Consider the following 57,671-nt stretch of genomic DNA (forward strand, 5'->3'; position numbering starts at 1 on the left):
CTAAGCTTTAAGATATTAAGTTTTAGAATACTAAGTTATAAGACATGCGTTCAATCTGTCTTTTTATACCGTATCACTCAGTGGCTGCTGATTGTTACCAACATTTAACTTGCATTGGCAATCAAGCGTGAGCCAACTGGTGATATCTAATATAGGCGCTCATAATAGCCTTGTCTGTATAGGCAGTGTTTAGAGTGTTGCACCATTATAGAAATCTACGTGCCTGTGTTAGAAGTGGCATCTTTGTGTAATAAAAGGCAGGTTTTTTAACAAAGTACCGTAAAAACGATATCGCAAAAACGGAAGTGGATAAAAACTTATCAGCAAGATTAGGGACTAAATATTAGCCATTAAACATATTAGCCACTAAATATAGTCAATCCGAAATAAAGCTGGTATGCAAGATACTATATGCTACGTGCTACGGGTATTTATTTTGCGAAAGTGCTCGGCAGCTTTTATGCAGTAGTCACACCGACAAAGTCAAAATCGACGGATGGAGTTTTGCCCTGTATTAACAGACTAATAGCTTTTGCCGAACCACAAGCGTGGGTCCAGCCAAGTGTACCATGCCCCGTGTTGAGCCATAAATTATCAAAACTCGCCGCTGTATTGTGACTACCGTGACGGACATGGCCTTTGTGCGCGCGGCCTATCAGCGGTACGTTTGATGGGGTCATTGGCCGCAGCCCTGTCCAATATTGTACAGAGCTTGCAATGATGCCTTTTGGAAATAACTGCTGTACACGGCGAGTGATGGCCGCGCAGCGAGTGGGATTTAGATCCAGATTGTAGCCGTTGAATTCGGCGGTGCCCGCGACCCGTAGCTTGTCACCGAGGCGCGATGCCACCAGTTTAAACTCATCATCGATTAGGCTGACAAATGGCGCTAGATGCGGAGCGCGAGGATTGACTTGATAAGTGGCTGAGTAGCCTTTGGCAGGGAAGATAGGCAGCTGTACATCAAGCGGTTTCATCAGGGCGACGCTATGGCTACCAAGCGCCAGCACATAGCTATCGGCGCTAAAGGTCTGGGCATTTTCGTCTTTGGGCCGAAGGGTGAGGCTATGCACGTGCGGCTGCGACGTTTGGGTATCGAGGTTGATGGCGAGGATATCAGTATCATATAAAAACTGTACGCCTGCTTTGAGGCAGCGCGCAGCCAAGCGCTGAGTAAATAGATGGGCGTTCCCCGACTCATCACGGCTAGTATAGGTTGCGCCTGTGAGCTTATGAGCGATGGGGTAGAGCGCAGGCTCTAAGCTGACCGCAGTACGAATATCGATGATATGGCGCTCACAGCCTAGCGCTTGCATACGCTCGGTCGGAGCAATGGCTGCCTCAAACTCTGCTTGGTCGGTATAAAAATGCATGATGCCGCGCGTTTGCTGCTCATACTCGATACCGATATCCGCGCGTAGCTGCTGCAAAGCCTCTCGTGAAAACAGCCCCAATCGGACCATCTGTACCAGATTGGCATCCGCTCTGTCCGCGCGGCACTCTTGCAAAAACTGTAGCGCCCATCTGAGCTGCGCCTTGTCCGCTCGCAGGCGATACAGCAGCGGTGCGTCTTCTTTACCTAGCCACTTTAGTGCTTTTTTTGGGGTTGCAGGATTGGCCCAAGGGGTGGCGTGTGAGACTGATATCTGCCCGCCATTGGCAAACGAGGTCTGCATTCCTGCTGCTGATTCACGCTCGATGACGGTCACGTCATAGCCTGCTTGGCGAAGATACCATGCGGTGGTCACACCCACCACGCCTGCCCCGAGTACCGCGATATGTGTCATAGATTGCTCTGCTGCGTTTTTAAAAAAAGTGCTGTTATGGCTGTGAGATGTTTTGTGCTATGGTTGGCGGGCTACATCTGCTTGCAGTGCTGGTGGCAATGCCAACACTGTCAGCTCGCTGTCGGCTAAATGTTCTGGACGGGCAACGACTAATGCCTCAAAGCCGTTATTGCTAGCAATGGCGTTGACCACCTGAATCTTACCGAGTTTGTCGCCGGCTGCTGGCATCTCGCCTGTGCCACTGACATAGTGCAAAAACGCCTTTGGCGCTGATTTAAAATAAATACGGGCGATGACCTCTTGACCCAAGTAGCAGCCTTTATCATAGTCCATGCCGCCGCGCTGATGCAGGCGTAGCTCTTGCGGCTGAAACTGCCCTTGTGTCGCCGCGACGATCCAGTAGTTGCCAGTGGCGATACTTTGCAGCGCCCATGCATTGGCCTCTTCTATCGTATGATGCTCGTTTTTGTGACTAAAAGTCGGCTCATCAGCGAGCACACAAGGATAGATGGCGGCTGGAGCGCTGGTCTCAAACTTCGAAAATGCGCCGTACTTTTTAAGATGGGCTTGTAAGCTGTCGGTACAATCAGCGCTGATGACGATATCAAAGTGATTTTCGGCTTGTTTTTTGATCCAAATGCCAAACTCGATGCGGCCCTTTAGGTTGCTAATGGCAGCAGCTTGATAGCTGAGTCCGAGTTTGGTGACATCAATGGTCAGCTGATTTTGCAAGAATTTTTCGGCATCCTCGCCTTGGAGCGTCACTTGAGAAAACTGCGGCAGAGTCGATATATCGGTAGATTGAGTCATTGTTATTATCCTTTTTTGAGCGCTGATTAGCAGGGTTTGCGCATAATAAGTAAGGGCTGGTATCAGACTCCTTTGACCAAATACGCGCCTATAAAAACCAGATGAGATTAAGAAGAGTACCACAAAAAGTACCGCCGTAAAAAACAACAGTGCCTCGCCAATGGTTACGGTATAAGTTGGGTATAGCGACCATTTTTCAACCGTACAAATTGGTTAAAGATGGCGAGTTACGGTACAATGTTAGCTCTACAATACACTTAAATATTGCTGGCTGCCGAGGAAACGATGAGCTTACCAAATTGTCCAAAATGTGATGCTGAATACACGTACGAAGATGGTGCGTTGCTGGTATGTCCCATGTGTGCCCATGAATGGACAGCCGCGGAAACTGAGGCCGCAGCAGCCGAAGCTCAAGGCGCTGTCATCCGCGATGCCGTCGGCAACGAGCTACAAGATGGCGACGCGGTGACCGTCATCAAAGATTTAAAAGTTAAAGGCTCCTCACTCATCATCAAGGTAGGCACCAAGGCCAAAAGCATTCGCTTGCTACCAGACGCGAGCGATGGTCATGATATCGACTGTAAGCTCGATGGCTATGGGCCGATGAAGCTAAAGTCCTCGGTGGTAAAAAAGGCATAAAACGCCTGCAAGCCAACAGACTAAAGATGGCTTATGTCACCATTACCTTTACTACAATAATAGAGAATATTTATGAGTACTAAAAACGAACAACTATTTGCGCAAGCGCGCAAACATATCCCAGGCGGTGTCAATTCACCTGTCCGTGCCTTTGCTGGAGTGGGTGGTACGCCGATTTTTATACACCGTGCCAGCGGCAGCAAAATCTATGATACCGAAGACAATGGCTATATCGATTATGTTGGCTCGTGGGGGCCGATGATTCTGGGTCATGCTCATCCAAAGGTGATCGATGCGGTCAAAAAAGCAGCGGATGATGGTCTGAGCTTTGGTACACCAACCCCATTTGAAACCACCGTTGCCGATAAGATCTGCGAGATCGTGCCAAGCGTTGAGATGATTCGCATGACCAACTCAGGCACGGAGGCGACCATGAGCGCCATCCGTTTGGCGCGTGGCTATACGGGACGTGACAAAATCGTTAAGTTCGAAGGCTGCTACCATGGCCATTCAGACAGCTTATTGGTCAAAGCAGGCTCAGGAATGCTCGATATCGGCGAGCCAACCTCAAAAGGCGTGCCAGCGGATTTTGCCAAGCATACCATCACCATTCCTTATAACGATCCGCAAGCGATTAAGGATTGTTTTGAGAAGTGGGGTGATGAGATTGCTTGTGTCATCTTGGAGCCGATCGCTGGCAACATGAATATGGTCGTGCCCACGCAAGCGTTTCACGATACCTTGCGTGCGGAGTGTACTGCCAACGACGCCGTGCTGATTTTTGATGAAGTGATGACGGGTTTTCGTGTCGGTCTTGGCGGCGCGCAGGCACATTTCGGTATCGACCCTGATTTGACCTGCTTTGGCAAAATCATCGGCGCTGGCCTGCCAGTAGGCGCATTTGGCGGAAAAGAGAAAATCATGTCTTGTATCGCCCCCCTAGGCGGCGTTTATCAAGCGGGTACGCTATCGGGTAACCCACTTGCCATGCGTGCAGGTATTGCGATGTTTGAGGACTTAACAGTCGCAGGTTTTTATGACGAGCTATCTGCCAAAGTAGATAAGCTAATCGGCGGCTTTCAGGCAGCTGCGGACAAACATGGTATCAATCTACGTACCAATAACGTCGGCGGCATGTTTGGTTTGTTTTTTGTCAAAGACCGTGACACTACTGTACCGCAAAACTTCAATGACGTGACGCAGTGTGACATGGAAGCCTTTAACACCTTTTTCCATGGTATGTTAGATCGCGGTATTTACTTGGCGCCGTCAGCATATGAAGCAGGCTTTATGTCTATCAAGCACAGCGATGCAGACATCGATGCCTCAATCAAAGCCGCTGACGAGATATTTGCTGAGATGGCAACAGCGTAATTGTGGTTTTTAGCATGGGTTTGAACGCTCTAAAAATGGGCGCTCTGAAAAGGTCAGTATCATAAATGATGCTGACCTTTTTTTGGATATAAATGCGGTGTACTGCCTTTATTTGATTTTATCAAACTTAGCATCTTTTAGGCTCAGCCGGCCGCGCAGTACGTCACTGTACATACGAAAGTCGCTGACAAAGCTTTTTAGTGGAAACTTAAACGACGCTGGTTTGTTTTTTTCAAAGAAAAAATGACCGACCCAGGCACAGGCATAACCTGCGGCGATACCTTTGAGTAGCGGGGCGGGCGAGCGCGACTTGACTGACTTTGCGAGGCCCAGTAAGCCAAAGCTACTACCTGCGAAGTGCAACCGGCGGCAAGCCATGTTTTGATGCTCATCTAAATAAAAATCATAAAAGCTTTGTTTGGTTGGGCTGACGGTTTTGATGGCGTCGTTTTTTGCCTGAGTATGAGAGCGATGATCGGCGGCTTTGATCACATCGAGGGTGGCTGTTTGATTCATGACGTTAGCTTCCTTGCTAATGAATGATAAAATGATGGCTGGCGGCCAGTAAGCTAAGTCGGCATGGGCCAGCAGATAGTGAGGCCTTTGATGCATTTTAATGTAACAAAGCCCCATGAGTAACACAAGTTTTAGATAATCTGCCGGCCACTGCTGCTGATTTGTGCGAATTGGTAGCCATGTATCTGATTTATCTGGATTCGACTATACTTGCCAGTGTTTGGCATAAATGCTTTAATGGCGAAAATTGTGTCACTGCTGTCTGTTGGCCTCTTACATTGATGTTGATGGCTCGTTTTTGTCATGTGGTTTTTATAGTTTGGTTATTATAAGATGTTTGACAGCTTGGCTTTGCTTGAGCCAGCCGTTTGACCCAGCGCCGCCCATGTCTGCACCTTTTATCTCACTAATATGGTAACGATTTCGCTTATGCCCATTGATTATTTTACAAACCCGCCAATCGCCGACGATGAAATGATGGCCGCCATTGATATCGGCTCCAATAGTTTTCACTTAGCCATCGCTCGTTTAGATCATGGGGAGGTGCGTAAAGTCGTCTCTATGTCAGAAAAAGTGCAGCTAGCCGCGGGGCTGGATGAGCACAACATCCTAAGCGCGGCGGCTGAAAAGCGCGGCCTTGAATGTCTGAGCCGCTTTGTGGCGCGTTTGGATTCGGTGCGGCCTGAGCGTATTCGGGTGGTCGCCACCAACGCCTTGCGCCAAGCCAAAAACGCCAATGACTTTATCAGCCATGCCAATAAGATTTTGCCCAAGCCTATCGAGATTATCGCAGGACGAGAAGAGGCGCGTTTGATTTATTTGGGCGTTTCACATACCAATGCCAGTAGTGATAAGCGTTTGGTCATCGATATTGGTGGTGGCTCGACGGAGTTTATCATCGGCCAAGAGTTTGACCCGCTACTGACGGAGAGCTTGCAGATGGGCTGCGTGGCCTTTACCCAAAAGTACTTTGCTGATGGGCAGATTACCAAAGACGCGTTTACCAATGCCATCGCAGGCGCACGTAAAGAAGTACTGGCGATCAATGGCCGTTACCAAAAAGTCGGCTGGAGTAGTGTGGTCGGCTCAAGCGGTACCATCAAAGCGGTGCGAAATGTGTTGGTGTCAAAGGGCTGGGCCGATGAGCAAGAGCGCATCACCTATAAAGGGGTGAAAAAACTCGAAAAACTGCTGCTAAAGATCGGCAACGTCGGCGATATCGATTTAGAAGGTGTCAAAGAGCACCGAAAGGCGGTGTTTCCAGCGGGGGTAGCGGTCCTGCGCGCGGTGATGAAAGTGCTGGGTATCGAAACCATCGCCTATTCTGACGGCGCGCTGCGCGAAGGTGTCATGTATGATATGTTAGGGCGTTTTGCGAGTGAGGACGTGCGTGACCGCAGTGTGCTGGCGTTGATCAAACGCTATTCAGGCGACAAAAAACAAGCCAAACAAGTGGTCAAAACCAGTCGGCATTTATTTGAACAAGTCAAAGACACGCTGGGTCTGAGTAGTGATGATGGCGATTTGCTCAGACGGGCGGCGTTTTTGCACGAGATAGGGCTGGCGATCAGCCACAGTAGCTACCATAAGCATAGTGCTTATTTGCTTGAGCACTCAGATATTCCAGGGTTTTCACAGGTCGATCAAAAGCGCATGGCGCAGCTGATGCTCAATCACCGCCGTAAGCTAAAAGCCGATATGTTGGAGCAGACCTGTACCATCGGCGGCAACCAGTTGGTCTATCTGTGCTTGCTCCTGCGTTTGGCAGTATTGGCGCATCACAGCCGCAGCGACCATGAGCTACCAGCATTACAGCTCGCTGTCGTCGATGATCACTGCTGGCAGATCACGGTTGCCGATAGTAGCGAGCACTATGCGTTTTTGTTGCCAGATTTGCATACCGAGATTGAGCAGTTTGCCAAATGGGGTATCGAGCTTAGCGTGATAGAGGCCTGATGGTTTTGATAGCTAGCATCATTATTATGCCAGATGACGGACACCATCGATGTGTGAATGCGCCTTACCGGTGGCATGTGCCCTATCGTTAGTAAGATGGTTTACAGATCTAGGTAACAAAAGCCGCTTTGACAATAATGTCATGCCATTTAAGATGTGCTACTATAGCTTCTATTGAGTTTACAACTGTACTTTTATTATCAAAAACCGATAACATTATTGAGTATAATTATTAAAGGGAAGCATTTATGAGCACTGTCTGGGATAGTGTGCAGCTTGCACGCCACGCCAAGCGTCCATTGTTTATGGACTATGTCAATCAGCTGTTTACCGAGTTTGATGAATTACATGGCGACCGCGCGTTTGCCGATGACAAGGCCATCGTAGGTGGTCTGGCGCGTTTTGAGGGTCAGCCTGTGATGGTCATCGGTCAGCACCGTGGCCGTAGTACGCGTGAGCGTATCGCCCATAACTTTGGTATGGCCAACCCCGAAGGCTACCGTAAGGTCATTCGTTTGGTAAAAATGGCCGAGCGGTTTAATATTCCGGTGATGACCTTTGTCGATACCCAAGGCGCGTATCCAGGAGTGGGCGCAGAAGAGCGCGGCCAAGCACAGGCCATCGCGGAGAGTATCGCGGTCTTCTCTAGCCTACAAGTTCCTATCATAGTGACCATCATCGGTGAAGGCGGCTCAGGCGGTGCGCTGGCCATCGGCGTGGGTGACAGGGTCAATATGCTACAAAACAGTATCTACTCGGTCATCTCACCTGAAGGCTGCGCTTCTATCTTATGGAAGACTGCCGAAAAAGCTCAAGACGCCAGTGAAGCGTTAAAGCTAAATGCGGTAAACCTGCATCAAATGGGTCTGATTGATGCGGTCATTGAGGAAGGTGAGGGCGCGCACGTACAGCCGCAGCCTGTCATGGATGCGCTAAAGTCCTTGCTCACTGAGCAATTAAAAGCGCTCAATGAGATGGATGTTGAAACCCGCTGCGCGCTGCGTTATGAAAAGCTCAAATCCTTTGACTCTGAAGTGATGCTGCCTTGCTGATTTGTTGATGAGTCATATCGCAAAATAAAAGTGTTAAAATAAAAACGTGTCATTGTATGGCGCGTTTTTTTATGCATAGGTGATTTATAAGAGGTGGTCTATAAGATTTTGAGCCAATAAATTATCCAATCATCTAAGCGCTCAGACATTCTCCGCTACTTTTTAACTACTACGATTTAAACACTTTAAAAAAAATAACTTTGCATTGAGCGACTTGATCGCCATGTATCTGACGTATTTGGATTTACTATAATTAACAGCACAATTTCTATACGACGTACATATGTCAAGGCTCATGATATTTTGCTTGCTGTAAACAAGGCTGATTATGACCAATAGCGCAATTATTCCCTCTCCTATTAAGCCAATAGCGACGCGACCGATTGATGAAGGTTTGGCGCAGGCATTGCTGAGTAGTCTGACAGAATACAGCGCGCAGCTGCATGGCCGGCGCGTCTGGCTGGCCTGTAGTGGTGGGCGAGACTCTTTAGCGCTGGCGGCGCTGTGTGTCCAGCTATATCATCACGGCCGCTTGCCGTTTTTGCCGCAGTTACTGCACGTCGATCATGGTCTGCAAGCAGATAGCGGCGTCTGGGCGCAGCACGTCGCACGTTGGGCCACCGCGCAAAATCTGCCTTGTCAAATCTTGCGCGCACAGGTCAAAGGTCAAGACGAGCAGGCAGCACGGCATGCCCGCTATAAGGTGATGCGCGCCGTACTCAACACCGACGATGTACTGCTGCTTGCGCATCACGCTAATGACCAAGCCGAAACGATACTGATGCGGCTGATACAAGGCGCTGGGGTCAATGGGCTATCAGGTATGCAGCCGTGGCGCACGCAGACACAAGGTGGACGGCGCAACGCACTGTGGCGGCCATGGTTGACCGCCAAACGTAGTACGATCAGCCGTTATGCGCAGCGTCTACAACTCCCCTATATTGATGACCCAACCAATGAGGCAGGGGATAACGTCCGTAGTGGTCTGCGCCGCGATGTCATGCCAGTTTTGGCCACGTACAACCCAAACGTCATTGATAATATCGCCCGTAGCGCCCAGCTATTAAGTGACGCGCAATCCATCCTCAATGATCAGGCAGTAGCGGATCTGCAGCGGGTAGCAGTCAGTGATTTGCAGCTCGCGTCCGCCCAGCGGGTACTAGATACAGCAGCGCTAAACACACTGCCGCCATACCGTCAGCGCCAATTGCTGCATCATTGGCTTACTCAAGATGAGCCGTTGCCACCCACAAAGCAGCTGGTAGATGCGGTATTTGGCCTTAGCCGGCGTCAGGACTCTAACCACCAAACCGCGCTTTTTTGGCAAGCGGGTCTACAGTCTTACGTCATTCGCCGTTATCGTCAGCGGCTGTATCGTATAAGTAGCGACTGGCTGGATTGGCTGACGTTACCGCTGGGTAAGGTGGAGCATGTCATCTCTGATCTGACAGCTGAGGTAGCTGGTACACCTGCTATCAGACCGCAGCCTATCTTGATGACATTACGCAGTGACACACATTTCGTTTGGCAAGCCAAGATTTGGCCTCATGCTTTGGCTGCTTTATTGGGTGGTGACAGAAGCGGCAGTGCTATGTTCAGTAAGGACATGTTAAGCAAAGACACGCTAAGAGATAATCTTGCCAATCATCAGGGTGCAATGCGTCTCTCGTTTGCGCCGTTAGCGCGGCAGCAGCGCGTGCGCACGGTGTCCATGCCGCGAGCACAAGCGGGCAAAAAACTATATCAAACGCTGGGCATACCAGTATGGCTGCGGGAAAGCTTGGTGATAGTAAGCGTCGACTTTAGCCATTCAAAAGACGGGCAAGACGATCTGATCGAAAACGCAGCTGCCGTGCCTATCTTATTGTTGTCGCCTTTTGATTGTTGGATATTGCACACAGATATCATGCGCGTAGAGAGTAATCATCCAGCGGCGCTTGATGAGATAGCTGAGGGTATCGTCAGTCAGATTATGATACAAAAAGCGCGCTAGACAACAAAGCCAGCAACACCAAAGCTGCGCCAAAATCCGTTCAGATAGAGGCGATCACTCTATCAGTCAATGAGGCGTCAAGCGGGAAAGCAAGCCGCTGAATTTATCAAACGATGCCAGTAGCAGTATGGTAAACTGAGTGTCATTTTCCCTAGCAGTATGTTAGTTTGAATACTTTTGGATTTTTGCGTAGGAGACAAGTATGTCAGTGTTAGATAATAAAAAAATCAGCTTTATCGGTGGCGGCAACATGGCGCAGGCTCTGATTAGTGGGCTTGTCAGCTGTGGTGTGGAGCCAAGCTTGATTACAGTTGCTGACCCTAGTAGCGAGGCGCGCGAGCAGCTATCTGCTAAAGGATTAAACACTGTCGACCCAACCGCCGATGCTACCGCTGCTGTTATCGGTGCTGACATCGTGGTATTGGCCGTCAAGCCGCAAGTGATGAAAGCGGTGGTGAGCGGCTTTGCCGATGCGCTAGATCAGCAGCTGGTGATTTCGGTCGCCGCAGGTCTGTCGACGGCTTTATTGACAGACATGCTCGGCGGCTATAGCAATATCGTGCGCGCGATGCCAAACACACCGGCGATGATTCAGATGGGCGCGACTGGCTTATATGGTACAGACACTATCTCTGCAGAACAAAAGCAATTGGCAACGGCGGTGATGGAAGCCTCAGGGCTAGTCATGTGGGTTGATGATGAAGCACACATGCATGCGGTCACGGCCGTTTCAGGCTCAGCGCCTGCTTATATGTTTTACTTTATCGAGTCGATGGTTGATGGTGCAGTCGCGCTGGGGTTGGATAAAGAGCAAGCGTCAGCACTGGCCATGCAGACCATGCTAGGCGCGGCAAAAATGGCGATGAATAGTGATGACGCACCAGCCGAGCTGCGCCGTAAGGTGACCTCGCCAAATGGTACGACGCAAGCGGCTGTCGAGTCTATGCAAGCCAACGAGATTGGTCGTCAAATCATTGAAGCCATGCAAGCCTGCTACGATCGCAGCCAAGCGCTGAGCGAAGAGATGAGTAAATAATCGCTGACTACTGTTTCTCTATCTTGGGATATGTCAGGCATGATGGCATATCTCATTTATAATCAAAAAACGCCTGATAAAGACATTCGTCTTCTTAAAATCCGTTAATAACGTCACATTGAGTAGCGCTTCATGAACAACATGTTATTTCAAATCTTTGATTTGGTCACCACTTTCGCCATGATGTTGGTGTTTATTCGTTTTATGCTGCAGTTTGCTGGTATGGATGCTCGTAACCCTATGATTGCCCCTGCCTATAAAGCGACCCATATCGTCGATGTGTTTGGGCGTATTTTTCCGACCGTCGCGCAAGGCCGTATCAGCATCGCTGCCATTGTACTGATGTTTTTGATTCGTCTGATCGATATCTCTGGCAAAGCTGCCTTAATGCATAAAGGCATTGCGCCGGTGCCGTTGTTTTTTACGGGTACCACCAGCTTATTATTAGACTTTTTACGTATGTGTCGCTACTTGGTCATCGGCTCTATTATCGTCAGCTGGATTGTGGTGTTTACCCAGTCTCAGCATCCGATTATCGGTATTATCATCAGTCTGGCCGAACCTATTTTGGCACCGTTTCGCCGCATCACGCCAAACTTAGGCATGCTTGATTTGTCACCGATGGTGGCTTTTTTGGCGTTTTATTTACTCGAGATATTCATCGGTGGTTTGGCCGCCAGCTTTATGCCAATGCTGGGCTAACACTAGGACGCTGCGCTGTTAATTAGCCTTAGTAAAGGGCGCTCTATCGATATAGAGCGCCCTTTTTATATGTGTTTATTGGATATGTGAATAACTGACAAAACGATTGGGTATCAATTGGGCTGCGTCATCGTCAGGGTGCGGGACATCAGCGGCGCGTAACGTCTGAGTGATCCAATTATCTGCCGCTTTGACGGCGTCAATCAGCGCATCGCCCACGGCTAAGCGTCCAGCGATAAAGCTGGCAAGCGAGCAGCCAGAGCCATGAAACTCGCCTTTTAGGCGTGGCAAGATACTCTGATGTACCATCTCACCATTGATATACAGGTACTGCTCGATATCGCCGCTGTCGAAGTCATGGGAGGTTTTTACCAAGACGGCATGGGTGCCTTGCGCACACAGTTTTTTTGCAGCGACATGTAGGTCTTGCTCGCCGCTTAGCGCACGCAGCTCATGTGTATTGGGTGTGATTAAGGTGGCGTAGGGGAGTAGCTTGCGAAAGGCGGTGACCAAGGTCTGCTCATCGCCCAAGCTGCCGCCGCTATTGGCGACCAGCACAGGGTCTAAGACAAACGGCGTGTCAGCGTCGATGGTTTGCTTGGCAAACAGCTCTGTGAGCATAGCGATATTGTCAGTGGTGCCAAGCATGCCAGATTTGATGGCACGGACCGGCAGATCTTCGAGCACGGCGACGGCTTGATCATTGACCAAACTGGCCGCGCATGCCTCAAACCCAAACACCTGCTGCGAGCTTTGGATGGTGATGGCGGTACAGGCGATGGCGGCATGGGCGCCGGCCTGGCCGATGGCCTCGATATCCGCTTGTAGTCCAGCGCCGCCTGAGGGGTCCAATCCTGAAAAACACAGTACCACGGGTCGCATAATATATCCTTTTATTTATAAGAGTGATCAGAAAACTGATAAATACTATAGCCAGCCAATAAGCAAAAAGCCAGTATCAGCATAGCGTTAACCTGTTTTAAATAAGTAGCGCTCTACAGACATAAAAAGTGCCAGTTTTGTGTTGTATAGATTGTAATTATGGCAGGTGGTTCCTTCAAACAAACCAGCCTATTGCAGCCTAAGGGATAGGGGGTATCTGATGTATAGATTTGGGCAGTATTGTTGGTCACAATGAGCGATAAAAGCATTTAAATCAATAATTATCATAAAAGCGAGATTAAATATGCCGACAAGGCTTGCAATTCGTTTTGGCTTTGTTATAATACTCGCCCACGACATAAGACGTATCGTTAGCATCGATACTGTATTTGTAAGACTGTTATTGCACAGTATTATAAGTGTCTTACTTCGTTCGGTGAAGTGGGTGAGTGGCTGAAACCAGTTCCCTGCTAAGGAACCATACGTGTAAGCGTATCGAGGGTTCGAATCCCTCCTTCACCGCCATTTATTTTGTTGTTATAATAGTGCTAACGCAGTATATCGACGATAAATGATTTTTTAGCGATGACTTCAAAAAATAATTTGAAATTATCTTAATAAATCAGTTGACACAAGCGATATTATCTATATAATGACCAACCTAATTTACTGCAATTGTTATTAAACACTGTAGTGAATGATATGCAAAATACGCGCCTGTAGCTCAGTTGGATAGAGCACTTGGCTACGAACTAAGGGGTCGGGAGTTCGAATCTCTCCAGGCGCACCATTTGCATACTAGCTTACCTTTTTAAAGTTTAAGCAAAACCTAAAATAATCGCCTGTCCTATGACATTTTGGCGATTTTTTTGTGTCTGTCATTTTTATACCTATCATTTACGCACAATACATACCAAGTAGCACGTGGCGGATACGTCTTTAATCATCAAAGGTACGATAAGCGTTTGAATTACGGTACAATAGCGCTACTATTCACTGCTTGCTATGAGCTTGTATCATGTCAAAGAGTTTATCCAAACGCCCGCCAAAAACTGCGCCTAAATCCTCTGCACCCAAATCATCTTCGTCCGGTGCGCCTGTGCAGCAAGACCCAAATGAAGCCCCTAGCATTGCCAAACCCTTAACTCGGGTGGTGGCGATTTTGTATGATGGCATGCTGATTTTGGCGCTGTTGTTTTTGGTCGGTACGGTATTGACGGTGATTGGGACTTTGCTGACCATGGAGACTGGCACCGAATCGTCGCAAGCGCAGTCGCTACCGACTTGGTATCAAAACCTTGTCATGACGCCGGCCTTTGTTTTGACCTTGGTGGCGTTTTATGGGATATTTTGGCGACGCGGCGGCCAGACCCTTGGTATGCAGACATGGCGGCTAAAGACCGTCAACAATGCTGGGCATTTATTGACTTGGGGGCAGTCATTTAAACGTATATTGGCGGCTTGTTTGATGCCGTTGCTGTTTGGTGTCATCGGTAGCCTGATCGGTGGTTCGCGCACGATTATGCTAACCAGTGCGTTCTTGGGTTTAATTTTTAATTACGTGTTTTGTTTGTTTAATCGCCGCGGTCTTGCCGTACAAGATATGCTCTCAAACTCCATTACTCTTAAGATGCCAAAAGTGGCGCATGAGGGACTATGGCGCGGTTTTAAAAACCGTAAGAAAAATCAATAACTGTGAGCTTGTATAGTCGATTTTAAATAAAACAGATACATTATATGTCAACGTGGAACGGGTATACATTTTCCTTGCGTGCTGTGCCTGCGCCGCTCGATGCTGCGTAAAATTTATCCCAGTCTCACTGTATCGTTTTTATACTGAACTCACTATATGATAAGCGTCATTTGTACCGCTTATCATACAGGGGGGATAAAGCGCTGGCAGTTAGCACACCTACCTCAATATCATCTTCTCTCTACATGTTGACGGTTTGCATCAGCCACAGTGTGTAGCCGACAAAAAACAGCATCAACGCCGCACCTGAGCCTCGGCCAAAGGGGTGATGTCTGATAAAAGCGGCGCCGCACAGTACGACAAGTAGCAGCGTAATCGCACTCATCGCCAGCACATCACGCGACAAAATAATCGGACTGGCGCTAATCGGAGCGATGACTGCTGCCAGACCCACCACACCTAAAGTGTTGAAAATATTAGAGCCGATGATATTGCCCAGTGCCATATCATGCTCGCCTTTGCGCGCCGCTGATAGACTGGCCACCAGCTCAGGCAAAGACGTGCCGACGGCGACGATGGTCAGACCGATAATCAGCTCGCTCAATCCCCATAGTGTCGCCAACTCTACTGCGCCCCAGACAATGGCGCGCGAGCTGGCCACCAGCATGGTCAGTCCAAGGAACAACGCCGACAAACCACGCAGCAAGCTTGGCTCACTATCTGCTGCGCTCAGCGCGTCATCCACTGCGCGGTGCTCTACAATCTTATTATCATCAACCTTATGTGAGCTGCCTTCTCGCACACTCAGCACGATTTGGATGCCCAAGACCACGACCAATAGTGCTAAGAGTACCAGTCCGTCAACGATACTCAGCTGCCCGTCACGCAGCTGCCACGCGGCCAAAGCAGTAATGATGAATAATATTGGCAGATCGCGTTTTATGATGCCTTTATGGATGATTATGGGGCTTATTAGGGCAGTTGCGCCCAGTACCAAGGCGATATTGATGATGTTTGAGCCATAGGCATTACCCAGCGCCAGCTCCGGACTGCCTTCTAAGGCGGCCAGTACCGACACCACCATTTCGGGTGCAGAAGTGCCAAGACCCAAAATAATAACCCCAATCAAAAAACTGGGTACATTGAGTTTTTTTGCCAGCGCCGTGGCACCATCAATAAAAACGTCTGCACTCCATACCAAAATAGCCAAGCCGATCAATACAGCAATAACTGCCAACCACATCAGTGTCTTTCCTTATCAATGAATCATAACATCAAACTCAAAAAACACGCTAAGCTCTGTCAAGGCGTCACAACTTGTCAAACCATTAAAACTAGGTTTATCTACAAAGTAGCTGGCAGGTATTGTCGAGCGCCGCTTGTTTCTAAGTTTGGATAAAAATATAAATGTGCCAGATAAAAATGGCACAAAAAAAGCTGAATCCTCTGTAGAGTCAGCTTTTACGTACGATAATCATATATATGCCCTGACGGCTGACAGCGGTAATGCCTGATATGGGTCAGCAGCGCTTAGAGCGTCAGGCGCTTAGGCCACTTGCACAGGGATGATATTGGCGGTGTCTTTTACCGTGTTGTCTTCGTTGCAGTAGACCAGTTTTGGCTGGTGGGTCGCAGCTTCTGCTTCATCAAAGTGCGCATAAGCACAGATAATGACGATATCGCCTAAGTCTGCCATATGAGCAGCCGCACCATTTAATGAGATGATACCAGAGCCTGCTTCGGCACGAATCGCATAAGTGCGAAAACGCTTGCCATTGGTGACATTATAGATGTCGATTGATTCGTTTTCGTGCAGACCGGCGAGGTCCAATAAATCACCATCGATACCGCATGAGCCTTCATAGTGCAGCTCGGCATGAGTGACGCGGGCACGGTGAAGTTTGCATTTGAGCATATTAAGTAGCATAAGGTGCTTCCTTAGTGAAACGAATATTAAAAACAGATTAAATGAGCGAAATCAAAAGGTTAATGGGGATGATTTTGCAAAAATAAAAGGCTGGCGCAATTTTATAGCATTATTCTGGTAATTTAAAGCTATTGATTTGTGAACGGGCTTTTTCGATATCGCCGCCCAACAGCAATGGCAACGCATCAAACGCGGCGCTCAGAGCACTGTCGATGGCAATTTGCTCATCAGGTGAGGCCTTTGAGAGGACATGTCCACTGACCTTAGATTTGTGACCTGGATGCCCGATACCGATACGCAGTCGATGAAAGTCGTTGCCGATATGCGGAGTGATATCGCGCAGACCGTTATGGCCGCCATGGCCGCCATTGGTTTTGAGCTTGATACTACCCGCTGGAATATCCAGCTCGTCGTGCGCGATCAACAGCTCATCGTTGTCGATGCCATAAAAGTTGACCATCGGAACCACTGATTGACCTGACTTGTTCATAAAGGTCGATGGCATCAGCAAGCGTACATCGGCGCCATAAATCTGTCCGCGTCCCGTTATCCCATGAAACTTTTTGTCAGGAGAAAGGGCGATATTGAACTGCTGCGCCAAATGATAGACAAACCAAAATCCTGCATTATGACGCGTAAACATATACTGCTGACCGGGATTACCAAGACCGACAATAAGCTTTATGGCCATAAAAACATCCTGCTTAAATATGATAAATGAGCGTAAGGTTGGTCGTGCTGTCGTTTATGTCTGACAGCACTGTGATGCTTAAACCCTACTTACAAAAACAGCAGGAGATATACATCACCTGCTGTTTTTTTTGACGAAACGAACCTATCAGCAGGTCGACGGCATAGTGCCACGACCTAGCGGTCGTTTCTTATTCGTCGTCTTCGTTTTCAGCGCCTTGCTCGGTCGCAGGTACATCAGCTGCATCAACTTCGTCAGCATCTTCGTCAACTTCTTCAACCGTTGGTGGCTGCATGTTAACGATAGTACGGTCGTGTGCATCTTCCATATCAAGTTCGAAGATGATAACGCCTTCTGGTAGTTTGATGTCTGATAGACGGAATAGATCGCCGATTTCCATGCCTGATACGTCAACTTCTAGGTATTCAGGTAGTTGTGATGGTAGGCAAACGATTTCGATGTCAGAGACTAGGGTAGACAAGATACCGCCAGCTTTTGTACCTGGTGCTTCTTCACGACCAGTGAAATGCACAGGAACATTCATGTTGATCTTATGACCTTTTACAATGCGCTGGAAATCAGCATGCATTGGGAAGCCTTTAGCTGGATGGCGTTGTAGGTCTTTGATAACGACCTGATGCGCTTCACCATCGACATTTAGCGTCAAGATGTGTGAGAAAAACGCTTCAAATTCAAGAGACTTAACCAGCTCATTGATTTTGATAGAAACCGCAGTTGGCTCTTCGTCACCACCATAGATGATAGCAGGTACTAGGTTCTGCTTACGTAGGCGGCGGCTCGCACCTTTACCTTGCTGTTCTGCAGAACGGGCAACTGCACTTAGTTCGAAATGATTAATACTCATGGATACAATCCTATAAAAAGATAAATGAAGTGTCTGGTCATAAAAAAGTGGATTTGCGACCAATCCACTAATACGTGATGAAAGCTCGATGACCGGTCATCAGTGATGCTGACAACCAAAAAACCGAGCAATATGTTTGCTGTCATCGTTTACTGACAAATATCAGCAAAAACCTATCTGACAAATGTGATCAGCACTTTTAAAGATGCCAACCATCAAATATCACACAAACGGTCGGCATAGGCGCGCATTATACGTGGTTTTGTAGCAACAATAAAGACCTACGCAAAATGCGAACATAAAAAAACAGCGCCATATCATCAAATATGGCGCTGTTTTTTTTATATCAGGTGTCCGTGTAGCTGTATGTGCAAACCGCCACTGACACAGAAGTCGTTAGGCGTCAAACATGGCGCTGATAGACTCTTCGTTATTGATGCGGCGTAAGCTCTCAGCGAGCATCGGTGCGATACTGACTTGGCGGATTTTGCTACAAGATTGAGCAGCAGGAGACAATGGAATGGTATCAGTCACGACCACTTCATCTAGGGCTGACTCAGAGATGTTTTTTAGCGCATTACCCGATAGTACAGGGTGAGTGATGTAAGCCAATACGCGGCGCGCGCCGTTTTCTTTTAATGCTTCAGCGGCTTTGCATAGGGTGCCTGCGGTATCGACCATATCATCAACGATGACGCAGTCACGATCACGCACATCACCGATGATGTGCATCACTTGCGACTCATTGGCACGGGCACGGCGTTTATCGATAATCGCCATGTCGGTGTCGCCCAATTGTTTGGCCATCGCACGAGCACGTACCACACCACCAACGTCAGGAGATACCACCATAATGTTGTCGTAGTCTTGTTTTTGTAGGTCATTTAACAGGACAGGGGTGCCGTAGATGTTGTCGACAGGGATGTCAAAGAAACCCTGAATCTGATCTGAGTGCAAATCTACGGTCATGACGCGGTCGATACTGACGATATTTAGCATATCGGCGACGACTTTGGCTGAGATAGGGACGCGAGCTGAGCGTGGACGACGGTCTTGACGGGCATAACCAAAGTACGGCATCACTGCTGTGATACGGCCCGCACTAGAGCGACGAAGCGCATCCGCCATCATCATGATTTCCATCAAATTGTCGTTGGTCGGTGCACAAGTCGGCTGCATGATAAATACGTCTTTACCGCGCACGTGCTCTTTGATTTCCACGGCAATTTCGCCATCAGAAAAACGCGTGATGTCAGCTTTACCAAGAGGAATGTGTAGGTGGTCGGCGACGGTTTTCGCAAGTTCTGGATGGGCGTTGCCCGTAAAAATTGCCAAATAAGGCATGACTGAAGTCCTATTTATTGACTCAAGCAGCGACCACTAAGCAGTGTCTAACTGCCCAAATAAAGAAAAGAGTGGTGAAAGTAATTATAGACTACTAAGATAGTAAAAAATGGCAGGGGTAGCTGGACTCGAACCAACGGATGTCAGGATCAAAACCTGATGCCTTACCAACTTGGCTATACCCCTGTAATGTCTAGGCAGGACGAGCGCTGAATGCTAACAAAGTATTAGCTAGGCTTCGCTACCTATCAACCGTCTAAGACGGTGTTCCCTAGCGGTGTCCATTGCGAACTATACCGAAATTGGGAAGGTGTTGTCAATTGCTATCACTAGCAATCCAAACTAAAAATGGCAGGGGTAGCTGGACTCGAACCAACGGATGTCAGGATCAAAACCTGATGCCTTACCAACTTGGCTATACCCCTATTGTGGCGACCTATTATAAGTAAATTTTTAGATTTTGCAAGTCATTTGCGCCTTTTTCTGGTATTTATTCAAAATTTTTGCACTCGATTTTTTATATAGTCGATTCTAAATAAAATAGATACATTATATATCAACGTGAAGCAGGTATAAATTTTTCTGACGTACTGTTGTGATACTTTTTTTAAATACAGTTACGTAGTCTCCATCGGCGTAGCGCGCAAGGAGTATTTATATCAGCCGCCCTAGTGTGTATAGGAAAGCCGCCGCTTTTGGGACGTAGCCTGTACTCTGATAGCGCAATTATAAGTTATCCACCAAGTGAGCAGGACAAGGCGCATTTGCCAGCCATTTTTTTATCAACGCCTTATCGGTAGTAATACTGGCATCCAATGGCAAAAACACCGCACTACCAGAGCCGGTCATCCGTGCTGTGCCCAATACTTGTGTCTCTAATCCTTGCAAATAACTCAAGGCCTCTGCAACCGCAGGAGCGAGGCTCGCTACCACTGGCGTAAACACATTATGATAGGGCGTATTCAAATTTTGAACATAATCATTGGATTGATTTTTAATCGTATCAATCGATAGAGGAGCGATATCTCGCTGTAGTTTGGGGTGAGCGAATAGCTCAGCAGTATTGACATGCGCTTCAGGCGTCAAGACTAAATACTGCTGGTCAGGCAAATTGATGGCAGTTAATTTTTCACCAATACCCTGCGCAATCGCGTCCTGACCAAAGATAAAAATCGGCACATCTGCGCCTACTGTCGCACCGATGTTTATCATCTCATCTTGGGAGAAGTTAAACGCCCATATCTCATTAAGTGCCAGCAGTGTCGTCGCCGCATTAGAGGAGCCACCGCCCAGCCCTGCGCCCATGGGTAAGTGTTTGTCCAGCTCAATCGTCACTGGCGCAAGCTGCTTGGGTAGCTTGTTTGACGCTATGGCCGCGGCCAATAAAGCGCAGGCCGCCTGAAAGATCAGATTGTCCGTGACATGGCTGGTGATGGCTTCTGCGCCTGTCAGCCTTAATAGTCGCTCACATAGCTGATCGATCGCTAAAGTGCTATCGATGTCTACTAGGCCATCTACAAGTGAGAAATGCAAATAATCGCCCCAATCGAGCAAGCGAAATACGGTTTGCAAATCATGATAGCCATCAGCACGCTTGCCAGTGATGTGCAAAAACAAATTGAGCTTGGCAGGTGAGAGACGAGCCATCGTAGAAGCAGATGATGCTGCTATATTTTCAATCATATGTTTTCAATCATGTTTTTTCATCATAAGGTACAGTCATAAAAAGCTATCTTAATGAGCCATGATAGCTTTTAAAAGGCGATCCATTATTGATACCTGATGGATTAATGATTAATCGTCATCACCACTTTATTGCCCTGTGGCTGCACAGCACTGATTTTACTAGGGAGCTTGTCTGAGCCTTTATAAGTAAAGCTAGCTGTCCACTTACCATTGACCGAGCTTATCAGGCGGTTTTGTGCATCGAGCTTGGGCGCGCTGTCTGAGGGCGCGGGGCGACCAGATATCCAGTAGGGTATTTGCGAGATAGGCGCTTGCCAGCCAGTGGCTTTTTGTAATAGTTCCTCAGGATCATCAGCGGTCAAAGTACCGGTTTTTTCGCTGACCAAGGTGGCCGTCTGACCATCGTATTCGATATTGGTTTTGCCAATACCGAGCGCGCCGATTAGTTCAATAGCAAAACGATCGTTTTCTTGTCCCCACGCATAAAACGCACTACCGCCTTGCGCGCCGCTGCTGTCGCTGGCAGGCGTGGTCACGCCAATCTTGCCGGTGATGTTAAAGCTCTCTAGCTTTTTGGGCTGATCTGCGTTTTGAGCTTGTATCATGGTGCCTGATTGATGGCTAGTATTGGCAGTTTTTAGAGACTGACAGCCAGAGGTGATGGCAAGGGTAGCCGCCATCGCTGTCAGCAGGGTCAGCTTTTGCGATTTAGCTTTAGACTGAAACTTAGATTCGCACTTGGATTTATATTTGGATTTAAACTCGGCAGAGAGCTGAAAAAAAAGGGTGGCAACTGGCATAAAATATCCTCAAAACAAACAAATTTGCAAAAATAATAATTTTGATCAAAGGCTAGCTTAAGCGCTATTTGTTACTCGCTTATACGCGGCTGTTAGCTTCTTATAAGTGCCTTGTAACCTGTACTCCGCACCCCGCTTTTGCACAGACTCTAATACAGTTGTATGCGGTCGCTGATATTATGCTGACCGAATGAAAAGCGCTTCTGCAAGTCGGCAAGCAAAGCCTCGACTTTGGCGTTATTGCCCAGGCCTTGATAGGCACGTAGCAACAGCGTGCCTGAGCGTAAGGTCGGAAAGACATCATAAGGCGTCTGTAGATAGTCGATGACTTGCTGATAGCGTTGGTTGGTCAAGGCGTTACTTGCCAATATGTTGAGCGCTTGCAAGTGCAGCTCGTTGTCGTAGCGCGGATCATCATAACGAATTTGGATGATGTCGGTCGCCAAGGCCAAGCCTTGCTCAGAGTTTGGCTCATTGGCCAAGAGCAGCTGGGCATAACTTAGCTGATAGGCCAGATTGCTCGGATCGAGCGCGCGCAGATGATTGAGCAAGGTGCGTTTGACGATATAGTCGTTTTTATCATCGAGGAGCTGAGCGCGAGCAAACAATATCATCTCATTGTCAGGGTATTTACGCGCTGCCCGAGTCAACAGCCGTAGCGCTTCATCCGGCTCGTTTTGTTGCCATAAAATATCGGCCTGCATGACATAAGTGTCAGGGGCAAAGACGCTAAATTGTTTGCGTAGTTTTTCTAAAGTGCTGATGGCGGCAGCGACATCGTCATCAAGTAGCTCAAACGCCACCACCTTTCGACGTGCCTCCAATACCAAGTCTTCTTGCATCACGGCATTGAGATAGTATTTGGCTTTATCAAACTGCTGCTGGCGCTCAGCACTGATACCGAGATAGTAATAAGCTTGGTCAAGGTAAGCGGGGTTTTTGGCAAGCAGATTGAGTAGATTATCCGCACTTGCATATTGCTCAATATCCAAGCTCACCAGTGCTGCTAGCAAGGTAATCTCAGCATCATCATTAAAACGATTATGTGCGTCAAGCAGTAACTTCCAAGCCTGCTCGCTTTGTTTTAAGTCTAATAAGTAGCGAATCTCGTACAGGTACAAACTTTTGCTGTCAGGATTGCGCAGGCGCGCTTGGCTAAGGTAATTGGCCACGGTTTCGGCGGTGACGATTTTGCGTAAGATATCTGCCTTTAGGGTAATAAAAGGCACATAATCAGGCTGGCGTGCCAGCGCACGGTTGATATGTACAATAGCAATCTCAGGCTCATTAAATTGATAGAGCAGGCCTGCCTTTAGTACCGATAATGACGCATTTTGCGTGCTATCGAGCGGCTGAAGCGCGGCGAGTAGATCGCGTTTGTCAGCATCAGTATTGGGATAGATACCGATTAACATCTCGCTTAAGTCGGCGCGTGGGTCGTAGCGTAAGATGCGGTTTAGTGTCTCGCCTGCCAAGACGTAATCGTGTGCGCGCAGTGCCAAATGTGCGACATAAAACCAAGCAGGCACGTGATCGGGGTTTTGCTCTTGCCACGTTTTGGCAAACTGTAACGAGTCGCCCACACTCTCGTTTTGTAAAGACAAACTCAGTGCCCGCTCAAAGACAGCGGTGGCATCTTCTTTAAAAGATTGTTGCTTATAGATCGTAATCGCACGTTGTTTGTCATCACGATCCGCAGCAAATTCTGCTGCCAAAAGCGCGTACAAGCTTGGCTCGCTTAGCTCAGGCTGCCAGATACTAGCAGGAGCCAAGCGCTGCACATCGACAGTCTCAGGCAGTCTTTCGCCGGCGCTGTTTTGCTGGTTTTCTACCTTCGCTGGGATATCGATAGCACTGGCGTGCACAGGGGCAGATAGGCACAGACAAACAGCCAACGATAGCGTTAGCCGATAGCGTTGGCACAAGCGCTCTATAATGAGGTTTAATAAAGCGCGTAGGCTCAATCGCTCATCAAGTGCTGGCGGTGCCCGAAATAATGACCCAAAAAAAATCATAAATAGCTGTGTTCGCCCGATAGTGACTGCCTAATCCATAGGTAGCGTTTAATAAGGGGTGGTTCGTCAGGTTAAGATGCGTTTTCAATGATGCAGGCTGAGATGAAAACTTAGGGTAACACTCAGATGAAAGCGCCTGTCAAACATTATAAGAGTAGAATGACAAGATAAACAATAGCAGCCGTGTTACTCATATCTGAGCAATCATCATTCTATTGATAGGCTATGACTGATACTTGTTTTAAGCATAAGTTATTTTGCTAGAACTTTATACAAATAGCTATGCTGACCAGAATACTGTGGAAATATAACAAGTTAGGCGACACTAAGCGAATGATTTATGGTGATCTTAGCGACTATTTGCCAAAACATATTCATTGATTTTATCAATCATATCGGTAGTTGATTTGTTACATTTGCGACCAGATACAGAGATATCGCTATCATAGATGGGTGAGTGTTAATTAACGCCAGCAATAATGATATAATAAGCGGTTTTTAGGGTCTTCCTTTCAGCGCTGTCGTCAAAAACTGTCTTTTAAAAATAATAAGATAGCGTGAGTGGGCAGCTAGGCGTCATGTTTATGGTCTATCGATAATGAGATTAGTGGTCATCGGGGTCAATCACAAAACTGCACCAGTCGCTCTACGAGAGCGCTTGGCGCTTGTTGGTGACGATGTGAGTGTCGCACTCGAGCAGTTAGAGGCCTTTACCGATGGCAGCGTGATCGTCTCGACCTGCAATCGCACCGAGATTTATGCACTGGTACCGCAGCCTGCAGAAAGCGAGCCTGCCCAGTCTGCAACCAACGCCACCACGACCACCAGCACCACTCTATCGGCCGCCGCCATTAGCGCTCATATCATTAAGATAAAAACATGGCTGGCTGAGTTTAAGCAGCTGCCACTGGCCGAGATTGAGTCTCATCTATACGTGCACCGTGACACCCATGCTCTAACGCATTGGCTGCGAGTGGCCGCAGGTTTGGACTCGATGATCTTGGGTGAGCCGCAAATCCTTGGTCAAATCAAACGTGCCGTTCATTTGGCACAAGACCAAAAAGCCTTGAGTAATCAGCTCGGCTGGATTGTCGATCAAGTCTTTGCCGCGGCCAAACGCGTGCGAAATGAGACCAAAGTAGGCGCGCAAGCGGTGTCGTTGAGCTTTGCTGCGGCCAAACTGGTCACGCAGATATTTGATGATTTGCCCAGTCGGACGCTATTGGTCGTTGCCGCAGGGGAGATGAACCGCTTGGTGGCGACGCATATCGCAGGGCTGGGTGTGGGGCGAGTGATTATCTGTAATCGCAATCCTGAGCGCGCCGAAGCCTTGGCGGCCGAATTGCGCCATCCCAATCGCCGCGTCGAGGTCAGAGCACTCGCGGAGCTGCCGCAAGTGCTGGGCGAGGCCGATATTGTCAGTAGCTGTAGTGGCAGTATGGATGTTCTCATTGATAAAACCATGACGCTACAGGCACTCAAACGCCGTCGTTATCAGCCGATGCTGATGATCGACTTGGCAGTACCGCGCGACATCGACTCGACCATTAGCCGTATCGATGATGTATATCTGTACTCGGTCGATGATTTGCAGCATGTGATCGCAGGCAATATCGAGCAGCGCAGGCAGGCAGCTGTCGATGCCGAGTTGCTGGTCAGTCAGTTGGTCGTTGAGATGGATCGCCGTTTTCAGGTCCGTCAAGTTGGCAAAGACATCCAGCAGTATCGTGCCCGTACTCACGATCAGGTGGACAAGCTGCTACAGGCTTCTATCGCCAAGCTACAGCAAGACAATGCTGATCCCGAAGATATCCTCACCGAGCTGTCACGTCGTCTTACCCAAACGCTGACCCACGCACCATCCAAGCTCATGCGCAAAGCCGCCCGCCAAGGCGACAGTGAGCTGCTGGATTTTGTGGTCTCTGGACTCCAAGACGCCCACCGCCGCCGCTAAATGTCTTACTCGCCCGTTCACTAAACACGGGTTGGTTTTTTGGTAGATTACCCCCTATAATCAATGGGGCGAAAAACACAGGTTATACCCATCCAAAAATCCGACAACGAGCAAGGAGCATCCCATGACTGCCTTACGCCAAGATATCGATCCAAACGGTCTATTAGAGTATTCAGTGGTTTATACTGACCGTGCCCTTAACCATATGTCAGAAGTCTTTCAGCAAGTGATGAATGACTTATCGAGCGACCTAAAATCTGTCTATAACGCTGACGCCGTCGCTATTGTTCCAGGCTCTGGTACTTATGGTATGGAAGCGGTAGCCAATCAGCTGGCCAAAGATCAAGACTGCTTGATCATTCGCAACGGTATGTTTAGTTATCGCTGGACGCAAATTTTAGAAAAAGGCAATCTTGCCAAATCCTCTACGGTATTAAACGCCCAGCGCGAAGATAGCGACGCGCCAAAGCCTTTTTCACCGGTCGATATCGATGAAGCGGTCGCTCAAATTAAAGAGACCAAGCCTGCCATGGTGTTTGCCCCGCACGTTGAAACCTCAGCCGGTATGATTCTGCCTAATGACTATATCAAAGCTTTGAGCGAGGCCACTCATAGCGTTGGCGGCTTATTGGTCATTGACTGTATCGCCTCAGGTTGTGTCTGGCTCGATATGAAAGCGCTTGGTATCGACGTGTTGATCAGTGCGCCGCAAAAAGGCTGGAGTAGTACGCCTTGCGCCGGGCTTGTGATGATGAGCGATGCGGCCGTCCAGCGCGTAGAAAATACAGAATCTAATAGCTTTAGTCTGGACTTAAAGAAGTGGTTAGAGATTATGCGCGCTTATGAGAATGGTGGTCACGCTTATCATGCGACAATGCCAACCGATAGCTTGCGCCAGTTCCGCGATACTATTACAGAGTCTAAAAAGATCGGTTTTGATAAACTATGCGATGCGCAGTGGCAGCTAGGTAACCGTGTCCGCGAAGTACTACAAGCTAAAGGCATCGAGAGTGTCGCAGCTGAAGGCTACCACGCACCAGGTGTGGTGGTATGCTACACCGACCGTGATGATATGCATAAAGGTGGCGCTTTCGCCGAAGCTGGCGTACAGATTGCCGCTGGCGTGCCTTTGAAAGTAGGCGAGCCTGATAGCTTCAAAACGTTCCGCGTAGGACTATTTGGTCTCGATAAGTTAACCGATATCGACGGTGCGGTTCAGCGTTTTGAAAGCGCTCTTGAGCAAGTAGTAGCAGAGCAGTCTGCTTAATAGCTACTTTGGCGCTTACAGACTCCATATTGGAGAATATAACCGTCAATAACCCAAGCATTTAAAAATACTGAGCCTGGTAATGCAGTCGCTCAGTATTTTTTTAGCTATTTATTATATTTTAATATATAATGTTTTTATATAAAACAAAGTAGCTTTTGGATCTCTCATGATGGGTATACAAATAGATTGGCAAGTTTTCACACCTATTTCATTGGTAGGCGGCCTCATATTAGGCGTAGCGACGGTTATCTTACTCTTAGGTATTGGCCGTATAGCCGGTATCAGCGGTATTACTTCAAGCCTGCTACAGCCAAAGCGCGTCGAGATGTGGCAAGTACTGTTTATTGCAGGTTTAGTTCTCTCGCCTTTACTCTATAGGGTGTTCAAACCTTTACCTGATATAGAGGTTACGACCTCTTTACCGCTGCTGATTGCAGCAGGGTTGTTAGTCGGCTTTGGTACGCGCTTAGGCTCAGGTTGCACGAGTGGTCACGGCATCTGCGGTAATGCGCGCTTGTCGCCGCGCTCGATGGTAGCCACAGCGACTTTTATGGCGTTTGGCATCATCACCGTGTTTGTCGGCCGGCAAGTATTGGGCTTGATTTAAATGGCTGTTATGGCTAGAGGTTTTGAGAAAAAGAAAATAAATAGTGAGAATGAACTATGCTAAAAAATATCATCGGCTTACTAACAGGACTGCTGTTTGGCTTAGGACTGCTGATATCGGGTATGACCGATCCGGTTAAGGTGCAAGGGTTTTTAGACGTCTTTGGCGCGTGGGATATCTCACTGGCCTTAGTGATGGGCGGCGGCCTTGCTGTCGCAATCGTTGGGGTGCAATGGGCTCGGCGGCAGCGCAAGAGCTGGGTAGGCGATGAGATTGAGATACCGACCAAAACTAAGGTTACCAGCAAGCTTGTCATCGGCGCGATGCTGTTTGGTATCGGTTGGGGCCTTGTCGGTATCTGTCCTGGGCCCGGTGTCGTACTATTAGGCACGGGGCAATGGCAGGCCTATGTGTTTATTCCTGCGATGCTAGTTGGGATGCTGGTATTTCAGTGGCTTGAGCCAAAGATGAATTGATAGTTGCGCTTGGTCATATCGCAATCTGTTGATAATAAAAAGCTCAGCCTAAGACAAGTAGGGCGTGTCCCTAATTCAAGCATTTATGACTAAATGGGCTAAAAATGGCTAAATCTTTGGCAAACGGTGTCAAATAGCTGGTCAATATCTTGATATTACCTGCGCTATTTTCCTTGTTTGCCTGCGATTTATCTCACTTTTATCACTATTTTTAAAATAGGGACACGCCCTGGGCTGAGCTTTATTATTTAGTGTTAATAAGTACTTATAGTTAGCTGAATATAAAACTGTTATGGATTTAAACGCGCTACTGGTATAAATTTTACTTGCGTGCTGCGTTCCCAGAGGCTGCGCAAAATTCATCCCAGTAGCGCTATGACATTTTTAGAGTGTATCGACTATATCACTAATAAATACTTAGCATCAATAAGTATTCTGCATAGCGCTACTCGGAGCTAGCGGTGACTTTTGGTGTCTCATGGGCTAATGACTTGGCCGCTTGACGTAGCTCGTATTTTTGTACTTTACCGGTACTGGTTTTCGGAATTTCAGCAAAGATAATGTACTTGGGTACTTTAAAGCCTGCTAAATGCTGCTTGCAGTGTGCCATGACAGTATCGCGCTGTAAGGTGCTGCCCTCGTGAATCTCGATAAAGGCCACGGGCACTTCGCCCCATTTGTCGTGCGGTGCAGCGACGACAGCGCAGCTTTGCACGGCAGGTAGTTTGTATAAGACGTTTTCGACCTCGATACTTGAGATATTCTCGCCGCCTGAGATGATGATATCTTTGAGTCTATCCATAATTTTGATATAGCCATCAGGGTATTTGACCCCCAAGTCACCGGTACGAAACCAGCCGTCTTTTAGCGCCTCATCAGTGGCTTTACGGCTTTTTAGATAGCCTTTCATTACCATGTTACCGCGCAGTGCCAGCTCGCCCATCTCCTCGCCATTGGCTTCAACCGGATCCGTCGTGCCTTGCTTAAAGACCTCAAAACCTGTCATTAAGTGTGAAACCACGCCTTGACGCGACTTTTTTTGCGCGCGTTCAGCGACGTCCATGTATTGCCATTCGGGCTGCTCAGCGCAGACGGTGACGGGTCCATAGACTTCGGTCAAGCCATAAACATGGGTGATATCAAAATCCATCGCCTCCATTGCCGTCAGCATCGTCTCTGATGGCGGCGCGCCAGCGACCCAGCCTTTGACCTTATGATCAATCGCGTCTTTGTACTCTTGTTTACCGCCCGCTATCATATTATGCACCACAGGCGCCGCGCAGTAATGAGTGACCTTGTGCTTAGCGATTAATTGTAAAATCAGTTCGGCATCAATCTGGCGTAAGCAGACATTAACGCCTGCGCGCTCGGCGATCGTCCACGGGAAGCACCAGCCGTTGCAGTGAAATAGGGGCAGTGTCCATAGATACATCGGGTGCTTGGGCATGTCCCAATCTAGAATATTGGATACAGCGTTAAGCGTGGCACCGCGATGATGGTAGACCACGCCCTTTGGCTTACCAGTCGTGCCAGAAGTATAGTTGAGCGCGATAGCTTCCCATTCATCCTCAGGTTTTTCCCAATTATCCAAATCATCTGAGCTGGCAATCAATTCCTCGTAAGTCATTTTGCCAAAATCTTCTACCTCAATGGCGGCATCTGTGGCATGAATGACGATCAGATTAGGAAAAGTCTCGTCGATAATCTCCGCCAAATCCGCAAACTCGCTATCCATAATCAGCACTTTGGCCTCAGAATGCTGCAGGCAAAAGGTTAAGGCATTGATATCGAGACGGGTATTAAGGGTACAAAGCACACCGCCCGACATCGGCACCCCAAAAGCAGCCTCAGCCATAGCAGGGGTATTAGGCAGCATGACGGCTACGGTATCGTTTTTATCGATACCCAGTTTGCGCAGGCCGTCTGATAACTGACGGCAACGTTCAAAAGTTTTGCTCCAACTCTGGATGAGATTATTATGCTGAAGATCATCGTAGATAATGGCGGCTTTGTCAGGATATACTTGCGCGCTACGAATAATAAAGTCGATAGGGGTAAGTGGTTGATAGTTAGCAGGATTTTTACCAAGGCCAGTATGGAAATCAGTCATAGTGATAGTCCTTTATCTTATTTCGGGTTTTACTATAATTTAAATACACTTTGATGATGGTTTTACTTTACCAATTCAGCAAATATTTCAATTAAAAGCGTATTCATTATAGCCAAAGACAGCGCAGAAGTCGGTTAGATTTGTAAGAGTCGTTTAAGAGAAACACTGAATAGAGTTGAATAGAAATGATAAATAGCTTGTGTTCACTCATCAGTCGTTTGTCTGCATAGCTGACGACAAAGCGGTTGTGTTACGATAGCAGTCATATAAGGTTTAGCTATTTTGCACTATGAACCCCTCATCAACCTGAATTTACAAGGATCGTCACATGAGCGCTAGCAGCCCTGAGAATCGCAAAGCCAGCAGCAATAACACCATCAATACTGCTCAAAGCAACGAGCACTACCCGCATCTTTTTGAGCCGCTAGACTTAGGCTTTACCACACTCAAAAACCGCTTAGTTATGGGCTCTATGCATACCGGTTTAGAAGATCGTTTCTATAATTACGGCAAGCTTGCTGCTTATTTTGAAGAGCGTGCCAAAGGCGGCGTGGCGATGATGATCACCGGCGGTATCTCGCCCAATCGTGAAGGCTGGCTGCTCCCTGCTGGCGGTACCATGAATACTAAAATGGACGTTATCAACCATCAACGCGTCACCCGCGCCGTACACAAACACGATAGCAAAATCATCATGCAAATCTTGCATAGTGGTCGCTATGGCTACCATCCGTTTATCGTCTCCTCCAGCCCAATCAAATCACCCATCACGCCGTTTAAACCGCGCAAAATGACTATCAAAAACATTGAGCAGACGGTCGAGGACTACGCACGCTCTGCCAAACTGGCCAAGCAAGCGGGTTATGATGGCGTTGAGATCATGGGCTCTGAGGGCTACTTACTCAATCAGTTTTTATCGCGCCATGTCAATCAGCGCAGCGATCAATACGGCGGTGATATCAATGGCCGGATGAAGTTTGCCGTCGATGTGGTCAAAGCCGTACGTAAAGCGGTGGGCGAAGACTTTATCATTCTGTTCCGTTTGTCAGTGATTGACTTGGTCAAAGACGGCAACGTCATGGACGAGGTCATCACAGTCGCCAAGGCGTTAGAAGAAGCGGGCGTCACCATCATGAATACCGGCATTGGCTGGCATGAAGCACGCGTCCCGACGATTGTCACTAGCGTACCGCGCGCCGCTTTTGTCGACTTTACCGCTGAGGTCAAAAAACATATCAGTATCCCAATGATGGCGGCCAACCGTATCAACATGCCAGAGACGGCAGAGGATATCGTCGCCAGTGGTCAAGCGGATATGATTCAGATGGCGCGTCCGTTCCTCGCTGACGCGCACTGGGTTAATAAAGCCAAAAAGGGTCAAGCCGATCGCATCAATACCTGTATCGCCTGTAACCAAGCCTGTCTCGACCATACGTTCGAGAATAAACGCTCGACTTGCCTTGTTAATCCGCAAGCCTGCTACGAGACTGAGCTGGTCTACAAAAAAACCAAAAACCCACAAAAAGTCGCAATCGTCGGCGGCGGCGTCGCTGGCATGTCAGCGGCTCATGTCGCGGCATTGCGTGGGCATGATGTGACATTATTTGAGGCCAAAGACGTCTTGGGCGGTCAGTTTAACTATGCCAAAGTCATCCCTGGTAAAGAAGAGTTCTTTGAAACCATTCGCTACTATATCAATGAGCTTGAGCACTTAGGCGTTGAGATTAAACTCAATACCAAAGTCGATAAATCGATGCTTGAAGATGGTAAATTCCAGCATGTGGTTGTCGCGACAGGCGTGGTGCCAAGAAGTCTTGAAGGCAAGTTAGAAGGCGCGGATCTACCGCAAGTGATCAGCTACGCAGAATTACTCTCTGGTGAAAAATCAGTCGGCGATACGGTGGCAGTCATCGGCGCTGGCGGTATTGGCTTCGATGTCAGCGAATATCTAACCGCGCGTCATGGTCAGCCTTTAGATGAGCTCGGCCCTGAGACCTTAAAAGACCCAAGCTACCGCCCTGAGCCGCAGTCTGTTAGCGAGTGGCGCGAGGAGTGGGGCGTCACTAACGATACTAACTATCAAAGCGATGGCGGTTTAATCCGTCCTGAAGGCATCAAGCCGATTCGCCAAGTGTATCTGATGCAGCGCACCAAAGGCCGCTTAGGCGCAGGCCTCAATAAAACCTCTGGCTGGGTGCATCGCGCCCATATCAAGTCGCACGGCGTCATTCAAGTGGCAGGCGTTCAGTACGAAAAAATCACTAACGAGGGCATTTGGGTCACCAATCCGCAAGGCCAAAGCCAGCTGCTCCGTGTCGATAGCGTGGTGGTCTGTGCCGGTCAAGAGTCAGTGGTTGAGCTGATGCCAAACGTTGGCGATGCGCCAGACGCGCAGTATCATTTGATTGGCGGTGCAAAGCTCGCCGCTGAGCTGGACGCCAAACGCGCCATTCGTGATGGGGCAGAGGTTGCGGCGAGTATTTAAAAGTTTAATTTTTGAATTAAAGTTTTAAATTGGAAGGACGGTAGGGGAGCAATTTCCTGCCGTTTTTTACTTCGTAAACTGTGACCCTTTTTAATTCTATAGGGGTTCTTCGATATCACCTAATGTGAGTCCAGTTTCTTGTGTGCTATAAATAATGATACCTTTATCGTCGATTTTGCCATTCATGACCAATCTACCGATTCGATTACTGGCTTGTTGATTGCCTTGATCGGCGGCCTTTTGATACCACTCAAAAGCTTTATCATAATCTTGCGGCACACCATAACCGTTCTCATAAAGACCGCCGATATTAAGTTGCGCTATATCCAAATCTTGACTAGCAGCTTTTTTGTACCAATCCAATGCCTTGGTATAGTTTTGAGGCACTCCTCTACCAAAATAGTACATTGTCCCAATATTGTTTTGAGCAAGTACAGAGTCATTGCTGGCTGCTAATAAGTACCAATGCATTGCTTGTTTATAGTCCTTCTCGAAACCTTCTCCATTTTCATACATAATAGCGATATTACTTTGAGCTGGTGCATTTCCCTGATTAGCAACTGGAAGTAAATATTTGCCTGCTTTTTTATAACTTTGTTCCGTACCTATACCCTCATAATACATGATACCAGTGTAGAATTGTGCTGGACTATTTCCTCTATCTGCAGCTTTTTTAAATAAGCTAAAAGCTTCTTTATCATCCTGAGGGACTGAATCGCCCTCATAATAGGCGAGGCCGAGCTCGTATATTTCAGTAGGAGTGCTTTGATTAGATAATATAGGTGTGTTTGAAGACTCCGCTGAACAAGCAGCAGTTATCAAACCACTGGATAGCACTGTCGCTAGGAATATAGACTGGGTTAAAGGGGTAATTCTTCTTTGATACATCAAAATTCCTTCGGAAAAATTGTTTTTTATCTAGAATGAAATTCTGGGGAGGATATCCTCAGTTATTTATTGTCTGGCATTAGTATGACTATACTATGACTTATTTAAGTCATAACAAGGTAAGCTGTAATCGTACTTAAGCTCCACCAAAGTACGTGCTTTAAATAAATCAATAAGATAATCATTTTGCATGTCGGTCATATACATAAAAATGGTAGCTTTATCCTTACATAGAATACGGACACGTTTGGCTGTTTTATCAGATCTACTTGAGGTATTAGCTATATAATCATTTTTGTCAATTTTATCAGTCATATCTACCCAGCCTTCTTTAAGAAGAAAGCTATGTAAATGTAACAGTCTATTCTTTTCAAACTCGGGGCTTGCATATCTGGATGTGTACCATATATCCCTATTAGAATGACTATTATCGCTTACTTTGAAGTTCATAAACTTAGCAATTTTATCAAGTTCGGATATGAGCCAGCTTTCTTTCTCAACCAATTCTTGTTGGTATATTTCAAGCTCTTTATTTGGCTCTGAGTCTACAGTCCATATAAATAAAATAACAACAAATGCAATCAGTGAAATATCAGATAACTTATACTCTTTACTTCTTATTTTCACTGATTATTTTCCTACATACTTAATTATATTTTTCAAAGCTAGGTTATTTAATCTGTTTTAAATATTCCAAGTAGTTAACTAATTGTTCTCTATATTTCTCATTCGATCTAAATTTTGGAGATTCAACCCACTTGTTACGATTATGAATAATGGATTCTAAGGTAAAGTCCTCATAACCAGACTCTGCTTCACAACAAGGACATATTTCATATAATGGGAATTCACCGTCAAGACCCCATGGCAAGAAATCCTCATCATAGTAACCGCATATTTTACAACTGTGTAACTCTCTATTGAGCATGAAAATATTCCAAATTAGTTGAGTAGGGATGTGTGGAAGCATCAGGCTTAAAAATTGTTCGAGGTGCACCATCTTTCGTTTTGACGGCAAATGTGTTTGTTTTCGGATTATATAAAACCGTATCACCATTCTTTCTTGTTTTATTTAAAGTTCCACGCGGAGGGTTACTCACAAACTCTTGAGCATGACGATAGTAGTCATTTTGAGATTTTAGTTCAGTAAACTCTTTGCTATGTTTACTCCAATGCTCTGCTAGGTTTGTATTAGGAGGTCTTTTCTTAGTAGAAGTCCAGTCGAAACCTTTTTCAGAGTCTCTGTAGATATTGTTATTACTTACCGCTCGTTTTCGAATCACGTACTGTCCAGCTTTAACGCTAGTCTTAGCAGATAGAGCACCCCAACCTAGCGGAAATGACATAATACCAAAAACCAATCCCGCTTCATCTCCAATTTTTTGCACACCTTCATGGTATTTCGCACGATCACCATTGACATCTATCCATAGAGAATTAAGACGTTCTTGATAAATTAGTTCTTCAGGAGTACCTGCTCCTGCCCATAGCCCACCGTCTTTCAATGCTTGTTCAGTAGATACGTCAACCCAAACCCCTAACTACTCATCAGACATTTTATCTTCAGAATCTTTATTGTCAGAAGCTGCAAAGCTAGCAAACATACTATCTGGATTCGACTTCGGAAACACCAGTGCCGCCTGCTCAACCCCAAACATCTCAAAATCCGATTCACAAAATGACTGTTGAATCGCAATGAGTTTCGCGCCGCAGCTGGTTACATCACCGCCGCGGGCGATAGGCGCACCATCGACAATAAACGACGGGTCACCACTAAGAATAGTAGTGACCTTTTTGCATTTCTTGCAAATGACTTTATCGCCTTTACGCGAGACAGGGATGCCGTTATGAGTGGTATGCGGTGAGCCGGAGATAACTGTCCCACCGTGAGAGGTCTTTGCGCCAACGGTTATATAGGCTGCCATAGTGCTACCTTGCTTAAATACCTAAAGTTTGGACTTTTATAGCGGATCTATTATGTGCATCACATTATAGATGGCTAAAGCGTAAAATATCAAACTTAAGTTTATTTAAAGGTGTAGACTATATGGCAATCTCAGTCGGCGTAAAGTATAGATGCTTTTGAGTAATTGGCTACAAAAGGAAGTTGAGTCTATGCATTCATTACAGATATCAAGCAAAAACCTAACCTTCCATCTCACTAGTCAGCCACGCAGATACATCGTCTATCTGTGCTGCCAATTCAGGATGTGCTTTGCCCAGCTCAGCAAGCTTGGCATTAATCTCATGTTTGTCATATTTAATACCTGTCAATGTGTCTTTTAATAGGTCAATTAATTCAACATTTAGCGCATCAGAGAAGATGGTTGATTAAATAGTGATAGACCTTGTTCCACGACATCACGTCCAACACTGTGACGCAGCCCTCAGATGTCGCGCCAACATGTACATAGCGGTTATTATCGCCATAATGTATCGGAAACCAAACTTGATGGCATTTGAGTTTGGAATGGATAAACCTATTGCTATACAAGATCGAACTATTCTACAGGTTGATTTGGACTAACTTGCTCATAAGTTTTACCTTCTGGTACGGGTATGCAATTGACTTCTTTTTGAGACTCAGTAGGTTTACAGTATCTCATCGTCTTGGTATATTGATATACCCTATCATAGACATGCTCACCCTCTGCTAGTGGCGTAAGGTATACACTACCCATATTTATTGACACTGGTGTATTGATATCCAAAGCTGGCGTCAGTAAAGCTATGCCATCCACGTTAAATAAGCGACGCTGATATCCGTCGCCTTCAATCATGATATCAGCGTATTCATAAATGAATTGCAGCTGTTCTCTATTGCGTCTATGTCTTTTATCATCTGAGACGACCATAGGCGGCAAGGTAAACTTACCTGTACTATCAGAAGTTGTTTGATGTTCATCCGTTAAGTAAATACTTACATCAGTAACAGGCTGCTGAGTTTCACTGTCTAGCAATTGACCTGAAAGTGCTGGCGTGACGTAGTAATCAGTAGGCTCTGGTATCAAGCAAGCACTTAATGGAACCGTTAGCACACCGATAAAGGCAAATAGTTTATAAGGCTTCATTTGTAACTCCATCTGGTAGTGGCATGCAATTGACATCTTTTTGAGATTCATTAGGCTGACAAAATGTCATGTCATCAATGTACTCATCTTCAACATCGTTAATATCCACACCTTCTGGTAGCGGTTCTAAAAACACCTTACCCAAATGAATATGATACGGAACTTCTGAGGTATGCTTGACTTCAAGTGTCTTGAAGCCAGAATTGCTAAAGCTTTTTCTTCTATATCCCTCTTTATATAAACCAACGTCACCTTCAGTCATGAGGTTCATGAAACTGCCAGTATAGGAGGTGGTATAATATTCTTTATAAGAAGGTAGTCTAAAGTACCCATTATGATCAGTCATTGTTGTATCTGCACTGGTTTGAAAAAGAGAAACGTTTTCTATAGGCTTATTGGTAGTTTTATTCAAGACTTGGCCAGTAATAATTGGGGAGGCATAGCCATAGATGTCTTGTCCTGATGAGCAGCTTAAAAGGCTCAAAGAGACAAATGTGCCTATAATTAAACTGCTTGATGTCCTAAATATGCTCATAAACGTGCTACCTTTTTATAAAGTAAGTTGCGATATCGCTAATAAACCACTTAAATTAACTCTGTTTATTTAATTTTTTAGGATTAGGAGGTATATTTAGAAACACGGAATTTGTATAATTTTTTATATACCGTTGTTTTAGTAGACCCCTAAAATAGGCTGTTGAACAAGATTTTCTTTACGTCTAGAGTCTAAAATATCTACTGCCTTACTAAGAAAGTCTTGATTATCTACCATCTCTCTTTCTACATAAATACAGTTATTTATTATGATATGCTTAAAACCTCCTCTTTTTATAATATCTGGTAGTAATTTTTTATCCAAATCATCTAAGGGTCTTGTTTCATATTTATTGGTACCTAAATTCAACCTTCTATACTTAAATGGTATATATCTTTCTGGGATGATATCATCCAAAAGTTCGTTTTGTATATCACGGTTAATATTGTTAAAAAATCTCTGTTGTCAATTACTCTTCTCTCCACATAAAATTTCTCATTTTTAATGATGTAGTTTATGTTATTTTTTTTAGTACAGTTATTAGTATATCGTTATAAAAATCATTCAGACAAGTGTTTTCGATGACGTTATTTAATATTTCTAAGTTCTTTGTGTTTAATGGAACAAAATCTCTTTGCGCGGTGCATGAAAAGGTGAGTAAAATAAAAAAGTAGCTGCATAAAACAAAAATTAATCTTTTCACTGTATCGACTCCCATCTTTTAGTTTTTTGATTATAGATACCTTCAAAAGATAACTGCCACTTTCTCTATAACAGGCTCTGCGATGACAAACATAGACATAATAACAAAGGTAATGAGGATATAGTTAGCTGAATGTAAAACTGTTATGGATTTAAACGCGCTACTGGTATAAATTTTACTTGCGTGCTGCGTTCCCAGAGGCTGCGCAACCTACGTTTAAAAATAGCATCCCAGTAGCGCTATGACATTTTTAGAGTGTATCGACTATAGTACCTGTTGCTTGATGGCATTTGAATTTGGAATGGATGAGCATACTGCTACATAAAATCGATCTATTCTATATGTCGATTTGGAATAACCTGTTCATACGTTTTGCCTTCTGGAACAGGAATGCAATTCACTTGTTTCTGTGATTGGTTCGGTTTGCAAAAGTGCAAAGTTGAGTAGTGAGTTATGTACTCACGTTCTGTATCGACTGACACTGGCATCAAATATACCTTGTATATAATGGTATATTGGTCATAACCGTCCTTTTTTAAATTTAAGGACTTCTTGTTTTTCAAGACATTCCGCTAAAACAGATGTTTTTGTTATCTCATCTTTGAGCCATGCCTTTTGGTAGCGGTATGCACTCAATATCTTTTTGAGATTGACCAGGATGGCAGTAATCGAGACTATCCGAGATAATCTCTTCTTGTACCTCTGTAATACTTGAATTGACTGGCGTTAAGTAAACTTTACCCATATGTACATACCTCTTAATACTTACATTATAAGATTCTTGGTCTTGAGCAGCATTTGTAGTTGGTAAATTACCCAGGGGATAATATTTATCCTTATAGTTATCTTTAGTAAAAATCAAAGTTGCACCGCTGTAATCGCTATAATCATGATTTTTAGGAGGAAAGATTCTATAGTTATACTCAATCTGTGGTATCAAGAAATTACCACCATTATCTGTTATATCAGAATTTCTTGAAGTTAATATGACTTTGACATCATTAATAGGTTTGCCAGTACTTCTATCTACTACTTGCCCCTTAATCTGAGGCGTCATGTAATCGACCTTTGCTTCGCAAGCGGTTAGTATTAGACATATCATAACTGTAACTATGGAAAATTTATTAGGTTTCAATTAATTAATCTCCAGTCGGCTGTGCGGTGAGGGTTTAAAACTGGAGTTTTACTATGAGAATCTTTTAACTTGGCACCCACTATATGAGCTACATGACTAAGAGATATTCTTGTCATTCATATTTGCCATCAGATCTAAATACATAGCTTTTGCTTGCTTTAACGTTTCGGGAGGTAGTTCTGTTTGCATTGCTTCGACAAATCTAGTATCTACATTATTAAACTCATCCTCATTGCGTCCATCACGTAAGTCACTACTGACATAAGCATAGGCTAAGGTCTTAACAAGATCAGGCTCTATACTAGCGCCATAATCTTCTGGATATAGGTAAATATTCATAAGTGCTAATGCTGACTCCCAGTTTTTTTCTAACAATAAATCCGCCTTCAACAACTGAATGCTTTCATCTCCTTTAGACTTATCTTTCATATGGTGAATATATAGGTACGCTAGTAAGCCTCTGGATTTTTTCACATTCTGCTTGATAGCAATTTTGTTATAATACTCTGCTTTAGTATAATTAATACGGTTGAACTTTGGATCACGATAAATCATCATAAGCAATCTAGTGGCATCAGGATATCCTGCCTTAAAAGCTTGCTCTAAATAATAAATACTTTCATCTATATTTAAGCGATTGCTGTCAGTAAATTGTTCTGGATAATTAACTTGATAGTGACCTATCAATACGCCAGATTCTTTTTCACCTAAATCAAATGCTTTCATATGATATTCGTAAGCTAGTTGGTAGTCCTCTAATACTAAGTCCTGATACGCTGCATAATTAAAGCAATACTCAGCTTTTTTTTGAGCATCACATACTGACCGAAGGCGTTCTGGGTTTTTAATATTTTTCACTTCTTCTGTAAAGTTAGAAGACTCTGTTTTTATACTGGTAGCAGTATGAGGAACAAAATTAGTATCCGCACAAGCAACAGCTATATTTAACGATGACAGTATGATTAGTATCTTTGGAGCAGTCGTCTTAATCATCTTTTGGTATCGCATTCTGAATATCACTCCCTTTTTCTTTTACTGCATTATAATCGTCATAGGTATCCCATGCTTGTCTAACTCGTTTGGGCGCAATATCTTTAGCCTTTTCTACAAGTTTGCTTTTACCTGTACCTGTAGCTTTATCAATTGCCTTATCTTTTAGAGCATCATTATTCTTGTTTATTACGTTATCTAAAACAGCTCGTCCTGCATCATATTGAGGTGAAACCTGCCTTCCTGCGTTATCGAATACGATACCAGTCTTCTTAATACCATCAGCAGCCTCGCCTTTCCATCCATCTCGAACCTTTGCCATTGGGTTTTTATAATCTTCAGTCAGTTCAGTATTGCCTTGACGAGTAGTATTAATAGCGTTGTCTGCCTGAGCATCGTCACCAAAACCAAAGAAATCTAATGTTTTATCAACGATACTTCTATCTTCTTTTTTCTGTTTGGTCAAAGCCTCAGCTTTAGCTTTGTTCTTATGATCATAGTATACAATCCAAGCATCGTTAATCTGTTTCTGAGTTTGTTTGGTTCCATCGGCATTATATCCTGTAGGCCTTTTAGGCTCGTTGCTATTTTTTAAACCTTTGGTGCTCGCAAAGCTATTCCCAAATAAAGCATCAGGCTCCGACTTCGGAAACACTAAAGGCGCTGCCTGCGCAATACTGCCCACATCAAATCCTGACTCCGCAAATGACTGCTGATTAGCAATCAGTTTAGCGCCGCAGTTTGTCACATCGCCGCCGCGAGCAATAGGCGCACCATCGACGATAAAGGAAGCATCACCACTAACAATAGTGGTGACCTTTTTACACTTTTTACAGATGACTTTATCGCCTTTACGCGCGACAGGGATGCCGTTATGAGTGGTATGCGGTGAGCCGGAGATAACCGTCCCACCGTGAGAGGTCTTTGCGCCGACGGTGATATAGGCTGCCATAGTGCTACCTTGCTTAAATACCTAAAGTTTGGACCCTTAACTTGAGTCTATTATTTGTCTGACATTATAGAGGGCTATGACACTAAATATCAAACTTAAGTTTATTTAAAGGTGTAGACTATATGGCAATCTCAGTCGGCGTAAAGTATAGATGCTTTTGAGTAATTGGCTGCAAAAGGAAGTTGAGTCTATGCATTCATTACAGATATCAAGCAAAACCTAACCTTCCATCTCACTAGTCAGCCACGCAGATACATCGTCTATCTGTGCTGCCAATTCAGGATGTGCTTTGCCCAGCTCAGCAAGCTTGGCATTAATCTCATGTTTGTCATATTTAATACCTGTCAATGTGTCTTTTAATAGGTCAATTAATTCAACATTTAGCGCATCAGAGAAGATAACCACGTCGCGTATCACCGCTTGCTTGACATCAAGGTGCAAATCAATAATGCCCCAATCAAATCGCGTCTCGATATGATGGCTAAATTCAGGCGTCTTACCAAAACGCCAGTTCCAGTCCGCCATCTGCTCGTAATAGGCGTTTAACGAAGGCTCTTTTGCTAGAGTGTCTCTGTCTAGTTCCTCTACGGGCGTAGTATCGTCATAATCAGTGTCTTGATAGTATTCGCAGAACGCTTCGATAATGGCATCGGATAAAGTTTCGTGATTGATATCTTCATTAAACTCAACCAGATTGGCCACGCGAGAGCGCACCGATTTGATGCCTTTGGCCTGCAATTTGAGCGGATGCGGATTGAGATAATCGCCGAGTTTTTGCATGTTAGCGTTCACGAGTAGTGTCCCATGATGAAAGCTACGGTCAGATGCATGCTTGAAGGCGCTGCCTGATATTTTCTTATCGCCGACTTGCATGTCATTACGTCCGGACTGCTTAGCATCGATACCGAGTTTTTTTAGCGCATTGACGATAATAGTGAAGTTAGCATCTTGGTCGTAGTCGGCCTTGGGTGACAAAAAGGTAAAGTTGGTATTACCTAAGTCATGAAACACCGCGCCGCCGCCGCTTTGCCGCCGTGCCAAAAACACCTCGTCGGCTTCCATCTTATCGATTTTGCATTCTACCCACGGATTTTGCGAGCGTCCGATGACCACGGTCTCGCTATTGCGCCATAAAAATAGCGTGTGCGAGTCGGGATCAAGGGTATTAAATATCCAGTCTTCGGTGGCGAGGTTAAACCACGGGTTGGTGACGGCAGATTTTAAGATGCGTAGTTTCATTTTTTGTCCTTTTTCAATTATTTAACAGCAGTATGAAAATTAATCACGATTAAAGTGAACTTATGTCTCTAATTAGATTGTTTTGTTAATCTACATAGTTATAATGTTGCTACAATATTACACTTAATATTAAGCTTTATTTTGTCATTAGCTTTAACAATCCGCATTCCATTTAGGACATTAGACCATGAATTCGTTATTATCATTTGATTCTTTTATTACACCCAGAGTTATAACTATTATATATTGGCTATCGCTATTTGCCGTTTTCGTTGGCGGTATTAGTGTGATGTTCTCAGGTATGGGTGCGGCAGGATTTTTTGCAGGGTTAATGGTTATGGTGTTCGGTGCAATCTCTGTCAGAGTGTATTGCGAGCTTATTATGGTTATATTCCGCAATAATAAATACTTAAAGACAATCAGTGAAAAGAGTCAACTGTAAGTAAGCGCTTGAAAAAATGTTTGGTCTTAACGAGCTGTGCCTAAGTATAGTGAGTTCAGTATAAGAACGATACAGTGGGACTGGGATAAATTTTACGCAGCCTATGTCGGCGAAAGCACAGCACGCAAAGAAAATTTATACCAGCTCCACGTTGATATATAATGTATCTGTTTTATTTAGAAACGGCTATAGGTTAGCGCATATGTAGCCCACCGTTTAAGACCAAACATGATTTTTGATATAGTCATAGTAGTTTTATCTTCATTCACAATAGGCATGAATATATTTATAAAGAAATGCTACCAAGAGATTTCTCCACCTAAGAAAATTCTAAAACTCTAATACCCTACCCAAAATCTTCCCGCAAAATATTCGCCATATTATGCTCAGCAAGTCCGGTGATAAATACATACGGATCGACGCCAGCGCTACCGGGGATGAGCGCGCCGCCATAGCCACTACCGACGATGATATTGTCAAAGTGTCCCGCTTGGGTGACAGTCGCAGGCAGTTTTGGCTGCTTGGCGAGGGTTTGGCAGCCGCTGATGGCTGCAGAGGTGCTGACGGCTCCCAGCCCTAAGCCCATGGCTTTGATAAGTTGACGACGCTGCATAGGCTTCTTGATGGTCTGATTTATCTAATGAACGAGAGTCTAGCAATATTACCTTACTTTATAATTTCTTGGCGACAGTTTGTGCGATGTCTGCCGTCTCAGTGACATATCGTGCATAAAAAAACGGTGCATGACGAGAGTATGGGTCAGTCAAATATACGATGCGACTTGACCTAGATGACAAGTTGGCTTAGAATTTGTTTCAGTGTACTAGAACAAAGATACAACTAAATTTGTTAACCAAGTTTGTTACAGTCAAATCTGTTTTTAATGAGAAAAATCACGGCATCACATTTAATAGATATAAGGGTTCACGATGACAACAGAAAACACCGCCAGCAGCCATACCACACAAAACCATAATACAAAAAACGTAACAGACAGCTACGGTCTGCACCAATCAATCGTGCCGAGTAATGACGGGCTATACGGTGAGTATGGCGGCAAAATCGCTCATCCTCAGCTGGCTCAAGCCATGAGTGAGATCGAAGCTGGGTTTCGCAACATCATCAAAGACGATGACTTTATCACTGAGATGCAGCGCTTGCGTCAGACTTACATCGGTCGGCCTAGTCCGATATTTCATGCCAGACGCTTAAGCGCGCATTGCGGTGGCGCGCAGATTTATTTTAAACGTGAGGACTTGAATCACACCGGCGCACACAAGATTAATCACTGTATAGGGGAAGTGTTACTCGCCAAAAAGCTCGGCAAAACCAAAGTCATCGCCGAGACGGGTGCAGGGCAACATGGCGTAGCACTAGCCACGGCAGCGGCGCTGATGGGCGTAGAGTGTGAGATCCATATGGGCGTCGTCGATATCGAAAAAGAGCATCCCAATGTCAGCCGGATGAAAATCTTAGGTGCCAATATCGTGCCGGTATCGCGCGGCGCAGGCACGCTAAAAGAGGCGGTCGATAGTGCGTTTGAGACGTATCTCAATGAGCTGGACACCAGTATGTTTGCCATTGGCTCAGCACTCGGGCCTGCGCCATATCCTGAGATAGTCAGCTACTTCCAGTCGGTTGTCGGCCGTGAAGCGCGGACGCAGTTCTTAGAAACTACTGGCACGCTGCCTAATAAAGTGGTCGCTTGTGTCGGTGGCGGCTCTAATGCGATTGGCATCTTTAGCGGCTTTTTGGGTGATACAGAGGTAGAAAAAGTCGGCGTCGAGCCTGCAGGCGAAGGTCTTGATACGCCCAATCACGCAGCGACGATGACACTTGGAGTCAAAGGCGAGATTCATGGGTTTAAATGCTACGTGCTACTCGATAAAGACGGTGAGCCTGCGCCTGTGCATTCAATTGCCTCTGGTCTGGATTACCCAGGTGTCGGCCCACAGCACTCACTCTTGAAGGACAACAATCTGGCCACTTATGAGTCAGCGACAGATGCAGAGTGCCTAGAGGCATTTATGGCGCTATCGCGGCTTGAAGGTATTATCCCTGCCTTAGAGACGGCACACGCCATCGCCTATGCGATGCGTGCGGCCAAAGACATGTCGCCTGATGAGACGATTTTGGTCAATTTATCAGGTCGTGGTGACAAAGATATTGATTTTGTCTTAGACAAAGTGGATTTGTCAAAATAGCAATCAGATGTCGATATTTAATCGCTACTTACGCTATGTTCAATACGTCCTAAGCTGTTATCATTGCCATGTTTTATCACATGGCATTTTTTATGACTGCTAAGACGGTCTCAGCGCTAATTAGGACGAACCCATGAGCAAACGCGATCTCATTATTTTTATCACGCTGTCGTTTATGTGGTCGCTGTCGTTTGTGTTTTATCGTATTGGCGTGCCTGAGTTTGGCTCATTAGCGTTTGCCAGCCTGCGGGTGATATTTGCTGGGCTGGTGATGCTGGCGTTTGTCATGGTCAATAAGAAAAACCGTGACGGTCTGCGCGATCATTGGCAGCTGCTGGCGCTGGTTGGTATTTTTTCTGCGGCTCTGCCGTTTGTGTTGTTTTCTTTTTCTGCTCAGTCAGTCAACGCAGGAGTGTTGGCGGTGCTCAATGCCTCTGTGCCGATGATGAGCGGCTTTATCGCCAGTACTTTTTTTAAAGACCGACTGTCCAAAAGACAAGTGCTGGGCTTGGTCATCGGTGTGATCGGAGTCGCTATTTTGATGAGCGAAAGCTTGTTTGCTGGCGGTGTCTCAGAGGCCGGATTGGCTAACGGTTTGTTACCAATGGGCTATGCGCTACTTGCTTGTGTCGGCTATGCAGTCGGAGCCAATATCACCCGTCATTATTTATATAATGTCTCACCCGTGGCCATCACTGCAGGCTCGCTGATCATCGCCAGTATTTTGATGCTGCCTGTGGCTTTTTATGCGTTTCCTTATGATCAGAGCATCAGCGCCAAGGCGTGGGTGTCGGTAGTTTGTATAGGTGTCTTTTCTACAGCGATTGCCCTCATCTTTATGAACCAATTGATCAAAAACATCGGACCGACGCGGGCGACGAGCATCACTTTGGTGATTCCGATTTTTGCTATTATCTTGGGCTATGTGCTGCTAGGCGAGGCGCTAGATACCCGCGCCATCATTGGCTCGGTGGTGATATTAATCGGCACTTATCTGTCGCTTGAGTTGTCGGTTAAAAAACTGCTGAAATCCTAAACTCGCGCAGGCCATCTCATCGCTGAAAGGTAAAGATTTGCAGCCAAGTACTAGCAGCTAAATACCATGTCAAGCCCGCGGCGGTGTGGTTAATTTACGCCTCCGACCATGATCGGCTGAATAGGGAAGGTAATGATGTCAAAGGCTTTGGCAAGAAGCATCAGCGCCTTTAGCCTTTTTTCTTCTGCCAACATGGTGTCTGGCTGATAATGATAAAACGTCAGGGCGAGAGGGGCAGCCACTTTCACCAATTCTTATCGCAAAGTGCGGCGTGTCTTTTGTTGGCATGGGTTTAAAGGAAAAATACGCCAGATCGACGTGATTTAGTATAGCTGTCAGCTCAGGGTCTTGGTTTGTGCTCTGTAACAGATAGCTGCGCTTTTCCCCTGCAAGCACAATCGCATTATTCACTCCTCCAATAGGCGCGCTGGGCTTGCCAACGGCGATGAGTCTATCGGTCAGTTGTTCGTCCGCGACCCATTTTGCATCTTCTTGTCGCATTAGCTGATAGTCGAGCTTTTCTGTCGCAAGACAGCCGCTCAAGGCCAACATAAGCCCCACACTGCAAGCCGCTGGCAAGTATTTTTTTGCAAGGTGTTTGCGATGCTTTGTTTGGGGCGCTGCGGTTGGCGTTTGCATGTTTTTTCTCTATTTGATCGATGTTTTTGATACGTTAAATACGCGATATTGCCACTATTTAATACGAATAAAACACCGTCTATTATTGGATAACGGCGTTGCTTTTATATTGATAAATGTTAGCTTTCTCTATTTAATCGAGAGACACACAAACTAGAGAATAGGATATAGGGCGCAGGGCAGTATGGTAGGCGTCATTGTGGCATATTTAGCCGAGGTTTTATCGTCATATCATTGTGCATGATTGGCTGCGTTGATTTGCTGCATGGATGGCAAGACAAGGGACAGGATAGATAAAGACCAGAGGTGTTTTTGTTTGTAACGCTTGCTTGAATAAATCCATCCGCTCCCTATAAAGATAACGGTCGTTCAATATGACTTTTTATGCCTTTATTCGGTCGCAGCGCATATCGATACGCAGCGCATCGATACCATAATAAGTATGCATGATAAAGCATTGAGCGACTTGATAGCGCGATGTATCTGATTTATTTAGCGTCGACTATAGGCAGCAGTATAATAACGAACATTCACCAATCACGACAAACACCATAGGACACAATATGGCACACGATAATTTATTTGAACCTGTCAAAATGGGCAGCCAAACCCTAAAAAACCGCATCATTATGGCACCTCTGACCCGTCTGCGCGCAGTCGAGCCAGGCGATGTGCCGACCGCATTGGCAGGCGAGTATTATTCGCAGCGCGCAGGAGCAGGGCTGGTCATCACCGAAGCGACGCAGGTATCCTTTCAAGCCAAAGGCTATGCTGGCGCGCCTGGTATTCATACGCCAGATCAAGTCACCGCATGGAAAGCTGTGGTCGATAATGTCCATGCCAAAGGTGGCAAAATCGTCGTGCAGATGTGGCACACAGGACTGGTCGCGCACAAAAGCGTGCAGCCAGATGGGCAAGCGCCGATCTCCGCTTCCGATGTCGAAGTCGGCGCTCGCACGTCACTGCGTGATAGCGATAATCAAGCGATTCGCGTCGAAGCCACACCGCCGCGTCCGGCGACTTTGGACGACATTAAGCAAGTGATTAAAGACTTCGCTCATGCAACAACCATGGCTCGCGAAGCTGGGTTTGATGGGGTAGAAGTCCACGGCGCTCATGGCTACCTATTGCATCAGTTTTGGGTCGAGCATACCAATAAGCGCGATGATGAATACGGTGGTAGTAAAGAAAACCGTGCCCGTCTAACGCTCGAGGTCGTTGACGCTTGTATTGCAGCTTGGGATAACGATCACGTTGGTATTCGTATCTCTCCGCAAGGCTCGTTTAATGGCGTAGATGCTGGCTATGATGAAGACGATAATATCTGGCTGATTGAGCAGCTCAATAAACGCAATCTTATGTATCTGCATATCTCTGAGCCTGATTGGGCGGGTGGCACGCCTTATACCGAAGGCTTCCGCCAGCGTATCCGCCAAGCGTTCGACAACATGATTATCGCAGCTGGCGGCTATACTGCCGAAAAAGCATCGCAAAATATCCAAGCCGGCTACATCGATGCGGTGGCATTTGGTCGTGACTTTCTTGCCAATCCTGATTTGCCGGAGCGTATTCGTCAAGATGCACCGTTAAATGAGCAGCATCCGCAGAGCTTTTATGGTGGCGGCAGTGAAGGCTATACTGACTATGCGTTTTTGGATAAAAAACAAGCCTAATGTAGCGACGATTAACTTTAAATTTTAAGCGTTAAAAAGCCGCTTTACCTCTTTGTAAAGCGGCTTTTTTATGAGAAATTCGATGTTAGGGCTTCGATATTTGTTAATTTTGACAGACCCTTTAGTAGGGCAGCTCCTCATTTTTAGCTCATTTAGACGGCTATTAATTGAATTGAGATATAGTCGTCGATACACTCTAAAAATGTCATAGCGCTACTGGGATGAATTTTGCGCAGCCTCTGGGAACGCAGCACGCAAGTAAAATTTATACCAGTAGCGCGTTTAAATCCATAACAGTTTTACATTCAGCTAACTATACGCCCTAGTATCGACGATATAGCGGTCATTGATATAGCGGCTACTGATACAAGGGTCATTGACCAAAACGACCCGCTTGATAATCACGCAAGGTTTGATGTAGCTCTTCTTTGGTATTCATGACAAAGGGTCCGTGGGCTGCTACAGGCTCGCCGATAGGTTCACCGCTAAGTAACAGCAGTTTGGCAGAAGTTTCGACAGGCGTTTTTTTGACAGGCGCTTTGACAGGAGTAGCGGCCAGCTCGTCAGTGTGAGCAGCGAGAAGGCACAGCTCAATACGGTCATGAGTTGCCACTTGCTCCGCCGCCATCTCAGCGCGGTGCTGGGTTGGCGCGGCAAATTGAATTAAATGACCCGCACTGATGGCGGTACCATTCACCAGCACCTCGCCTTCTTGTACCAGCAGGAGCACATTGTGAGTATCAGGGAGCTGTAGCGTCGTTACGCCTGCACGATGTAGCGCGATGTCCCAGAGGTTAATGGGTGTAAAGGTGCTGGCCGCCCCTTTGATACCTTGCCAATCACCAGCGATAATCGCCGCTGTGCCAATCGCTGTTTGATGGTTACTATCTGCTGTCAGCGTCACCATCGGCATGTCGGCGCGCTTGATGCTCTGATATCTTGGCGCTGTTAGTTTATGAGCGCTCGGCAGATTGACCCACAGCTGTACCATGCTAAATAGCCCGCCACGCGCACCAAACGCCTCAGAGTGAAACTCCTCATGTGTGATTCCGCGCCCTGTGGTCATCCACTGGGCATCACCTGCCAAAATATCGCCGCGACCGCCGGCCGAGTCAGCGTGACTGATCTCACCTGCATACGCGACAGTCACTGCCTCAAAGCCTTTGTGCGGATGTTGTCCGATGCCGTGCGGCTTGGTCTGATAATGAGGGTTTGGGGCAAAGGTGGTCGGCTGGCCATAGTCAAATAACAAAAACGGGTCAGTATGGCGATAGTTAATGTCAGGGTCATCATCCAAATGGTTGATTAAGGTTTTTACATAAAAACCATCACCTATCCATTGTGGCGCTTTGTCACCATGAATATGTTTGATCGGACGCATGTATCACCTCATAAAAATAGTATATGGCTTATGCAGCATAACGGGAGCCAAGCGTCAGATGCCTCAATATAGTATTATCTCAGTATATATTCAAAATAACATATATTATGCTTGTTTGAGTCATTATTTCACTGACGCAAGATTGGTTGGGTTGGGTTGGGTTTTTTACATAGAGCAGGAGCAGCGGGGGCATGATAATGCGGCTTATACCACTTATACTATCTCGCCGCATACATCGCCACTGGCCCACGCCCACTGAAAATTATAGCCGCCCAGCCAGCCGGTGACGTCTAGCACTTCACCGATAAAATACAGTCCTTCTTGCAATTTACTCTCCATCGTTTTTGATGATACCTCGTCGGTGGTCACCCCGCCGCGCGTGACCTCGGCGGTGCGGTAGCCCTCGGTGCCAGAGGGTTTGAGCTGCCAGCCGTTGAGCACCGCGCCCAGCTCCAGTAGCCGCTCGTCTTTGATATTGGCAAGCTCGGTTTCTTTGATATCATCCCACAGATGCGCTTGTAGGGCGGAGAGCAGTTTTTTTGGTAGCGGGCTGGTGGTATGGTCAGCCAAAACGGTACGAACCAGCTGGCGTGGATGGGATTTTTTGTGAGCAAGCAGGAGTGCAGTCATATCAGTATCTGGCAGCAGATTGATACGGATGGTTTCTCCAGTATGCCAATAGTTTGAAAGCTGAAGCATGGCTGGGCCTGAGAGCCCGCGATGAGTAAATAGCAGCGGTAGTCTAAAGGAGATACGCTCATTGCTGGCAATCACCAGTAGGCTGATGCCTGCCAGTGAGCGGATAAGCTCGCCAGTCTGATCGGTAAAGGTAAAAGGCACGAGGCTGGCATCGGTTGCCACCAGAGTATGACCAAACTGCTGCGCCAGCTCATAGCCAAGACCGCTGGCACCCATCGTCGGAATTGACAAGCCGCCCGTTGCCACCACCAGCGACTCACAGCAGTAAATGGTTTGTGGCAACGTGGGCGAGCTTGTGGCCTCTTTTCTTGCTTGCTTTTCTTTTTTACTCAGCGATTTGCTGGTGCTCAACTCAAAGCGCGCATGGTTGGCACTATCGATCGGTTTTACGCCATCAATCTGTGTACTAAGCTTGATATGCACACCGACTGCCGCGCACTCATCTAGCAGCATGGTCACGATGTCTTGGGCTGAGTCGTCACAAAACAGCTGACCGTGCTCGCGCTCATGATAGGGAATATGGTGCGCCGCTACCATACCGATAAACTCCCAATTAGAATAACGGCTCAAGGCCGACTTACAAAAGTGCGGATTGGCGCCGACAAAATGGCTCGGCTCGACGACATAGTTGGTAAAATTGCAGCGTCCGCCCCCCGACATGAGGATTTTCTTGCCTGCTTTATTGGCATGGTCGAGCACCAGCACGCGGCGACCACGGCGACCAGCGGTAAGCGCACAGTATAGACCGGATGCGCCCGCACCGATGATGATGACGTCGTAATGGGTAGAGTGGGAAGCGGGACGATGGTGACTCATGGGGATCTCATAAATAAAAAGGAGTGGGGGATGCGCGTGACGTCTAGATTAGCCCATATAAAGGTAAACCCAGATATAGAACAACCCAAATAAAGGGAAGCTAAACAGGTTAAGTGCGTAACAACAGCCAAAAACCCTCATCGGCGAAAAAAAGCCAATATAAGCGCGTGTCATCGCCGCTGGCGTGTAACTATTGTCCATATTTCATATCAGGTTACAAGGATTAAATGTAATGGTGCAGTCGCGCGCCAGCAATAAGCAAGTATACGGCTGTACAGTGAAATTGTTATGAATGGGCATTGATGCCTTGCAACCGTCCCGCTTATTTGTCAAACTAACACAGAGTGTCACACATTATGGAAGATGACTCTTATTGCTTGTACAGGCAGTCGCGCGCGGCGGTTTGTGCGAGTCATAATAATGAAAAAGGACGAATACTATGACGCAAAAATCATTTCCTGTTGCAGACGACTTTCTTGCCGCCGCCAATACCAGCGCGGAGCAATACCAAACAGACTATCAGCAATCTATCGAATCTCCTGAGAGCAATGATGCCTTTTGGGCACAGCGTGCCGAGCTGGTCGATTGGATAAAAAAACCCACCAAAATCAGCGACGTCAACTATGATTTGGACGATTTTCGCATCAAATGGTTTGAAGACGGTCAGCTCAATGTCTCTGTCAACTGTCTCGATCGTCATCTAAAGACCCATCCTTACAAGCCTGCCATCATTTGGGAAGGCGATCACCCGTCGCAGCATAAAATCATCTCATTTAAAGAGCTGCACGAAGAAGTCTGCCGGTTGGGCAATGCACTGCGCAAGCTGGGTGTCGAAAAAGGCGATCGAGTGACCCTATATATGCCAATGATACCAGAGGCGATGATCGGTATGCTGGCCTGTACCCGCATCGGCGCAGTACACTCTGTGGTATTTGGCGGTTTTTCTGCTGAGAGCTTGGGCAATCGCTTGGTCGATAGTCGCTCCAAAGTCATCATTACCGCAGACGAGGGCGTGCGCGGCAATAAACACACCCCGCTAAAAGCCAACGTCGATCGGGCGTTGGACATGGATGGCACCGACACGGTCACCAACGTCGTCGTCGTGCACCGTACTGGTAACTCAGTACCGATGAGTGGCCGCCGCGACATTTGGTACCATACCTTAATCGATGGCGAGTCTGAGCATTGCGAGCCTGAGGTGATGAATGCCGAAGACCCGTTGTTTTTATTATACACCTCAGGCTCTACGGGTAAGCCCAAAGGCGTACTGCACACCACAGGCGGCTATCTGACGTATGCCATCTCAACTTTCCGTGACGTGTTTGATATCAAAGACGATGACGTCTATTGGTGTACGGCGGATGTCGGCTGGGTGACGGGGCATACTTATACCACTTATGCACCCCTTGCCAATGGTACGACGACCGTGATGTTTGAAGGGGTGCCTGAGTATCCAACATGGGCGCGCATTGGTCATATTATTGATAAGCATGACGTGACGATTTTGTACACGGCGCCGACAGCGATTCGGGCGATGATGAAAGAGGGCGATGCCTTTGTCCGTGAGTCGGATCGCTCCAGCCTACGATTGCTGGGTACGGTCGGCGAGCCAATCAACCCAGAGGCTTGGGACTGGTATTATCATATCGTTGGTAGTGGCAAATGCCCCATCGTCGATACATGGTGGCAGACTGAGACAGGCGGTATTCTCATGGCTCCCATACCAGGTACGGTGGCGCCAAAACCAGGGGCGGCGATGAACCCGCTATACGGCATCAAGCCAGAGATTGTCAATAGTGATGGCGAGGTTTTAGAAGGCGCTGCCGAAGGCAATCTGGTAATTAAGAGCAGCTGGCCGGGGCAGATGCGTACGATTTATAACGACCATGAGCGCTTTTTAAAGACATACTTTAGTGACTACCCAGGTTATTACTTTACAGGGGACGGCGCGCAGCGCGACGAAGATGGACACTACTGGATTACCGGCCGTGTCGATGATGTGCTCAATGTCTCAGGCCATCGCTTAGGCACAGCGGAGATCGAAAGCGCGGTGGTGGCGCATCCGGCGACCGCTGAGGCAGCCATCGTCGGTATGCCGCATGAGATACGCGGCATGGGGGTTTGCGCCTTTATTATCCTAAAATCTGGCGAGACGGCCACAGAGTCGCTAAAAGCCGAGCTAAATCGCCATGTGCGTACAGAGATCGGCCCGATTGCCAATCTTGATGCTATCTATATCGTCGATGAACTGCCCAAAACCCGCTCAGGCAAGATCATGCGCCGTATCTTGCGTAATTTGGCTGCAGGGCAGTATGTGGGCTTGGGCGACTTATCCACGCTAGCCGATAGCTCAGTGATCAATCAGCTGGTTGAGGTGGTCAAGGCGGAACGCGGTGAGTAAGCAGGTAAGTAACAGGTAAGTAAATAGTAATAATATCAACAATAAAAAAAGCCATGTTATCGACGGTAGCATGGCTTTTTTACGTAGATGATATTGATATCAGCAGGTTTTAAGGGTTCAATAGCTTTTATGAGCCTCGCTATCTGCACAAGACCGCCTGCACATGCTGGCTTACACACATTATTTTTTTGATCAAAACACCAAAAGGCCGACTGTCGTTATGTCTGAGCACACACTCCACTCTTGTCATCCTGCTGATACCGCTGCACCGACCATTGCCATCATCGGTGGCGGGTTGACGGGACTGTTTACCGCCACTTTGTTGGAGCGTGCGTTTGGTCATACGCCTGCCGCCCAGTCGATGCCTCAGCTGACGATTTTTGAAAAATCGCGCAGCGTGGGGCGTTTGGCCACCCGATATCGCCGCGATAGCCAAACGCATAAAAACTGGCAATGGGCGTTTGGGGCGCAGTTTTTTACCGCAAAGACCGCCAGCTTTCAGCAGTTTATAGCGCCATGGCTCGACATGGGTACGATACAGCCGTGGTGTGCCAATGTGATCGAGATGACCACTGCCCATACAACGGGTCAGCGGCCCTCTACCATAAAAAAAGAGCGCTGGAATACCGAGCAAGCTCGCTATATCAGTACCCCAAAGATGACCAGTTGGGGGCGCGCGCTGGCAGGCGAGCTACAGCACACCACCATGCGCTTTCAAACCCGTGTGGCACCACTGGCGCAGTACACTGAGCCAACAGCTGGCGAAAATAAGCAACAAACTAAGCAAAAAACTGAGCTGTTTGATGAAGCAGGCCATAGTCTTGGGCTATTTGACTGGGTGATCTGTACCGCGCCAAACGTGCAAGCGGGCGAGCTGATGGCTGGCAGTGGCTTTGACAAACAAGAGAGCATCAGCACCATCAAGATGCAAGCTTGCTACACGCTGATGCTCGGCTGGAATGAGGGGCAGGCACTTCCTGCGGCGTTGACGGATGCAGAAGACGGTGGCAGATGGGACGTCGCTTATGTCAATGATTCAATCATCGATAGGATATTTATAGAGCAGCGAAAACCTGCCCATGAAACGCTGCTACCGAGTATCACCATCCATGCCCGCAACGACTGGTCCGAGCAGCAGGTCGATGAAGAGATAGGGCCGGTACAAGCTGCGCTATTGACAGCAGCGCAGCATGCTTTGGGCTGGGATGATGCCTGTGCCCCCACACAGATCGATTGTCATCGCTGGCGCTATGCCGCGACGCGCTCCGATGCGCAAACCCCCGCCCAAGGCGTACTCACTGATGCGTCTCGGCAATGGATCGTCAGTGGCGACTGGTGCGGGCAAGGCAATATCGAGAGCTGCTATCACATGGCGCAGCAGACAGTTGAGGTGATCTGCGCCGCGCTTTCAGGGCGGTGCGTTGCTACCCCTTGATAATGACAGAGGGCGTTTATAATAATCGGCGCTGGGCGGGAGGCCCGTTGATAATATCCATGGAGGAGGTGCTATGTTTGGATTCGATATAGACTTAGAGCTCATGCAGTACCACTTTTTTCAATTGGGTGTTGCCTTTATTTTATCGTTGCCCATCGCGCTCAACCGCGAGATGAAAGACAACGGCGCGGGGCTGAGGACGTTTCCGCTAGTGACGATTGCCTCTTGTGCATTTATGCTGGTGGGTATGGATATCTATGAATCAGCAGGTGAGGCGAGGATTATGTATGCCATCATCACGGGTATGGGCTTTATCGGCGGCGGGGCGATATTTAAAAACGAGATGGGTTCAAAAGGCACTGCCACGGCGGCCAGCTTATGGAACACGGGCGCAATCGGTATTTCGGTGGCCTATGGTCGCTACGAGATTGCCATTATTCTGTCTGCGGTTGGTTTTTTGATTTTGCAGTTTTCTGAGCCCTTTAAGAGCAAAAAAGAAAAAGACACTCCCTAATCTACTGTAGAAAATTTACCAGCAAAAAAAAAGCCCACAGAGGAGGTGCTGTGGGCTGAGGAAAACTGGACAGGTAGCAAAATCGTGCTACAAGGCAGTGGTGGTGTCTTGTTGTTATTATGCGGTTATTACGTGTTTTCATCGACACTGCATGGCACTAAACACATCAGTAGTATGCTTAAAAGTACTGTACATGGCCGTTTTGGTTCTTATCTACAAATCTACAAAGCCATCTTCGGTACTGACTGTACTTACTAAGATTAGAGCGATTATAATCCGTTCAATAGGCAGATATATTTACTTACATATTTAAGTGTACAAGTGTTTTCGTTTGCATGGCTATCATAACGCAACTGATGGTGATTTGGCTACGATTCGGCGATTTTGGTTACATGACATTACGTTTTATCTTTGGGGGCAGCATAAGAGATGGCATGACGGCTTGCCCGAAAAGTGCTAAGCTATCTGCCATTATTATGTCTATATAAAACTGGGTTTGCCATGACTGAGAGTACGCATTTGCATACGCAGGAACCACCAAGTAAGCAAAATACCAAAAGTATTTTTAACTTGCCAAACAATCTGACCATTGCTCGTATCTTAATGATTCCGCTGTTTGTAGCGATTGCTTACTGGCCGCCAGCGATGGGAATTGGCATGCCTGCCATCTCAGATAATGTCATCGCGCGGGTAGGGATGAGTGAGTTTAGCGATAGCTTATTGCGCCATTTATTATTGACGGGTGTGTTTATCTTAGCGGCGATTACCGATTGGCTAGACGGTTATTTGGCTCGTAAGCTCAATGTCACCTCAGCCTTTGGCCGCTTTTTGGACCCCGTCGCTGACAAGCTGATGGTGGCGGCAGCTTTGATTATCCTCGTGCAGTGGCACCCAAATATCATCATGGCCATCGCAGCGATTGTGATTATCTCGCGTGAAATCGCGGTATCGGCGCTACGTGAGTGGATGGCTGAGCTGGGCAAAGGCACCAGTGTGGCGGTCTCCTATGTCGGCAAGCTCAAAACCACCTTTCAGATGGTGGCGATTACCGTATTGCTGCTAAACTGGCAGTCGCTTGAAACCATCGGCTATGCGCTTATGGTGGCCGCTGTGGTTTTGACGCTATGGTCGATGATGATTTATCTAAAAGCGGCTTGGCCGTACCTCAAACAAAACGGCTGATATTTAACGCTGTCTATAAAGGCATCTATCGATTAAAGACCCTAGTTTTTAATATTCGATATCAACACCTAATATTTAACACCTAATTCCCAGCAAAAAAACGCCAGTCGCATCAGCCACTGGCGTTTTTTGCTATGGTTATCGCTTATATTTATACTTCTTGTTATGTAATACTTCTTATAGCGCGATTGACTCTATAGCGTTACGGAGTTGTTTTCCCCCAGATTGGTCGCTTTTTTGCCATCCATGACCGCAGCGGTGGTCATCTTAAACATATTGACCACTGAGCTACCACTGAGCCAGTATTCAGCGCCATGTGGCACGACTTTGATGAGCTGGACATTTGGGTCTTCTTTGCCTTGCTCGTAGAACGCATTATAAATCGGCGACCATAGCTCATCGAGCTTTTCTTGGTCTTCAACCAGCTTAGCTTTACCATTGATCGAGACGTAATTTTTGGCGTCTTGGCTGACATAAGCCAAGTTTACTTGTGGGTTTCTTTCGATGTCTTTGACGGTTTCGGTGGTTTTATCACCGATAAACCAAATCTCTTTGGCACCGATACTGGTTTCACTGGTGGTCATCGGGCAGGCGTGCAGGTGGTCTTCATGCGTACGTGTGGTCATCATGGCAAATTTAACGTCTTTTACCAATTCTTGCACTTTATCGATATGGTCTTGTCTACTCATAGGGATTTCCTTTTCTTTATAGTTTGTTAGGGTTATAGATTTTTGATATTTGATAGTGTGTTATTTGATGGTGACGTCGATTGGCTTTGAGCAGAGACTTTGGATAAAAATATAAAAGACCTCCGCTATCCCGCAACTGCCATCTAGCATAACGACTACTGGCAAAGCATTTATATAGGCTGCCAGTAATACGATGTGACGGTTTGTAAGGACTATAAGTATTAGGTAAAAATTGTGACGGCATCCATCGAAGCTTGCTGCTTTGCAAATCCTCAATTAGCGCAGTAGATTGCTGCTGCATCAAGTAAAGAAAGCTGTCACTTTGGCAATTTATCGTGGTTTTGGCCTGCTTATTATGGGGCTTCTTGTTATAATAC

At 46.6% G+C, this 57,671-nt stretch carries 52 protein-coding genes and 4 tRNA genes; 24 read left to right on the forward strand and 32 right to left on the reverse strand.

From position 1 onward, the window contains the following. Nucleotides 1–458 precede the first annotated feature (458 nt). Nucleotides 459–1,787 carry a D-amino acid dehydrogenase gene (locus ACNFVB_RS01990; protein ID WP_430737911.1) on the reverse strand — a complete coding sequence of 443 codons (1,329 nt, stop codon included), beginning with the start codon at nt 1,785–1,787 and terminating at the stop codon, nt 459–461. Nucleotides 1,788–1,844: 57 nt separating this feature from the next. Beyond that, nucleotides 1,845–2,597 carry a YgfZ/GcvT domain-containing protein gene (locus ACNFVB_RS01995; RefSeq protein ID WP_430737912.1) on the reverse strand — a complete coding sequence of 251 codons (753 nt, stop codon included), beginning with the start codon at nt 2,595–2,597 and terminating at the stop codon, nt 1,845–1,847. Nucleotides 2,598–2,882: 285 nt separating this feature from the next. On the opposite strand from ACNFVB_RS01995, the gene ACNFVB_RS02000 reads away from it, so the two are divergent. Both ACNFVB_RS02000 and hemL read left to right on the forward strand, forming a co-directional pair. Next, on the forward strand, nt 2,883–3,236 hold the full coding sequence (locus ACNFVB_RS02000) for a zinc ribbon domain-containing protein YjdM (protein ID WP_430737913.1): 354 nt from the start codon (nt 2,883–2,885) through the stop codon (nt 3,234–3,236). 72 nt (nt 3,237–3,308) lie between these two features. Further along, a complete protein-coding gene (gene hemL / locus ACNFVB_RS02005; RefSeq protein ID WP_430737914.1) occupies nt 3,309–4,610 on the forward strand; it encodes a glutamate-1-semialdehyde 2,1-aminomutase in 1,302 nt (433 codons plus the stop codon). A 108-nt stretch (nt 4,611–4,718) separates the two neighbouring features. On the opposite strand, the gene ACNFVB_RS02010 is transcribed toward hemL, so the two are convergent. Next, nucleotides 4,719–5,126 carry an Mpo1-like protein gene (locus tag ACNFVB_RS02010; protein ID WP_430737915.1) on the reverse strand — a complete coding sequence of 136 codons (408 nt, stop codon included), beginning with the start codon at nt 5,124–5,126 and terminating at the stop codon, nt 4,719–4,721. Nucleotides 5,127–5,555: 429 nt separating this feature from the next. On the opposite strand from ACNFVB_RS02010, the gene ppx reads away from it, so the two are divergent. The 5 genes from ppx to ACNFVB_RS02035 all read left to right on the forward strand — a co-directional run bounded on the left by ppx (nt 5,556) and on the right by ACNFVB_RS02035 (nt 11,865). Next, nucleotides 5,556–7,082 carry an exopolyphosphatase gene (ppx, locus tag ACNFVB_RS02015; RefSeq protein WP_430737916.1) on the forward strand — a complete coding sequence of 509 codons (1,527 nt, stop codon included), beginning with the start codon at nt 5,556–5,558 and terminating at the stop codon, nt 7,080–7,082. 248 nt (nt 7,083–7,330) lie between these two features. Further along, nucleotides 7,331–8,134: an acetyl-CoA carboxylase carboxyltransferase subunit alpha gene (locus ACNFVB_RS02020; protein WP_075102213.1), complete on the forward strand. Its 804-nt coding sequence runs from the start codon at nt 7,331–7,333 to the stop codon at nt 8,132–8,134. Between the two features lie 328 nt (nt 8,135–8,462). After that, nucleotides 8,463–10,127 (forward strand): tRNA lysidine(34) synthetase TilS, encoded by a 1,665-nt coding sequence (gene tilS / locus ACNFVB_RS02025; RefSeq protein ID WP_430737917.1) that lies wholly within the window; start codon nt 8,463–8,465, stop codon nt 10,125–10,127. A gap of 202 nt (nt 10,128–10,329) precedes the next feature. Further along, the gene (gene proC / locus ACNFVB_RS02030) at nt 10,330–11,163 is read left to right on the forward strand and encodes a pyrroline-5-carboxylate reductase (protein WP_105244638.1); all 834 of its coding nucleotides are present in this window, start codon (nt 10,330–10,332) and stop codon (nt 11,161–11,163) included. Between the two features lie 132 nt (nt 11,164–11,295). Then, entirely contained in the window at nt 11,296–11,865 is a 570-nt protein-coding gene (locus ACNFVB_RS02035; protein ID WP_105244639.1) for a YggT family protein, read from the forward strand. A gap of 75 nt (nt 11,866–11,940) precedes the next feature. Here the strand turns inward: ACNFVB_RS02035 and ACNFVB_RS02040 are convergent, their stop codons facing one another. After that, nucleotides 11,941–12,747: a hydroxymethylpyrimidine/phosphomethylpyrimidine kinase gene (locus ACNFVB_RS02040; RefSeq protein ID WP_430737918.1), complete on the reverse strand. Its 807-nt coding sequence runs from the start codon at nt 12,745–12,747 to the stop codon at nt 11,941–11,943. A 435-nt stretch (nt 12,748–13,182) separates the two neighbouring features. On the opposite strand from ACNFVB_RS02040, the gene ACNFVB_RS02045 reads away from it, so the two are divergent. From ACNFVB_RS02045 to ACNFVB_RS02055, 3 genes are all read left to right on the forward strand, one after another. Continuing rightward, a tRNA-Ser gene (locus ACNFVB_RS02045) sits at nt 13,183–13,272 on the forward strand. A gap of 188 nt (nt 13,273–13,460) precedes the next feature. Beyond that, a tRNA-Arg gene (locus ACNFVB_RS02050) sits at nt 13,461–13,537 on the forward strand. A gap of 228 nt (nt 13,538–13,765) precedes the next feature. Continuing rightward, complete coding sequence (locus ACNFVB_RS02055) at nt 13,766–14,440, forward strand: RDD family protein (RefSeq protein ID WP_430737919.1); 675 nt, start codon at nt 13,766–13,768, stop codon at nt 14,438–14,440. Nucleotides 14,441–14,681: 241 nt separating this feature from the next. Here the strand turns inward: ACNFVB_RS02055 and ACNFVB_RS02060 are convergent, their stop codons facing one another. From ACNFVB_RS02060 to ACNFVB_RS02105, 10 genes are all read right to left on the reverse strand, one after another. Further along, nucleotides 14,682–15,683 carry a calcium/sodium antiporter gene (locus tag ACNFVB_RS02060; RefSeq protein ID WP_430737920.1) on the reverse strand — a complete coding sequence of 334 codons (1,002 nt, stop codon included), beginning with the start codon at nt 15,681–15,683 and terminating at the stop codon, nt 14,682–14,684. A 303-nt stretch (nt 15,684–15,986) separates the two neighbouring features. Continuing rightward, nucleotides 15,987–16,367 (reverse strand): aspartate 1-decarboxylase, encoded by a 381-nt coding sequence (panD, locus tag ACNFVB_RS02065; RefSeq protein WP_274632973.1) that lies wholly within the window; start codon nt 16,365–16,367, stop codon nt 15,987–15,989. Nucleotides 16,368–16,476: 109 nt separating this feature from the next. Then, nucleotides 16,477–17,058 carry an aminoacyl-tRNA hydrolase gene (pth, locus tag ACNFVB_RS02070; RefSeq protein WP_430737921.1) on the reverse strand — a complete coding sequence of 194 codons (582 nt, stop codon included), beginning with the start codon at nt 17,056–17,058 and terminating at the stop codon, nt 16,477–16,479. A 190-nt stretch (nt 17,059–17,248) separates the two neighbouring features. Then, nucleotides 17,249–17,923 (reverse strand): 50S ribosomal protein L25/general stress protein Ctc, encoded by a 675-nt coding sequence (locus tag ACNFVB_RS02075; protein ID WP_288999181.1) that lies wholly within the window; start codon nt 17,921–17,923, stop codon nt 17,249–17,251. Nucleotides 17,924–18,319: 396 nt separating this feature from the next. Beyond that, complete coding sequence (locus ACNFVB_RS02080) at nt 18,320–19,267, reverse strand: ribose-phosphate pyrophosphokinase (RefSeq protein ID WP_058367921.1); 948 nt, start codon at nt 19,265–19,267, stop codon at nt 18,320–18,322. 110 nt (nt 19,268–19,377) lie between these two features. Further along, nucleotides 19,378–19,453: transfer RNA gene (locus ACNFVB_RS02085), tRNA-Gln, on the reverse strand. A gap of 163 nt (nt 19,454–19,616) precedes the next feature. Further along, a tRNA-Gln gene (locus tag ACNFVB_RS02090) sits at nt 19,617–19,692 on the reverse strand. A 301-nt stretch (nt 19,693–19,993) separates the two neighbouring features. Next, nucleotides 19,994–20,950 carry a 4-(cytidine 5'-diphospho)-2-C-methyl-D-erythritol kinase gene (ispE, locus tag ACNFVB_RS02095; protein ID WP_430737922.1) on the reverse strand — a complete coding sequence of 319 codons (957 nt, stop codon included), beginning with the start codon at nt 20,948–20,950 and terminating at the stop codon, nt 19,994–19,996. A gap of 104 nt (nt 20,951–21,054) precedes the next feature. Beyond that, complete coding sequence (lolB, locus tag ACNFVB_RS02100) at nt 21,055–21,753, reverse strand: lipoprotein insertase outer membrane protein LolB (protein ID WP_430737923.1); 699 nt, start codon at nt 21,751–21,753, stop codon at nt 21,055–21,057. Between the two features lie 149 nt (nt 21,754–21,902). Further along, complete coding sequence (locus ACNFVB_RS02105; protein ID WP_430737924.1) at nt 21,903–23,768, reverse strand: tetratricopeptide repeat protein; 1,866 nt, start codon at nt 23,766–23,768, stop codon at nt 21,903–21,905. Between the two features lie 598 nt (nt 23,769–24,366). On the opposite strand from ACNFVB_RS02105, the gene hemA reads away from it, so the two are divergent. From hemA to ACNFVB_RS02125, 4 genes are all read left to right on the forward strand, one after another. After that, entirely contained in the window at nt 24,367–25,722 is a 1,356-nt protein-coding gene (hemA, locus tag ACNFVB_RS02110) for a glutamyl-tRNA reductase (RefSeq protein ID WP_430737925.1), read from the forward strand. Nucleotides 25,723–25,846: 124 nt separating this feature from the next. Continuing rightward, a complete protein-coding gene (locus ACNFVB_RS02115) occupies nt 25,847–26,989 on the forward strand; it encodes an aminotransferase class V-fold PLP-dependent enzyme (protein ID WP_430737926.1) in 1,143 nt (380 codons plus the stop codon). A gap of 172 nt (nt 26,990–27,161) precedes the next feature. Beyond that, on the forward strand, nt 27,162–27,599 hold the full coding sequence (locus tag ACNFVB_RS02120; RefSeq protein ID WP_430738453.1) for a YeeE/YedE family protein: 438 nt from the start codon (nt 27,162–27,164) through the stop codon (nt 27,597–27,599). Between the two features lie 56 nt (nt 27,600–27,655). Continuing rightward, entirely contained in the window at nt 27,656–28,075 is a 420-nt protein-coding gene (locus ACNFVB_RS02125) for a DUF6691 family protein (RefSeq protein ID WP_430737927.1), read from the forward strand. 445 nt (nt 28,076–28,520) lie between these two features. Here the strand turns inward: ACNFVB_RS02125 and ACNFVB_RS02130 are convergent, their stop codons facing one another. Next, nucleotides 28,521–30,185: an AMP-binding protein gene (locus ACNFVB_RS02130; protein WP_430737928.1), complete on the reverse strand. Its 1,665-nt coding sequence runs from the start codon at nt 30,183–30,185 to the stop codon at nt 28,521–28,523. Between the two features lie 328 nt (nt 30,186–30,513). On the opposite strand from ACNFVB_RS02130, the gene ACNFVB_RS02135 reads away from it, so the two are divergent. Then, complete coding sequence (locus tag ACNFVB_RS02135; protein WP_430737929.1) at nt 30,514–32,670, forward strand: FAD-dependent oxidoreductase; 2,157 nt, start codon at nt 30,514–30,516, stop codon at nt 32,668–32,670. A 96-nt stretch (nt 32,671–32,766) separates the two neighbouring features. Here the strand turns inward: ACNFVB_RS02135 and ACNFVB_RS02140 are convergent, their stop codons facing one another. From ACNFVB_RS02140 to ACNFVB_RS02195, 12 genes are all read right to left on the reverse strand, one after another. Next, on the reverse strand, nt 32,767–33,558 hold the full coding sequence (locus ACNFVB_RS02140; RefSeq protein WP_430737930.1) for a tetratricopeptide repeat protein: 792 nt from the start codon (nt 33,556–33,558) through the stop codon (nt 32,767–32,769). Nucleotides 33,559–33,651: 93 nt separating this feature from the next. Further along, entirely contained in the window at nt 33,652–34,185 is a 534-nt protein-coding gene (locus ACNFVB_RS02145; protein WP_430737931.1) for a hypothetical protein, read from the reverse strand. 290 nt (nt 34,186–34,475) lie between these two features. After that, nucleotides 34,476–35,063 carry a hypothetical protein gene (locus tag ACNFVB_RS02150; protein WP_430737932.1) on the reverse strand — a complete coding sequence of 196 codons (588 nt, stop codon included), beginning with the start codon at nt 35,061–35,063 and terminating at the stop codon, nt 34,476–34,478. A 36-nt stretch (nt 35,064–35,099) separates the two neighbouring features. Further along, nucleotides 35,100–35,483, reverse strand: a complete 384-nt coding sequence (locus tag ACNFVB_RS02155) for a PAAR domain-containing protein (protein ID WP_430737933.1) — start codon at nt 35,481–35,483, stop codon at nt 35,100–35,102. 220 nt (nt 35,484–35,703) lie between these two features. Then, nucleotides 35,704–35,883, reverse strand: a complete 180-nt coding sequence (locus ACNFVB_RS02160) for a lipoate protein ligase C-terminal domain-containing protein (protein WP_430738454.1) — start codon at nt 35,881–35,883, stop codon at nt 35,704–35,706. 176 nt (nt 35,884–36,059) lie between these two features. Then, a complete protein-coding gene (locus ACNFVB_RS02165; protein WP_430737934.1) occupies nt 36,060–36,629 on the reverse strand; it encodes a hypothetical protein in 570 nt (189 codons plus the stop codon). Then, a complete protein-coding gene (locus ACNFVB_RS02170) occupies nt 36,616–37,164 on the reverse strand; it encodes a hypothetical protein (RefSeq protein WP_430737935.1) in 549 nt (182 codons plus the stop codon). Before ACNFVB_RS02170 ends, ACNFVB_RS02165 begins: the two co-directional genes overlap by 14 nt. A gap of 138 nt (nt 37,165–37,302) precedes the next feature. Beyond that, nucleotides 37,303–37,581, reverse strand: coding sequence for a hypothetical protein (locus tag ACNFVB_RS02175; RefSeq protein WP_430737936.1), 279 nt, complete (start codon nt 37,579–37,581; stop codon nt 37,303–37,305). An 881-nt stretch (nt 37,582–38,462) separates the two neighbouring features. Further along, on the reverse strand, nt 38,463–38,924 hold the full coding sequence (locus ACNFVB_RS02180) for a hypothetical protein (protein ID WP_430737937.1): 462 nt from the start codon (nt 38,922–38,924) through the stop codon (nt 38,463–38,465). A 174-nt stretch (nt 38,925–39,098) separates the two neighbouring features. Beyond that, nucleotides 39,099–39,995 carry a hypothetical protein gene (locus ACNFVB_RS02185; protein WP_288997591.1) on the reverse strand — a complete coding sequence of 299 codons (897 nt, stop codon included), beginning with the start codon at nt 39,993–39,995 and terminating at the stop codon, nt 39,099–39,101. Beyond that, nucleotides 39,988–40,944, reverse strand: coding sequence for a PAAR domain-containing protein (locus ACNFVB_RS02190; RefSeq protein WP_430737938.1), 957 nt, complete (start codon nt 40,942–40,944; stop codon nt 39,988–39,990). The genes ACNFVB_RS02185 and ACNFVB_RS02190 overlap by 8 nt, the downstream gene beginning before the upstream one ends. Nucleotides 40,945–41,163: 219 nt before the next feature. Beyond that, a complete protein-coding gene (locus tag ACNFVB_RS02195; protein ID WP_430737939.1) occupies nt 41,164–42,183 on the reverse strand; it encodes a lipoate--protein ligase in 1,020 nt (339 codons plus the stop codon). A gap of 187 nt (nt 42,184–42,370) precedes the next feature. Between ACNFVB_RS02195 and ACNFVB_RS02200 the strand changes: the two genes are divergently transcribed. Then, nucleotides 42,371–42,625 carry a DUF4282 domain-containing protein gene (locus ACNFVB_RS02200; protein WP_100748766.1) on the forward strand — a complete coding sequence of 85 codons (255 nt, stop codon included), beginning with the start codon at nt 42,371–42,373 and terminating at the stop codon, nt 42,623–42,625. 346 nt (nt 42,626–42,971) lie between these two features. On the opposite strand, the gene ACNFVB_RS02205 is transcribed toward ACNFVB_RS02200, so the two are convergent. Beyond that, nucleotides 42,972–43,238, reverse strand: coding sequence for a hypothetical protein (locus ACNFVB_RS02205; protein WP_430737940.1), 267 nt, complete (start codon nt 43,236–43,238; stop codon nt 42,972–42,974). Nucleotides 43,239–43,554: 316 nt separating this feature from the next. On the opposite strand from ACNFVB_RS02205, the gene trpB reads away from it, so the two are divergent. Together trpB and ACNFVB_RS02215 are read left to right on the forward strand one after the other, a co-directional pair. Continuing rightward, on the forward strand, nt 43,555–44,829 hold the full coding sequence (gene trpB / locus ACNFVB_RS02210; protein ID WP_430737941.1) for a tryptophan synthase subunit beta: 1,275 nt from the start codon (nt 43,555–43,557) through the stop codon (nt 44,827–44,829). A gap of 133 nt (nt 44,830–44,962) precedes the next feature. Then, nucleotides 44,963–45,865, forward strand: a complete 903-nt coding sequence (locus ACNFVB_RS02215; protein ID WP_288997583.1) for a DMT family transporter — start codon at nt 44,963–44,965, stop codon at nt 45,863–45,865. A 138-nt stretch (nt 45,866–46,003) separates the two neighbouring features. On the opposite strand, the gene ACNFVB_RS02220 is transcribed toward ACNFVB_RS02215, so the two are convergent. After that, the gene (locus tag ACNFVB_RS02220; RefSeq protein ID WP_430737942.1) at nt 46,004–46,504 is read right to left on the reverse strand and encodes a hypothetical protein; all 501 of its coding nucleotides are present in this window, start codon (nt 46,502–46,504) and stop codon (nt 46,004–46,006) included. Nucleotides 46,505–47,067: 563 nt separating this feature from the next. Between ACNFVB_RS02220 and ACNFVB_RS02225 the strand changes: the two genes are divergently transcribed. Further along, on the forward strand, nt 47,068–48,177 hold the full coding sequence (locus ACNFVB_RS02225) for an alkene reductase (protein ID WP_430737943.1): 1,110 nt from the start codon (nt 47,068–47,070) through the stop codon (nt 48,175–48,177). A gap of 373 nt (nt 48,178–48,550) precedes the next feature. On the opposite strand, the gene ACNFVB_RS02230 is transcribed toward ACNFVB_RS02225, so the two are convergent. Together ACNFVB_RS02230 and ACNFVB_RS02235 are read right to left on the reverse strand one after the other, a co-directional pair. After that, the gene (locus ACNFVB_RS02230) at nt 48,551–49,558 is read right to left on the reverse strand and encodes a pirin family protein (RefSeq protein WP_430737944.1); all 1,008 of its coding nucleotides are present in this window, start codon (nt 49,556–49,558) and stop codon (nt 48,551–48,553) included. A gap of 213 nt (nt 49,559–49,771) precedes the next feature. Beyond that, a complete protein-coding gene (locus ACNFVB_RS02235) occupies nt 49,772–51,073 on the reverse strand; it encodes an NAD(P)/FAD-dependent oxidoreductase (protein ID WP_430737945.1) in 1,302 nt (433 codons plus the stop codon). Nucleotides 51,074–51,512: 439 nt separating this feature from the next. Between ACNFVB_RS02235 and acs the strand changes: the two genes are divergently transcribed. The 5 genes from acs (at nt 51,513) to pgsA (ending at nt 56,605) form a co-directional block, all read left to right on the forward strand. Then, on the forward strand, nt 51,513–53,474 hold the full coding sequence (acs, locus tag ACNFVB_RS02240) for an acetate--CoA ligase (RefSeq protein WP_430737946.1): 1,962 nt from the start codon (nt 51,513–51,515) through the stop codon (nt 53,472–53,474). 220 nt (nt 53,475–53,694) lie between these two features. Beyond that, entirely contained in the window at nt 53,695–54,909 is a 1,215-nt protein-coding gene (locus tag ACNFVB_RS02245; protein WP_430737947.1) for an NAD(P)/FAD-dependent oxidoreductase, read from the forward strand. A 73-nt stretch (nt 54,910–54,982) separates the two neighbouring features. Continuing rightward, nucleotides 54,983–55,423, forward strand: coding sequence for an MgtC/SapB family protein (locus ACNFVB_RS02250; protein WP_430737948.1), 441 nt, complete (start codon nt 54,983–54,985; stop codon nt 55,421–55,423). Between the two features lie 45 nt (nt 55,424–55,468). After that, nucleotides 55,469–55,681, forward strand: coding sequence for a hypothetical protein (locus ACNFVB_RS02255; RefSeq protein ID WP_430737949.1), 213 nt, complete (start codon nt 55,469–55,471; stop codon nt 55,679–55,681). Between the two features lie 243 nt (nt 55,682–55,924). Continuing rightward, entirely contained in the window at nt 55,925–56,605 is a 681-nt protein-coding gene (pgsA, locus tag ACNFVB_RS02260; protein WP_288997572.1) for a CDP-diacylglycerol--glycerol-3-phosphate 3-phosphatidyltransferase, read from the forward strand. 194 nt (nt 56,606–56,799) lie between these two features. Here the strand turns inward: pgsA and ACNFVB_RS02265 are convergent, their stop codons facing one another. Beyond that, a complete protein-coding gene (locus tag ACNFVB_RS02265; protein ID WP_430737950.1) occupies nt 56,800–57,294 on the reverse strand; it encodes a pyridoxamine 5'-phosphate oxidase family protein in 495 nt (164 codons plus the stop codon). Nucleotides 57,295–57,671 lie beyond the last annotated feature (377 nt).

This window comes from Psychrobacter sp. VH5, assembly GCF_050572635.1.
Taxonomy (GTDB): domain Bacteria; phylum Pseudomonadota; class Gammaproteobacteria; order Pseudomonadales; family Moraxellaceae; genus Psychrobacter; species Psychrobacter celer.

Coding starts and splice junctions, on each gene's coding strand:
- ACNFVB_RS01990 (WP_430737911.1), bottom strand. CDS start 1,787: ATGACACATATCGCGGTACTCGGGGCAGGCGTGGTGGGTGTGACCACC.
- ACNFVB_RS01995 (WP_430737912.1), bottom strand. CDS start 2,597: ATGACTCAATCTACCGATATATCGACTCTGCCGCAGTTTTCTCAAGTG.
- ACNFVB_RS02000 (WP_430737913.1), top strand. CDS start 2,883: ATGAGCTTACCAAATTGTCCAAAATGTGATGCTGAATACACGTACGAA.
- hemL (WP_430737914.1), top strand. CDS start 3,309: ATGAGTACTAAAAACGAACAACTATTTGCGCAAGCGCGCAAACATATC.
- ACNFVB_RS02010 (WP_430737915.1), bottom strand. CDS start 5,126: ATGAATCAAACAGCCACCCTCGATGTGATCAAAGCCGCCGATCATCGC.
- ppx (WP_430737916.1), top strand. CDS start 5,556: ATGCCCATTGATTATTTTACAAACCCGCCAATCGCCGACGATGAAATG.
- ACNFVB_RS02020 (WP_075102213.1), top strand. CDS start 7,331: ATGAGCACTGTCTGGGATAGTGTGCAGCTTGCACGCCACGCCAAGCGT.
- tilS (WP_430737917.1), top strand. CDS start 8,463: ATGACCAATAGCGCAATTATTCCCTCTCCTATTAAGCCAATAGCGACG.
- proC (WP_105244638.1), top strand. CDS start 10,330: ATGTCAGTGTTAGATAATAAAAAAATCAGCTTTATCGGTGGCGGCAAC.
- ACNFVB_RS02035 (WP_105244639.1), top strand. CDS start 11,296: ATGAACAACATGTTATTTCAAATCTTTGATTTGGTCACCACTTTCGCC.
- ACNFVB_RS02040 (WP_430737918.1), bottom strand. CDS start 12,747: ATGCGACCCGTGGTACTGTGTTTTTCAGGATTGGACCCCTCAGGCGGC.
- ACNFVB_RS02055 (WP_430737919.1), top strand. CDS start 13,766: ATGTCAAAGAGTTTATCCAAACGCCCGCCAAAAACTGCGCCTAAATCC.
- ACNFVB_RS02060 (WP_430737920.1), bottom strand. CDS start 15,683: ATGTGGTTGGCAGTTATTGCTGTATTGATCGGCTTGGCTATTTTGGTA.
- panD (WP_274632973.1), bottom strand. CDS start 16,367: ATGCTACTTAATATGCTCAAATGCAAACTTCACCGTGCCCGCGTCACT.
- pth (WP_430737921.1), bottom strand. CDS start 17,058: ATGGCCATAAAGCTTATTGTCGGTCTTGGTAATCCCGGTCAGCAGTAT.
- ACNFVB_RS02075 (WP_288999181.1), bottom strand. CDS start 17,923: ATGAGTATTAATCATTTCGAACTAAGTGCAGTTGCCCGTTCTGCAGAA.
- ACNFVB_RS02080 (WP_058367921.1), bottom strand. CDS start 19,267: ATGCCTTATTTGGCAATTTTTACGGGCAACGCCCATCCAGAACTTGCG.
- ispE (WP_430737922.1), bottom strand. CDS start 20,950: ATGATTGAAAATATAGCAGCATCATCTGCTTCTACGATGGCTCGTCTC.
- lolB (WP_430737923.1), bottom strand. CDS start 21,753: ATGCCAGTTGCCACCCTTTTTTTTCAGCTCTCTGCCGAGTTTAAATCC.
- ACNFVB_RS02105 (WP_430737924.1), bottom strand. CDS start 23,768: ATGATTTTTTTTGGGTCATTATTTCGGGCACCGCCAGCACTTGATGAG.
- hemA (WP_430737925.1), top strand. CDS start 24,367: ATGAGATTAGTGGTCATCGGGGTCAATCACAAAACTGCACCAGTCGCT.
- ACNFVB_RS02115 (WP_430737926.1), top strand. CDS start 25,847: ATGACTGCCTTACGCCAAGATATCGATCCAAACGGTCTATTAGAGTAT.
- ACNFVB_RS02120 (WP_430738453.1), top strand. CDS start 27,162: ATGGGTATACAAATAGATTGGCAAGTTTTCACACCTATTTCATTGGTA.
- ACNFVB_RS02125 (WP_430737927.1), top strand. CDS start 27,656: ATGCTAAAAAATATCATCGGCTTACTAACAGGACTGCTGTTTGGCTTA.
- ACNFVB_RS02130 (WP_430737928.1), bottom strand. CDS start 30,185: ATGACTGATTTCCATACTGGCCTTGGTAAAAATCCTGCTAACTATCAA.
- ACNFVB_RS02135 (WP_430737929.1), top strand. CDS start 30,514: ATGAGCGCTAGCAGCCCTGAGAATCGCAAAGCCAGCAGCAATAACACC.
- ACNFVB_RS02140 (WP_430737930.1), bottom strand. CDS start 33,558: ATGTATCAAAGAAGAATTACCCCTTTAACCCAGTCTATATTCCTAGCG.
- ACNFVB_RS02155 (WP_430737933.1), bottom strand. CDS start 35,483: ATGGCAGCCTATATAACCGTTGGCGCAAAGACCTCTCACGGTGGGACA.
- ACNFVB_RS02165 (WP_430737934.1), bottom strand. CDS start 36,629: ATGAAGCCTTATAAACTATTTGCCTTTATCGGTGTGCTAACGGTTCCA.
- ACNFVB_RS02170 (WP_430737935.1), bottom strand. CDS start 37,164: ATGAGCATATTTAGGACATCAAGCAGTTTAATTATAGGCACATTTGTC.
- ACNFVB_RS02180 (WP_430737937.1), bottom strand. CDS start 38,924: ATGACGCCTCAGATTAAGGGGCAAGTAGTAGATAGAAGTACTGGCAAA.
- ACNFVB_RS02185 (WP_288997591.1), bottom strand. CDS start 39,995: ATGATTAAGACGACTGCTCCAAAGATACTAATCATACTGTCATCGTTA.
- ACNFVB_RS02190 (WP_430737938.1), bottom strand. CDS start 40,944: ATGGCAGCCTATATCACCGTCGGCGCAAAGACCTCTCACGGTGGGACG.
- ACNFVB_RS02195 (WP_430737939.1), bottom strand. CDS start 42,183: ATGAAACTACGCATCTTAAAATCTGCCGTCACCAACCCGTGGTTTAAC.
- ACNFVB_RS02200 (WP_100748766.1), top strand. CDS start 42,371: ATGAATTCGTTATTATCATTTGATTCTTTTATTACACCCAGAGTTATA.
- ACNFVB_RS02205 (WP_430737940.1), bottom strand. CDS start 43,238: ATGCAGCGTCGTCAACTTATCAAAGCCATGGGCTTAGGGCTGGGAGCC.
- trpB (WP_430737941.1), top strand. CDS start 43,555: ATGACAACAGAAAACACCGCCAGCAGCCATACCACACAAAACCATAAT.
- ACNFVB_RS02215 (WP_288997583.1), top strand. CDS start 44,963: ATGAGCAAACGCGATCTCATTATTTTTATCACGCTGTCGTTTATGTGG.
- ACNFVB_RS02220 (WP_430737942.1), bottom strand. CDS start 46,504: ATGCAAACGCCAACCGCAGCGCCCCAAACAAAGCATCGCAAACACCTT.
- ACNFVB_RS02225 (WP_430737943.1), top strand. CDS start 47,068: ATGGCACACGATAATTTATTTGAACCTGTCAAAATGGGCAGCCAAACC.
- ACNFVB_RS02230 (WP_430737944.1), bottom strand. CDS start 49,558: ATGCGTCCGATCAAACATATTCATGGTGACAAAGCGCCACAATGGATA.
- ACNFVB_RS02235 (WP_430737945.1), bottom strand. CDS start 51,073: ATGAGTCACCATCGTCCCGCTTCCCACTCTACCCATTACGACGTCATC.
- acs (WP_430737946.1), top strand. CDS start 51,513: ATGACGCAAAAATCATTTCCTGTTGCAGACGACTTTCTTGCCGCCGCC.
- ACNFVB_RS02245 (WP_430737947.1), top strand. CDS start 53,695: ATGTCTGAGCACACACTCCACTCTTGTCATCCTGCTGATACCGCTGCA.
- ACNFVB_RS02250 (WP_430737948.1), top strand. CDS start 54,983: ATGTTTGGATTCGATATAGACTTAGAGCTCATGCAGTACCACTTTTTT.
- pgsA (WP_288997572.1), top strand. CDS start 55,925: ATGACTGAGAGTACGCATTTGCATACGCAGGAACCACCAAGTAAGCAA.
- ACNFVB_RS02265 (WP_430737950.1), bottom strand. CDS start 57,294: ATGAGTAGACAAGACCATATCGATAAAGTGCAAGAATTGGTAAAAGAC.